Genomic DNA, 56234 nt, shown 5'->3' on the forward strand with positions numbered 1-56234 from the left:
GCCTGTGGCTCCCATTGGCGCTGCTGGGCACGATCGTGGTCGTGGCGCTCGGCCTTGCGGCCGGCTCATCCGGCTTCGGCTGGGCCGATGCGCAGATCGTCTGGCAGATCCGTCTGCCGCGCGTGCTGGCCGGGTTCGGCGCCGGTGCGGCGCTGGCACTCGCCGGCGCCCTGATGCAGCTGCTCACCCGCAATGCGCTGGCCGACCCCTATGTGCTCGGCGTGTCCGGCGGCGGCTCGGTGGGTGCGCTGTTCGCCATCCTGCTGGCGCCGGCTGCATGGTCGGCATGGGCTCCGCCGCTCGGCGCCGCGGCCGGGGCGGCGGCGGCGGCGATGCTGCTGTTCGCCCTGTCGTGGCGCGTGATGGCACGTGCCACGGCACTCGGCCCGGTCAGTGAAGCCGGCGTCACGCTGCTGCTCATCGGCGTGATGCTCGGCTCTGCCTCGTCGGCCCTGGTGTCGCTGCTGCTCACGCTGGCGCCCGACCTGCAGCTGCGCGGCATGGTGTTCTGGCTGCTGGGCGACTTGAACGGCGCCACTGAGTGGGTGCCCGTCTGGCTGGCGGTGGCTGCCTGCCTGGTGCTGGTGTGGCCCGCTGCGCACGAGCTCGACCTGCTGGCACGCGGCGATGCCTGGGCCGCCTCTGTGGGCGTGCCGGTGGTGCGCCGCCGCCGCATGGCGCTGCTGGCGGCGGCCCTCGCCACAGGCGCCGCGGTGGCTACCGCGGGAGCCATCGGTTTCGTCGGCCTGGTGATCCCGCATGCGCTGCGCCTGGCCGGTTTGCGTGCCGCGCGCTGGCTGCTGCCGGCCAGCGTGCTCGCCGGCGGCGCATTCCTCACGGCGGCGGACACCGTGGCCCGCACGCTCGCCGCGCCGGTGCAACTGCCGGTGGGTGTGCTGTCGGCCGGTGTCGGCGTGCCGGTGTTCCTGATGCTGCTGCTGCGCCGCACCGGGAGCCGCCGATGAGCCGGCCCGAGGTGCTGCGAGTGCAAGTACGCGGGCTGCAGCTGCGAGCCGGCGGCTCCGACCGCGGGCGGGTGTTGTGCAGCGAGCTGTCGTTCGACGTGCAGGCCGGCGAGCGCTGGGTGGTGCTCGGGCCCAACGGCGCAGGCAAGTCCACGCTGATCGCCACATTGGCCGGATTGCTGGCGCCCGCGGCAGGGCAGGTGTTGGTACAGGGCCGTGAACTCTCGTCGTGGCCCGTGGCGCAGCTGGCCCGCTGGCGCGCCTGGTGCCCCCAGTTCTGGATCGATCCGTTCCCGAGCCGTGTGGACGACACGGTGCTCGCGTCGCGCCAGCAGCGTTCGCGCTGGTGGACCTGGGCCGGCGATGCCGATGCCGCGCCGCAGCCGGAGGCCGAGCAGGTGCTGCGCCAGCTGGACCTCATGCATTTGCGCGAGGCCGACGTGCGCATGCTGTCGGGCGGCGAGCGGCAGCGCGTGGCGGTGGCGGCCTGCCTGCTGCAGGGCGCGCCCTGGCTGCTGCTGGACGAGCCGGCGTCGCACCTCGACCTGGCCCACCAGCAGCTGCTGGTGGGCGTGCTGCGCGAGCGTGCGGCGCAAGGCAGTGCCGTCCTGGCGAGCCTGCACGACATCGACCTCGCCGCCAGGCTGGCCACGCATGTCGTGTTGCTGGACGGCCGGGGCGGCGCCGCCGTCGGCCCGCGCGACGCGGTGATGACGCCGGCGCACCTGTCCGCGGTCTTCGGCGTGGCGATCGACCGCGTGGAGGTGTGCGGCGAGCAGCGTTTCTGGGTCGGCCCGGTGCGCCACAAGGAGGCGGCGCGATGAACCGCCTGCACCTGGTGCTGGGCGGCGCCCGCTCGGGCAAGAGCCGGTATGCCGAAACGCTGGCCCGCGACGCCGAAGCCCGGGGCCAGCAGGTCGTAGTCGTGGCCACGGCGCTGGCCGGCGACGCAGAGATGGCCCGCCGCATCGCGAAGCACCGTGCGCAGCGGCCGGCGCACTGGCGGGTGTGCGAAGTCGGGCCGGGCCGTGCCAATGCACTGGCGCTGCAACTGCGTGAAGCCGCGCAGCCCGGTTGCTTCGTGGTGGTCGACTGCCTCACGCTGTGGCTGTCGCAGCTGATGTGCCCGCCGCCGGGCGTGCCGGTGTCCGATGCCGGGTCGGAATCGGCGGCGCTGCTGCAGGCATTGGAGGCGGTGCAGGCGCAGGTGCCGGTGGTGCTGGTGTCCAACGAGATCGGCCAGGGCGTGGTGCCGCTGGATGCAGGCACCCGCGCCGTCGTCGACGCCCTGGGCCGGCTGCACCAGGACATCGCCGCGATGGCCTCGCGAGTCACCTTGATGGTGGCAGGGCTCCCTCTTGCCGTGAAAGGCTCGCCGCAATGAAAAGACTGCTGGCATGCGCCGGGCTCTCGCTGGCGTGCAGCCTCGCCTGCGCACTCGACTTCACCGACGACGCAGGCCGGCGGCACCAGCTGCCGGGCCCCGCACAGCGGGTGATCACCCTGGCGCCCAACCTCACCGAGATGGTCTATGCGGTGGGCGGCGGGTCGCAGCTCGTCGGCACCGTGGCCACCAGCGACCACCCGGAAGCCGCGCGGTCGGTGCCGCGCGTGGGCGACCACCAGCGGCTCGACATCGAGCGCATCGTGGCGCTGCGGCCCGACGCGGTGCTGGTCTGGCACCACGGCAACGCCGGGCGCGAACTGGCACAGCTCGAAGCGGCCGGCCTGCGGCTGGTGTACCTGGAGCCGCAGCGGCTCGACGAGATCGCCCGTGCCATCGAACGGGTCGGCACGCTGCTCGGCCGCGAAGACGTGGCCACGCAGAAGGCGCTCGCGCTCACCACGTCGCTCGCCTCGCTGCGTGCGCAACATGTGGCCAGCGAGCCGGTTCGGGTGTTCTACCAGGTGTGGCAGCAGCCGCTCATGACGGTGAACGACCGCCAGCTGGTGAGCGACGTGATCCGCCTGTGCGGCGGGCGCAACGTGTTCGGCCAGCTCGCGCCGCTGGTGCCGCAGCTGTCCACCGAGTCGGTGGTGGCCGAGCAGCCCGAGGTGATCCTGGCCGCACGCGAGACCGGGCCCGAAGCGTCCACCGGTGGTGCGCGCCGCGAGCCCGGCCACCCGTCGTTCGCGATGTGGGCGGGCTTTGCCCGGATGCCCGCGGTGAAGCACCGCTGGCTCTACACGCTGCCCGGCGACGTGATCAGCCGCCAGGGCCCGCGCATCGACCAGGGCGTTCGCGCCATGTGCCAGGCACTCGACGAAGTGCGCACGGAACGGGCGCACAAGCGCGCCCGCGATCCGTCCTACTGACATCAGGAGTTCATCGGCCGTCATGTTGTCCACTTCGCAATGGCTTCCCGACATCGACCCCGTTCATGACGCCGCACTGCATGTGAAGCTGCAGCGCCGCATCGACCGCAAGACCAAGCCGCAGGGTGCGCTCGGCCGCATCGAGGAGCTGGCCCTGCAGCTGGGCCTCGTCCTGCGCAGCGAGGCGCCGCAGCTGCGCGAGCCGCAGATGGTCGTATTCGCGGCCGACCATGGCCTGGCCGCACGCGGCGTGTCGGCCTATCCGCAGGCGGTGACCGCGCAGATGGTGAGCAACATGCTGGCCGGCGGTGCGGCGGTCAGCGTGCTCGCGCGCCAGCATGGCCTGGCGCTCACGGTGGTGGATGCAGGCGTGAACGCAGACACCCCGGCCGGCGAATACGCCGGCGCCCGGCGTGGCGGCCCGGAAAGCACCCGGGTCGACGAACGCCGGCAGCGGTCCGGCCTGCTGCTGCGCAAGATGGGCCCGGGCACCCGCGACCCGCTGCTGGGGCCGGCCATGACGGCCGAGCAGTGTGTCGGTGCGGTCGCCGCCGGGCGTGCCGTGGTGCGCGGCTTGCCGGGCAATGTGGTGCTGCTGGGCGAGATGGGCATCGGCAACACCTCGAGCGCGTCGCTGCTGCTTTCGAGGCTGACCGGCACGCCCATCGAGCGCTGCACCGGCCGCGGCACCGGTCTGGGAGACCAGGCGCTGGCCCGCAAGACGCAGGTGCTGCGCGACGTCCTCGACACGCATGCGCTGGCACGTGAGCCGCTGGAGGTGCTGGCAGCGTTCGGCGGCTTCGAGATCGCGATGATGGTGGGCGCTGCACTGCAGGCCGCCAGCGAACGGCGTGTCGTGGTGGTGGACGGTTTCATTGCCACGAGTGCGCTGCTGGTGGCCCATGCGCTGAGGCCGGCGGTGCACGGCTACTGCGTGTATGCACACCGCTCCGGCGAGGCCGGCCACGCGCTCATGCTCGAGCATCTGGGTGCGCAGCCGCTGCTCGATCTGGGCTTGCGCCTGGGCGAAGGCTCCGGTGCGGCACTGGCCTGGCCGCTCATCGACTCGGCCGCGCGGCTGCTGTGCGAGATGGCCAGCTTCGAATCCGCCGGCGTGTCCGACGCACTGTGATGCGGCACGAACTGCGGCTGTTCTTCATTGCGCTGCAGTTCCTCACCCGCGTGCCGGTGCCGCGCTGGGTGGGCTGGCGCGACGAATGGCTGCACGACAGCGCCCGGCACTTCGCGGCGGTGGGCCTGGTGGTGGGAGGCGTGTGCGCCGCCGTGTACCACGCGGCCCTGTGGCTGTGGTCGCCGGCGGTGGCTGTGGGCCTGTGCATCGCCGCCGGACTGCTGCTGACCGGCGCCTTCCACGAGGACGGCCTGGCCGATGTGTGCGACGGCCTGGGCGGTGCGGTGAGCCGCGAGCGGGCGCTGGCCATCATGAAAGACTCGCGCATCGGCGCCTATGGCGCGATCGGCATCGCGACGATGCTGGGCCTGAAGGCCGCCGCACTCGCCAGCCTGCCCGCCGGCTGGGTGGCCGCGGCCTTGCTGCTGGCGCACAGCGCGTCGCGGGCCGCGGCGGTGAGCCTCGTCCGCTGGCTGCCTTATGCCGGCGACCTCGAACATGCCAAGGCCAAGCCGCTGGCACAACGGCTGTCGGCGGCCGGTGCGTGGGTGTCGTGCGCCTGGGTGCTGCTGGTCGCGGCTGTGCTGCTGGCATGGCGGCCGGCGGCAGCGCCGGCGGTGCTCGGGTCACTGCTGCTGGTGGTGGTCTGCGCAGTGGCGTGTGCCCGCTGGTTCAGGCGGCGCCTGGGCGGCTACACCGGCGACTGCCTGGGAGCGACGCAGCAGCTGGCCGAGCTGTCGGTCTATCTCGGTCTGCTGGCCATGCTGCGGCATGCCTGAAGCGGACCTGTGGCTGTGGCGGCATCCGCGGCCCGTTGGCGGGGCAGGGCGCTGCTACGGGCGCACCGACCTGCCGGTGGATCGCCGCCGCGCCAAGCGGCTGGCACACCGCATCCGCCGGGTGGCTCGCCGGCATGCGCTGCCGCGGGTGGTGTGGACCTCGCCGCTGGCGCGCTGCCGCGACGTCGGCCGCTGGCTGCGGCGCTGGGGCTGGCAGCACCATGTGGACGCGGCCCTGAGCGAACTCGACTTCGGCACATGGGAAGGCCGCTGGTGGCGCGAGCTGCCGCGCGAGGAGATCGACGCCTGGGTGCGGGCCTTCGCCGAGCATGCGCCGGGTGGCGGGGAGGCCCTGCCGGCCTTTGCGGCGCGGGTGCAAGGCTTCATGCGCTCGCACGCGGGCGCGACCACGCTGGCGGTTGCGCATGGCGGCTGGATGGTGATGGCGCGCTGGCTGGCCGAACGGCCGGGCCGAGCCTTCACCGCCGCCGACTGGTCCGCCGCGCCGCCCTGCGGCAGCCACTGGCGCCTGTGATGCGACGGCGGCCTACTGCGGCTGCAGCAGCTTGTCCTCGTAGTGGCACCAGGGCACCACCTTGCATTCCCAGCAGCGCGGCTTGCGCGCCTGGCAGATGTAGCGCCCATGCAGGATGAGCCAGTGGTGCGCATCGCCCATGTAGGCCTCGGGCACGCGCTCGAGCAGCCCGAGCTCCACCTTCAGCGGGTTCTGGCCCGGCGCCAGGCCGGTGCGGTTGCTCACGCGGAAGATGTGCGTATCCACTGCCATGGTCGGCTCGCCGAAGGCCACGTTGAGCACCACGTTGGCCGTCTTGCGCCCCACGCCGGGCAATGCCTCGAGTGCCTCGCGCGAGCGCGGCACCTCGCCGCCATGGCGTTCCACCAGGATGCGGCAGGTCTCGAGCAAATGCTTCGCCTTGTTGCGATACAGGCCGATGGTCTTGATGTGCTCGCACAGGCGGTCGTAGCCGAGGTCGAGCATCGCCTGCGGCGTGTTGGCCACCGGGAAGAGGCGCCGGGTGGCCTTGTTCACGCCCACGTCGGTGGCCTGGGCCGACAGCAGCACTGCGGCCAGGAGCTCGAACACCGAGGTGTATTCCAGCTCAGAGGCCGGTTGTGGATTGGCGGCCTTCAGCGTGGCGAAAAGCGCCTCGATGTCAGCGGGCGTCATCAGCGTCGTCTGCGTCATGGGCGCGCAGTGTAGGGGCTGCGCCCATCCAGCCGTCGCGGCCCAGCAGGGCCTGCCAGTCTTCGTTCCACGGTCGCTCGAGGCCCGAGGCGATGCGCAGCGTTTCGCCGGCGCGCGCCGGATGCGGCAGCTCGATCGACAGCGCATGCAGCCACAACCGCTGCAGGCCCAGCCGTCCGGCCCACCAGCGGTTGAGCGGCCCCTTGCCATGGGTCGCATCGCCGATCACCGGGTGGGCGATGTGCTTCAGGTGCCGGCGGATCTGGTGGCGCCGGCCGGTGTGCGGCTCGGCCTGCACCAGGGCGGCGCGCGTGGTGGGGTGGCGGCCGTCGGGCTCGGGCACTTCGAGCACGGCCAGCTGCTTGACGAAGGTCAAGGCCGGCTGGGCGGGGGCTTCGCGCGCGGTGTCTTCCTCTCGCAGCGGATGGTCCACCCGGGTCTGCCCGGCTGCCGGCCAGCCGCGCACGAAGGCGAGGTAGCGCTTGTGCACCTGACGGCCCTCGAAGGCCGCGCCCAGCTCGCGTGCCACCTCGGACGTGAGCGCGAACAGCAGCACGCCGGACGTGCCCTTGTCGAGCCGGTGCACCGGGTAGACCAGCCGGCCGAGCTGGTCGCGCACGATCTGCATCGCGAACCGGGTCTCGCCCGCGTCGAGTCCGGTGCGATGCACCAGCAGGCCGGGTGGCTTGTGCACGGCCACGAGCCAGGGGTCGATGTGAAGAATGGGCAGCACGGCGACGAAGTTCACACACAAACGGGGCGACACGGCGATGATGCCTTGCCACAATGCGCGAGCGTTGGTGCGCCAGGGGGAGACGCATGACGGTCGGGGCGGGCCTGGAGGGAGTGCTGCGGGGTGTCGCGCTCAAGTGGGCGTGGCTGCTGCCCATGCTGCTCGTACTGGTGCTCGCTGCTGCCCCGGTGCCGGCCGCCGGCGACCTGCCGTTGCGGCAGCTGCCTCAGCCGGCCCAGGTGCAGGAACAGCTCAGCCCGGCCTCGAAGGCCTGGCTGCAGGCGCATGCCACGCTGCGCGTGGCCACCGTGCGCGATTGGCCGCCGATCGACCAGTACGGCGCCAGCGGCCGCTACGAGGGCGTGTCGGCCGAGATGCTGCAGGCCACCGCCCGGCTGCTGGGCGTGAAACTCGCCCCCCGGCCGTTCGACAACTTCGAGCAGGTCATGAACGCAGTGCGGCTCGGGCAGGTGGATGTCGTCACTTCGGTCGCGCGCAGCTGGGAACGCGAAGGGGAACTGCACTTCAGCATCCCGTACCTGTCGCTGCCCGTGGCCTACATCGGCCGCCGCGGCACCACCGACTTCTCCGAGCGCTTCAACTTCGGCGGGCGTTCGGTGGCGGTCGAGCGCGGTTATGTGGCGCAGAACTTCCTCGAGACCACCTACCCCGGCACGCGGCTGTTGACGGTGGACAGCACGCTGCAGGCCCTGCAGGCGGTGGCCGACGGGCGCGCCGACTTCTACCTCGGCGCACTGCCGCCGGCGCACTACCTCATCGAGTCGCATCGCATGGCCGACCTGGAGGTGATGCGCACCACGCGGCTGTCGATGGGCAACCTGCACTTCGCCGCCACGGCGGCGCCGCTGCGCGACGCGATCGACGTGGCCCTGCGTGCCATGGGCAGCGGCGTGCTCGACGAGATCGCCGCCAGCTGGCAGCCGCGCTACCTCTCGCTCACGCCGCAGCGCCAGCCGGCCCTGGGTCCGCGCAGTGCTGCTGCGGCGGCGCTCGGCGAGCTGCGGGTGGCCTTCGACGTGGGTTTCGGCCCGGTCACCTACGTGGGCGAGGACGGCGAGGCCGCCGGCTTCGCGGTGGAGATGTTCCGGCGCGTGGCCGATGCCGCCGGCCTGCGCTACCGCTTCGTGGCCATGCCGTCCTTCCGTGAGGGCATGCATGCGGTGCGCGACCGACGGGCCGACGTGATGCTCGCGGCGGTGCGCACCTTCGACCGGCTGGAGTTCTCGTCCTTCGTGGGGCCGTACTACTCGGCGCCTTCGGTGCTGGTGAGCCGGCTCGACGGCGGCTGGCCCAGCGTGGCCTCGCTCGGCGGCCGCACGCTGGCGGTGGACGCGGCCCACTACCTCATTCCGATGATCCGACGCGAGGCGCCGGCGGTGCGCATCCTCGAGACCGGCAGCGTCGAACATTCCTTCGAAGCGGTGGAGCAGGGGCAGGCCGATGCGGCCGTGACCAACCTCGAGGTCGCCGTGCGGCTCATCAACTCCCGCTTCCTCGGCAAGCTGCAGGTCACCGGCACGGTGGAGGGCAAGCCCAGCGAGCTGTACTTCATGCTGCGCAACGACCAGCCGGAGCTGGCCGCGGCGCTGAAGCAGGGCTTCGACGTGACCCCGGAGAACGAGCGTCATGCGCTGGCCAACACCTGGCTGCGCACCGAGTACCGGCCCGGGGTGTCGTGGTGGCGGGTGGCCGCACTGTCCGGCCCGCTGCTGGCCGCGCTGCTGGCCATGGCCTTCTACAACCGGCGGCTCAAGGCCCAGGTGCAGGCCCGGGAAAGGGCCGAGCAGGCGCTGGCCGCCGAACGCGACCTGGCGCGGCAGGCTGCGATGGCCAAGGCCGAGTTCCTGGCCGAGATGGGCCATGAGGTGCGCACGCCGCTGGGTGCCATTGCCGGCGGCCTGAAGCTGCTCGAGCGCGAGCAGCTGCCCGAGTCCGCCAGCCGCACGCTCGGCTCGATCAACCGGGCGGCGCAGCACCTGGTGGAGCTGCTCAACAACCTGCTCGACGCGGCCAAGCTGGAGGCGCGCAAGATCGAGATGCACGTGCAGCCGCTCGACGTCGGGCGGCTGGTGGGCGAGGTGATCGAGGAGTTCGAACCGCTCGCGCAATCGCGCGGCGTGAAGCTGTCCACCGAGCTGCCGCAGCCGCCGCTGCCGCGGGTCATGCTCGACGGGCTGCGCGCGCGCCAGGTGCTGGCCAACCTGGTGTCCAACGCCCTCAAGTTCACGCCGCCGGGCGGCGAGGTGTCCACCCGCCTGCAGGGCCGGGTGGTGGCCAGCAGCCACAGCGGCGCGCCGGTCTGGGAGCTCTTCTTCGCGGTGCGCGACACCGGCGTGGGCATGTCGGCCGACGTGCGCGAGCGGGTGTTCCAGCGTTTCGTGCAGGCGCCGGGCGCCGAGCAGCGCTATGGCGGCACCGGCCTCGGCCTCTCGATCGTGCGGCAGCTGATCGACCTGGTGGGCGGCAGCATCGAGGTGGACAGCGAGCCCGGCAAGGGCAGCGAGTTCCGGGTGCGCGTGCCCGTCGCGCAGGCCCGTGAGCCTGCCGACGACACTGGTGGCCTGCGCTGGCACCGCGTGCTGCTGGTGGAGGACGATCCGGTGAACCAGGCGCTGTTCGGTGAGGAGCTGCGTTTGCGGGGCCACGAGGTCACCGTGGTGGGCACGGCCGAGGAGGCGCTGCAGTCGCTGCGCGACCGGCCGCCGGTGGACCTGCTGATCACCGACCTCAACCTGCCGGGGCAGACCGGCCTGCAGTTGGCGACCGCCGCGCGGGCGCTCGGGCCGGCTCGTTCGCCGCGGCGCGTGGTGGTGCTGTCGGGCGAGGACGCGCCGGCAGGCGGGGCGGCCGGCGTCGACCTGTGGCTGGCCAAGCCCCGCGGCACTGCCGACCGCGGCTGGCTCAGCGCATTGCGCGAGCTGTGTTGAACCGCGGACTCGGCCGCGCGAGGTAGAACCATTCGGCCCCGGCGAGTGCCGCCGGGTTGGGGAACACGATGCGCCCGTCGGTGGCCGCCGCCACCGGCGTGCCGTCGTGACGCAGGCCGATCACGTCGCCGGCGCGCACCGCATCGAAGCTGGCCCAGTCGCGCACGAAGCGGTCAGCGTCGTGCGCCTTGTCCACCACCTCGAACAGGTGCAACGCCTCCACGTCGGTGGCGGGCGCGGGCGCCGGTGCATCGATCAGGCGCAGGTGCGCGAGCGTGTTGAGGATGGCCCGGTACGCCACCTCCGGCGCGCGCGGATCCTCATGCTGGCCGCATTCGAGGGTGAAGCCCCAGCCACCGACCCGGCGCATGTACTCGGTGGTGCCGACGCCGTAGTCGGCATCGTGCTCGTGCAGCGGCTGCCGGGCGGCGGCGAGCTGCGCGCGGCGGCGTTCCACGCCGGCCGCATAGGTGCCCAGCCAGCCGTCGACGATGCGGCGCACGCCCAGCCGCACCGCCAGCGCCTCTTCCTCCTCGGCATGGGCAAAGGGCTCCAGCGTGCCGGTGTTGTTCTCGGGCCCGACCATCGCGAACGGCTCGCCGGCGGTGTGGAAGGAATGCAGGTCGAGCAGCACCTCGTGCCGTGCCAGCAGCGGGCACAGCCAGTTGGCCACGTGGTCCTCGAACTCGCGGATCTCGCTGGTGGGCGCGAGCTTGCGGTTGAGGTTGCGGTCGCCCTGGCGCTGGCGGCGTTCGTAGGCCAGAGGATTGGTCACCGGCACGAAGGTCACTTCGCCGGCGATGAGGGCCAGGCGGCCCTGGGCGATGTCGTCGAGCACGCGGCGGATCGCCACCGTGCCGCAGGTTTCATTGCCGTGCACCGCACCGGTCACGATGAGTCGCGCGCCGGGTGCCGTGCTCTTGAAGTGGATGGATTCGAAGGGGCGCATGGGATGGGTCCTTGCCGGTCAGTCCACGCGCGTGAAGTGCTGGCGCACATGGCGGCGGTCGAGCATGTCGAAGTGCCACCATTCGTTGTCGATGCCGTTGAAGCCGCCGGCCCGCATGGCGTGTCGCAGCAGTTCGCGGTGCCGCACCTGCACGGGCGTGAGTGCACCGCTGGCGAGGTGCAGGGTTTCCAGCTTCGGATGCGACAGCTCGTCCATCTCGTCGAAGCCGCTGCCCATGTCGAGCTCGCGGCCGCCGGCATCGAGCACCGTCACGTCCAGCGCCATGCCGAACGAATGGATGGAGCCGAGCGCCGGGTCGGCCACGTACTGGCGCAGGCCGGTGCCGTCGAGGAAGTCCCACAGCTGCACCTGCACACGGTGCGGCCGCAAGGCGTCGAGCACCAGGATGCGGTGGCCCGGCGCGTCCTCGTGCAGTTGCGCGGCGGCGCGTGCCAGGCCGTCGGCGGCGAGCCGGTGCAGCCAGGTGCAATCGAGCGAGCCGTAGAGGTTGCGGCCGGTGAAGTTGCGCTCGCTTGCGTAGCGCAGGTCCACCGCCACGCCGCGAATGGACGGCAGGTGGCGGAAGTCCGGATGGGAGGCGACGTCTTCACAGCGCATGGAGGCACCGAGGATAGCGGAGCCTCGTGGGCGCGAGCGCGCGCAGGGCTATCGGCCGTGCTGGTCGAAGTCGCCGTCGACGTAGTACCAGCGCCCCTGCTCGCGCAGGAAGCGGCTGGTCTCGTGCAGGCGGTGTGCCCGGCCGCCCAGCTTGCTGCGGGCGACGAACTCGACGACGGCGTGGGTGTCGTCCTGCTGCTGGTGGCGTTTCACTTCGAGGCCCAGCCACTTGAGCCCGGGCTCGTCCGCGTCCAGCGCGGCAGGCCGCGTGGATGCATGCCAGGTGGCCAGCAGGTAGTCGTGCAGCGACAGCACGAAGGCGCTGTAGCGCGAGCGCATCAGCGCTTCGGCGGTGGGGGCGGCCGCCCCTGCATGGAACGGGCCGCAGCAGCGGTCGTAGCGGTCCTGCGAGCCGCAGGGGCAGGGCTCATGGCCGGTCATAGATCGAGTTCCCAGGTTTCACCGACGAGATCGTGCCCGAAGCTGTGATGCGGCTCCTGCTTCACCAGCCGGTAGCCGGCCTTCCGGTAGATCGCCCGGGCGGCGGTGAGCACCGAGTTGGTCCACAGCGTGATCTTGCGGTAGCCCTTGTCGCGTGCGAACCGCTCGCACTCGTCCACCAGCCGCCGGCCCAGGCCCAGGCCGCGCGCGGCCGGCTCCACCAGCAGCATGCGCAGCCGAGCCACGTTGTCGCCGTATTCGGCCGGCGGCGCCTGCACGAGGAAGACGCAGCCGAGGTTCTCGCCGTCGCGCTCGGCGATCCAGCCGCGCTCGCGCTGCGGATCGAAGTGGTCGAGGAAGTCGGCTGACACGCGGGCGGCCAGTGCCTCGAAGGCCTGGTTCCAGCCGTATTCCTTCGCATACAGCGCGCCATGGCGCTGCACCACCCAGCCCATGTCGCCGGGGCGCGGGTCGCGCAGCGTGATCATCGGCGCCGACGAAGAGCCCACCAGCAGCGACTGCACCGTCTGCATGGCCGCGAGCAGGCGCGACTGTTCCGGCTCGCTCAGGGCTTCGAGCCAATGGGCCACCTGCGAGCTCGAGGCGCAGTCCATGGCGGCGTAGACGCGCCGGCCTTCGGCTGTGAGCGACAGCTGCTGGGCTCGCGCATCGGTGGCCGAGCGGCTCACGCCGACGAGGCCGGCCTCGCGCAGGCGCCGCAGCAGCCGGCTGAGATAGCCGGCGTCCAGCGCGAGTTGCGCGGCCAGCCAGCTGGCGGTCGGGGCCTGCCCCGCCTCCTCGGCATGGGCCAGTTCCCACAGGACCCGGGCTTCACTGAGGCTGTGGTCGGTGGCCAGCAGGCCGTCGTCGAGCAGGCCCAGGTGCTGCGTGTAGAAGCGACCGAAGCGGCGCACCGCGGCGACACGCTGGTCCAGGGCAGGGGCGTCGGCGGCAGCGGTCATGGGGCCTCCGTGTGGTGGGTGCTCAAGTCACCTAATTGGTTGCCAAAGGCAAGTATATGCGCCAGGGCGGCCGATGACCACCGGCCGCGTCACGCTGCTACGCTCGCGCCGTTTTTCAACCGGCTGCATCCATGCTGTTCCTGCTCTCTCCTGCCAAGTCTCTCGACTACGACACCCCGCCGCATGTGGCCAGCCACACGCTGCCGTTGTTTGCCGACCGTGCCGCCGAGCTGATCGGGGTGCTGCGCAATAAGTCCAGCGCCGAGGTGGCCGAACTGATGGACCTGAGCGAGTCGCTCGCCGAACTCAACGTGAACCGCTACGCCGCCTGGCAGCGGCGCTTCACCGCGCGCAACAGCAAGCAGGCCGCGCTGGCCTTCAACGGCGACGTCTACGAAGGGCTTCAGGCCGCCAGCCTGAGCGAGAAAGACCTCGAATGGGCCCAGCAGCACGTGGTCATCCTGAGCGGCCTGTACGGCGTGCTGCGGCCGCTGGACTGGATGCAGCCCTACCGGCTCGAAATGGGCACGCGCCTGGCCAACCCGCGCGGCAAGGACCTCTACCGCTACTGGGCCGACACCATTGCGCCCCACCTCAACGAGCGACTGGCCGCCGACAAGACGCCGATCGTGGTGAACCTCGCTTCGGAGGAGTATTTCAAGGCGGTGGACCTGAAGGCGCTGAAGGCGCGGGTGGTGACCTGCGTGTTCGAGGAATGGAAGGGCGGCCGCTACAAGGTGGTGAGCTTCTTCGCCAAGCGGGCGCGTGGGCTGATGGCCCGGCATGCGATCGAAAAGCGCGTGAAGACGCCCAAGGCGCTCGAGCGCTTCGACCGGGAAGGCTATGCCTTCGACGCTGCCGCCAGCGAGCCCGACCGCCTGGTGTTCCGGCGTCGACAGGCCTAGTTCACTGACGCAGTGGACTAGTCACCAGTCACCCGTCACTGCCAAAATCGCCCCAATGAGCGCTCAAAGCATCACCCCCGAACTGCGTCACTGGATCGTCGAGCAGGCCAAGGCCGGCCACAAGCCGGAGGTCGTGCTCAAGTCGATGATGGACAGCGGCTGGGAAGAAGAGGTCGCGATCCGAGCCCTCGAGGAAACCTTGCAGGGCTTCCTGGACGAGCATGCCAAGGCCGCCGGCCTGCCGGCACCCAAGCCAGTGCCCGAGCCCGCCATCGCTGAATCACCCAGCGTCGTGCGGGCCTTCGACCGCGATGTGCGCATCGTCATGGCCATGCGCAACCCGCGGGTGGTGGTGTTCGGCGGCCTGCTGTCCGACGACGAGTGCGACGCCATCATCGACCTGGCCCGCCCGCGGCTGGCGCGTTCGGAAACGGTGGACAACGCCACAGGCGGCAGCGAAGTCAACGCGGCCCGCACCAGCGAGGGCATGTTCTTCCGCCGGGGCGAGCACGAGGTGATCTCGCGGCTGGAGCAGCGCATCGCCACGCTGCTGGGCTGGCCCCTCGAGAACGGCGAGGGCCTGCAGATCCTGCACTACCGCCCCGGCGCCGAATACAAGCCGCACTACGACTATTTCGACCCGGCCCAGCCCGGCACGGCCACCATCCTGAAGCGCGGCGGCCAGCGGGTCGGCACGCTGGTCATGTACCTCAACAACCCCGAGCGCGGCGGCGGCACCACCTTCCCCGACGTGGGCCTCGAGGTCGCGCCGATGAAGGGCAACGCGGTCTTCTTCAGCTACGACCGCCCGCACCCGATGACCAAGTCGCTGCATGGCGGCGCGCCGGTGCTGGCCGGCGAGAAGTGGGTGGCGACGAAGTGGCTGCGCGAGGGCCGTTTCGAATGACCGGCGAGGGGCCGGACAGTGCCGATCCGCTGAGCGAGGCACTGGCCGGGCTCCGGATCGTCGACCTGACCCGGCTGCTGCCCGGCCCGCTGGCGACACTGCGGCTGGCACAGTGGGGCGCAGACGTCCTGAAGGTCGAAGACCCCGGCGAGGGTGACGGCGCCCGCGCGCTGTGGCGCACCGGGGCCGAAGCCGAAGCGGGCGAGCCCGGTGCGTTCTACCGCCGGCTCAATGCCGGCAAGCGTGTGTTGCGGCTCGACCTGCGAAGCGACGCCGGCAAGGCGATGCTGCTCGACGAACTGCGCAGCGCCGATGCACTGGTCGAAGGCTTCCGCCCTGGCGTGATGGCAAGGCTGGGCCTGGGTTTCGAGACGGTCTCGGCCCACAACCCGAAGCTGGTGATGGTGTCGATCAGCGGCTATGGGCAGCACGGCCCGTGGGCCCAGCGCGCCGGCCACGACATCAACTACATCGCGATGGCGGGCCTGCTGGAGCAGGTGGCGAGCGGCGGTGGCGAGATCGCCCTGCCCAACTTCCAGGTGGGCGACCTGCTGGGCGGCTCACAGGCGGCGCTGAGTGCGCTGCTGGCGGCGCTGCTGGCGGCACGGCGCACCGGCCGCGGCTGCCACCTCGACATCTCGATGGCCCACGAGGTGCTGCGCCACCAGGTGGTGGTGCGCACCGCGCTCGAAGCCCTGGGCCGCGTGCCGCCGGCAGGGCGCGACCTGCTCTCGGGCGGGGCGCCCTGTTACGGCGTATACCGCACGGCCGACGGCCGGCACCTCGCGGTGGGCGCGCTGGAACTCAAGTTCTGGCAGGCGGTGTGCGCCACGCTGGGCCGGCCGCAGTGGGAGCGGCGTCACTGGTCGCTCGGCGAGGCGCCGGGCAGCGAGCCCGCCATGGCGCTTCGCGCGGAGCTTCAGGCGCTCCTGGCCACGCAGCCGCTGGCGCACTGGGTACAGGTGTTCGACACCGTGGACGCCTGCGTGACGCCGGTGCTGCGGCTCGACGAGGCGCTGCGGCACCCGCTGTTCGCCGGCTGAGGCCTTTCAGCGACCGCCGGCTTCTTCGATGGCTTGCGCCATGGCCGTGTAGCCGCGCTGCCGGGCGTGCTGCAGCGGCGTCACGCCGGCCCGGTCGGCCAGGTTGGGGTCGGCTCCGTGGGCCAGCAGCAGCTTCACGATCTCTGTGTACTGCGGGCCGCCGTCGCTTCGTTGCACCGCCTCCAGCAGCGCCGTGCGGCCATCGCGGTTGCGGCCGTTCACGTCGGCGCCCGCGGCCAGGGCCTGTCTCACCGCATCGGGCTGGCCGGTTTCGGCAGCGCGGTGCAGCGCGGGGCTGATGCTGCCTTCGGCCGCCGCGGCACTGCGGCGGACCGGGGCGGGCGCCTGCAAGGCCTTGGCAGCCGGCGCTTCGGAGGCGAGGCCGGCGCGGCGCTCGTCGACCTCGGCCTCGGCCTCGGCCTCGGCCTCGGCCTCGCGGGGCGGCGCGCCAGGCGGTGCCATGGCGGCCGGCGCTGCGGCCTGCGTCGCGGGCGCTGGTGTACCTGCGGCGTCGGCTGTGGGCGGCGCCGGCGTCGGGGTCGGGGCCGGGCGTTCTGACCGCCTTGCCGATTCGCGCCGGCGCAGTTCGTGGCGGGTTTCGGCAGCCTTCTGCTGCGCCGTCACGGCTTCGGCAGCGGCCTGTTCCGCCGGCGCGGCCACAGGTGCCGGGGTTGTTGCCGCCACCGGTGCGTCTCGCACGAACGCCTCCGGCGGGCTTTCCATCTGCACGCGCAGTGCCACCAGCGTGGCCAGCGACACGGTGCACACGGAGGCGGCGATGGCGGCCCAGCGCCAGCGTGGCGAGTTGGCGGCTGCGGCCTTGCGTTGCGGCACCGGCGCAACGGCCGGCGCATCGCCCTGCGCAGGCCTGAGCGCGGCCGCCAGCACACGGTCGCGCACCGCATCGGCCGGCTCGGGCGAGGCCGTCCCGAGCAGGCGATCGGCGTCCGCATAGGCCTGCAGCAGCGGGTCGTCGGTCGCGTCGGTGGGCGGGCGGGGGGTGTTCATGGTGTCGTCAGTTCCACTCGGCCAGCGCTTCACGCAGCTTGGCACGCGCATACCGCAGCCGGCTCTTGGCGGTTTCGGCGCCCACGCTGGTGGCCGCGGCGATCTCCTCGATGCTCAGGCCGGCCTCGGCCTGCAGCAGGAAGGCCTCGCGCTGCACCAGCGGAAGCGCTTCGAGCGCATTGAAAAAAGCCAGCGCCTGTTCACGATGCTCGAGCCGTCGCAGCGGCTCGTGCCGCTCGTCGGCGGCCAGGCAATCGGCCAGCGCCGGCGCGTCGCCGTCCGCATCGCCGTCGGTCTGTGCATCCAGTGACAGCTCATGGCCGCGCCCGTGCCGGCGCAGGTGGTCGATGACCCGGCTGCGGGCCAGCGTGAACAGCCAGGTCGAGAAGCGCGCCGTCGGCAGGTAGCGCGGCGCCTGGCGCGCCACCGTGATCCAGGTCTCCTGCAGCACGTCGTCGGCCGCGCCGGCATGGCGGGCCCCCAGGCTGCGTACGATGAACCGGTACACCCGCTTCGCATGCCGGTCGTACAGGCGCGTGAAGGCCGCCGCATCGCCGGCCGCAAAGGCCAGCATCAGCGACTCGTCCTCGGCCACCGTGTCGTCGGGCGCGGCCAGTGGGGCGACGGTCTCCTCCATCGGCCGCGATGCTACGCGCTGCCGGGCCGGGCCGGCCGACGGCGCGCTCACCAGCCGTGGGACCAGCGCCGGGGCGGATCGGGCACATAGCCGGCCGACGGCGCTTCCGGGAACGGTCGCGGGTGGCCGTGCGGCTCGGGGTGGCGGCGCGGCACCAGGCCGGCCGCGACGAGGTTCTCGAAGCTGTCGTAGCGCAGGGCGACCACCTCATCCGGCGTGCTGGCCGCGCGCTCGAAGCGGGTATGCCTGACCCAGGAGGTTTCGCGTTCGCCATGGCCGGTGCCCAGGCGCTCGCCGGGCGCCGGCGCAGTGGCCGCGGCGGACTCGCGTGAGAGGTCGGCCGCGCCTGCGCTCTTTTCGGCGCCGCGCCCCTCGGCCAGCGGGCGCGGTGCCGACTGCGACAGCTCCGGCTCGGGGCGCCAGGGCGGGCGCCGTTCGCGGAAGGCGGCCGCGCCCACCACGCCCACGTCGAACGGCCGGCCGGTGCGCGCGGCATAGGAATCGCGCAGCTCGGTGAACTCGAAGGCCGCCACCTCGCTGCGGCTCTTGCGCCAGCCGGTGATCTCGTAGCTCTGGTAGGGGTCGAGCACGTAGCCGCTCTGGTTCCAGTGGGCCGTCTCGCCGGTCACCGCGTTGACGCCGTCGACCGACAGCACCACCAGCAGTCGTTCACCGGTGAGGTTGCGCAAGGCGATGGCATAGCGCGATCCGGGCCGGCCGGGCGTGTAGCCCTGGCCGTGGTGCCGGTACACCGGCAAGGGCTGGCCGCTGTCGCGGTCGATCAAGCGCACGTCGACCGAGCGGCCGGTCGCGAAGGCGGCTTGGGGCAGGCCGGCGAGGCAGGCGGCGGCCGCCAGCGCCGCGGCGAGGCTGCGGCCTGGGCGGCCTCGGACAAGCGTGAGGACTGGGCCCATGGAACGGCTCCGTGAAGGACATGAACCTTCAACGCAGCCGCCCCACCGGCGGGGTTAACCGGGCGCGGGGCGGCGGCCCCGGCCTACAGGTCGCCGCGTGCGCTCGAGTGGGCGTGCTCGCGCGGCGGCCAGCTCGACGGGCCGAAGGGGCGCTCGTTCTCGATGCGCTGCCAGCGGCGCTGGTCCCAGGTCTGCGGGCCCTCGATGCGCCAGCGTTCGATGAGCGGGGCGAGTTCGGCCTGCGGCAGGCGTACGAACTGCGGCGTGCGGTGCAGGAAGCCACGCCGGCAGCTGGGCGGCAGCGGCGCGTGGCGGTGCTCGGCCCAGTAGATGCAGTCCTTGGCCGCCCAGAACGCCTGACGCTCGAAGTTCACCAGCCCGGCGAAGCCCGTGTCGGCGGGCAGCACCACATGCTCGGTGTCGAACTCGACCACCGCGAAGGCCAGGTCGCCGGCCGAAAAGCCGGGGCCGTCCTGCACGAAGATGACGCGCCGGATGTCGCTGGCGCGCAGGCGGTCGACCTCGGTGTCGTCGCGATAGACCACGATGTCCTGGCCATGCCAGGCGGTGTGCCAATGGTGTTTCATGGTGACTGCCCTCTGGAACATTCATTGCCCCTCGCGGAGCGGGTGCCGACGATGCCCCGCCCGGAGCTCTCCTGCAGCGTTGGAGGGTAGGCGGCGACTGCTTGTTTCACTGTTGCGTAACGCGACCAAATGCAAGGCCCGGCTCCCTATGTTTCCGGTTGGCAACAGGCGTGCCGGGCGCTACAACTCGGGGCCACCCCACCCGCCGAAGGGAGCCAGCTTGCCGACGCCTTCGCCGCCCGCGGCACCGCCCGCCGATCGCGCGCACCGCCTGCCGCTGGTGGGGGAGGCGACGCACGCGAGCGAAGGGCGCATCACCGCCCCCGGCGCACTCTACGAAACGGCCGCGCCGCGGCAGCGGGCGCCGATCGTGGTGCTGCACGGGGTGGGCGACTTCTCGCCGGGCGACGTGATCGGCTCGGTGGCCGGCCAGTCGGCCTTTTCCCGGCGCGAAGACCTGCAGCGCGACACCGTGTTCGCCCAGTCCTGGCGCTACACCTTGCTGCGGGCCGGCCGCGACGGCGAGGGCAGCGGCGCGCCGGTGCGGCTGGTGGAGGTGAACTGGTCGGAAGTGCGCCGTGCCATGCCCGACGCGCTGGGCCTGGCCCGCCACTTCGTGACCGTGCTGCTGGCGCTCACCCGCATCGGCGTGTATGGCGCGTGGCGCTCGCGCACGCTCGCCAACCGGCTGTGGAGCGGCACGCCGACGCTGTTCTTCATCGAGACGGTGCTGGTGTGGGCATCGCTCGCCCCCATGCTGTCGGCGCTGCTGTGGCAGCTCGATCCCGGGCAACGCATGGCCAGCGGCGTGATGGTGGCGGTGGGGGCGTTGTACGTGGCCACGCTGGTCAGGCAGCTCACCTGGACGTTGGCGGCCGGCGGCATGTGGTTCGCCGCCTTTGCGGCATGGGCCGGCTGGTGGACCTGTTTCGGCAACGACGGCCATCGTGGCTTTGCCGAGGTGTCGGGCGCGCTGCACAGCTGGGCCACGCTCGCCGCAGCCGGCGCGGTGGTCGTCACCTCGCTCGAGATCGCGCTGCGCGACCGCGGCCGCGGCCTGCACCGGCTGTCGCGCATCGCCTGCCTGTGGCTGCCGGTGGTGCTGATGGTGGTGGTGCAGCCGCTCACCGTGTCGGTGACGCTGCTGCCGATGAACGACAGCACCCGCAGCAACTGGGGTCGCGCCTTCGCGCTGGCCATGCCGTTCTCGCCGGTGGACGGCCAGCAGGCCGCCAGCCTGATGGCGCTGGCGCTGGCCGCCGCGCTGCTGCTGGGGGCGTGGCAGTTCAAGGCGGTGCAGGGCTTCGGCCGCAACGTGGCAGTGATCGTCGGCTGGAGCGTCGGGCTCGGGCTGCTGCTGGTGGCTCGGGTGATGGAGAGGGGGCTCTTCGAAGGCTGCAGGCTGTGCCAGCAGTGCCTGCGCACCGACTGGGTGGCGCTGGTGGGGCTGCTGCTGGTCGTTGGCGCCAGCGTCACCTGGGTGCTGTTCTCCCGCACCGAGGTGTCGAAGGACCGGCGCGGCCAGCCCTGGTATCCGGCGGGCGCGTTCGCCCGCTTCTGGGCCAGCGTGCTGCTGGCGCTCATGCCGGTGGTGCTGCTGGCGAGCCTGGGTTTCGTGCTGTGGCGCATGCGCGGCTACCACCCGCAGCAGCTCGGGTTCGCCATGGCGCCGGACGCGGCGGCGGTGTTCCTCGAATCGACCAAGTACGCGCTGCTGCTCGTGCCGCTGGCCACGCGGCCGTTCGCGGCCTTCCTCGACGCGCTGGGCGACGTGTTCTTTTTCGTCGTGCGCCGCCGCGGCCTGCACACGCGCCGCGACACGCTGACGCGCTTCTGGCAGGCGCTGCGCCTGCTCGACGAGCCATGCAACGGCCGCCACGTGATCGTGTTCGCCCACAGCCAGGGCACGGTGATCGCCGCGACCATGCTCTCGCGCATGGCCCGCGTGCTGCTGCATTCGCCGATGCGGCTGACGCTGGTGACGGTGGGCTCGCCCCTGTCGACGCTGTACCGCAACTTCCTCGACGTGGTGCTGGGCCAGGGCTTCGCCCGCCTGTGCAAGCAGCAGCCGGAGCGGTTCCGCTGGATCAACCTGTGCCGGCCGGCCGACTACATCGGCGGGGCGGTCGAGCTCGAGGGCGTGCACAACCGCGAGCTGCTCACGCGCGGTGACCACATCGGCTACTGGGCCGACGCCGACCTGCTGGCCTGGCTGAAGGGGCTGTCAGAGGGGCGGGTCTGACGGCGCGGTCCGGGCCGCCTGCGACCAGCGCTGCGGATAGAGCTTGAGCACCGCGCGCACGAAACCGTGGTCCGAGCGGGTGCGGTCGCGGCCTTCGTGCAGGTGGTCGTTGAAGTGCTCCACCCGCAGCACCTCTCCCAGGCTGAAGCGGCTGGCTGCGAGCAGCTCCTCCGAAACCCAGATCTGGTCGAGGATGTCGGGCGTGCCCTGGTGGATGTGGGAGTAGCCGACGTCGCGGCGCAGCGGCTCGGTCTGCACCTCGTGCGCATGAAAGAGTGCGGTATCGCGCGCCTGCCGGTCGTAGGCCACCTGCTGCGTGGCCGCGATCATCTGGGTGGTCACCGAATGCGGGCCGTCGTTGAGGTCGCCCAGCAGCACCAGCGGGTCGCGGGTCTGCGCGAGCAGCTGCAGCACGTAGGACCGCAGGGCGGCGGCTTCGGCGCCACGCATCAGCAGCGAACGCAGCTGCGCGCGGGCCTGTATGCGCGGATCGTCGCGGTTCTCGATCGGTTCGCCCGCCGCGTCGAGCAGGAACTTCGGTCGCTTGGACTTCAGGTGCAGCACCAGCACGTGGAGCAAGGGCCCGCCCGCCGGCAGCCGCACCCGGGCATGCAGCACCGGGCGTTCGAAACGCGCGTACTCGCCGAGCTCGGGCACCGCCACCGCGCAGCCCGGCGGGAAGTCCGTGATGAGCGCGGAGGATTCGAGCGACCAGCGGGTCGCCAGCCCCACACGCGGCGTGCCGACCGCCCCGACCGGCTGCCCGCCGACCGTGTTGGCGCCGGTCTCGGTGCCGGGGGCAATGACGTGCGCATAGCGCAGCTGCGAGTGGTGCACCGCGCTGCGCAGCGCGGCTTCGTCCCAGACTTCCTGGAAGGCCAGCAGGTCGGCGTTGAGCCTTCGGATCTGCTGACCCAGCCAGGCGAACTTGCGCTGCGCGTCGGCCTCCGTGTAGGGCTCCTGGTTTTCGTAGAACACGCGGCCGGGCAGGGCCAGGTTCAGCGTGTTGGCGGTGGCCAGCGTGAGGGTGAGGGGCGAGGCGACCGCCGGATGGTTGACAAGGCTCATGTGGGGATGGGGGCGTCGTGCAGTTGGCGTGACTCGATGATGCGCGTGCCCTCGCCGCCGGCTCGCAGCGAGCGCCGCATCGCTGCGGCCACCGCGGCTGCCGGCACCGGGCGGATGGAAGCCGGCAGCCAGCGCTGCAACGGGGCCAGGAGCTTCAGCGCCCAGCCCTCGCCCGGCCGGTCGGGCTGGTTCAGCGAGGCACGGTCACCGGTCAGGAACGACGGGCGCACGATGGTGAGGCTGGCAAAGCCCAGCCCGCGCAAGGCGTCTTCGGTTTCACCCTTCACCCGGTTGTAGAACAACCGCGACTTCGCATCGGCGCCCAGGGCCGTCACCACCGCGAGCCGCTGTGCGCCGGCCTGCCGGGCCATGCGGGCCAGGTGCACCACCAGGTCGTGGTCGACCTCCCGGAACGCCTGCTCGGAGCCGGCCACCTTGATGGTCGTGCCCAGCGCGATGTAGACGTCGTCCACCCGCGGCACCAGCGGCGCGGCGGCCAGCGGGCCCACCAGCACATGCAGCTTGCCGTCGTGGATGGAAGCGGCCTGGAGCGGGCGGCGCGTGAGCACGTGAACCTCGCTGTAGAGGTCGTCCTGCATGAGTTGCGAGAGCAGTTCGCGGCCGACCAGGCCGGTGGCGCCGGCGAGAAGAGCGGAGCGAGGGGGCGACGCAATCACCGGGCGGCGGCGGCCGGCAAGGGCAGCAGGAGCTCGATCACGGTTTCTCCCGGCCGAGACGTCACGCTCAGCGTGCCGCCCAGCTTCGACGCCCGCCGGCGCATGTTGGCCAGGCCGTGCCCGTGCAGCGGATCGATCGCCGAGGGAGCGAAGCCGCGGCCGTCGTCGATGACCCGCAGCACCACCGCCTGACGTACGTTGTCCACCGCGGTGCACACCCGGATGCAGCTGGCCTGCGAGTGCTTGAGGATGTTGTTGATGCACTCCTGCACGATGCGCATGGCGTGCAATGCGCCGTCATGGCCGAGCGCCGGCAGCGGCGGCGTGTCGCCCACTTCCCAGCGCAGGTCGAGCCCGGCCCAGCGCAGGCGGTCGCCGAGCCGGTAGCGCACCATGCCCAGCAACGCGGCGAGGTCGTTGCCGTGATCGTCCATCGAGTCGATGGTCAGGCGCAGTTCCTCGAGGCACATGCGCAGCACCTCGGCCGCCTGCAGCGGATCGAGCCGGCCCGACTCGAGCGAGCGCATCGACACCATGAGGTGGGTGCCGATGCCGTCGTGCATTTCGCTCATCAGGCGGGCGCGCTCCTCCATCGCATGCCGTTCCCGCTCGGCGACGGCCAGCGCCTCGAGCGAGACGCGGATCTCCTGGGTGCGTTCGGCGATGCGGCCCTCGAGGTCGCGGTTGAGTGCCTCGACCTCGCCGATGGAGTCGATGAAGCGCCGCACCAGCCGCGCGGAAAACACCGCCACCACCACGCCGTAGGCATAGGGCAGCAGCGACACCGACTCACCCACCTGCAGGTCGGGCGTCAGCGGCGAGAGGTCCCACCAGGAGGCCCAGATCATCGTCACTGTGGCGGCGGCCATGAGGCCGTCGATGGCGCTGCGGGTGCGCCAGGCGTGCTGCACCAGCAGCAGCATGTACAGCGCCGAGATGACGAACGGCGTGAACTCCCAGGGCTGCGAATACCAGGCCCACCACCAGCGCGCGTCGCTCAGGCCGTTGACGAGGGTGAGGGCTGCCGAGAGAGCGACATACGCGCCCAGCGTCAACACGTGCCAGCGCCGCAGCCGCCCGATGTAGCGCAGCACGAACAGACACATCAGCGATTCGGTGAGGTAGTCGCCGATGGCGATGCTGATGCCCCAGGCAGGCTCCGGCCAGGGCGGCTGGGTGGCGTAGTAGTTGTGGGTCTGGTGCGCCCAGCCCACGCACACCAGCGCGAACAGCAGGTACAGCACTTCGCCGCGGCGGGCCCACCAGATGGACCCGAGCACGATGGCCAGCAGCAGCGCCGTCACGACGATCATCTGCCGCAGGGTTTCCTTGAAGAACATGAAGGTCTGGTAGTCGGCCCGGATGTCCGCCACCGGTCCGAGGCGGAAGCTGCCCACGTAGGCAGACCGGTCGGGCAGCACCGACAGGCGCAGCAGCAGCTCGTTGTCGCCCTCGCGCAGCGCGTCCTGCGGGATCGGAACGAACACCGCCTCGGCCGAACCCGATCGGCTCAGTGTGTCGGGCGTGACCGACAGCACCCGGCCGTTGACCGCGTACAGCGCGCCGGGAGCCAGCACGCGGATGTGCAGCCCGTGGTCCTGCAGCGGCGCACGGGCGGTGAACACCACCCGGTACCAGCCGGCGCCGGCTTTCGCATGGGCTTCGTCTTCGGGCCAGAGGTCGGGCAGCTTGACGCCGCGCCACTGGGCCGCGTCAGCGGACCGCAGCGCGGCTGGCGTGGCGGCCGAAGAGGCGATGCGCTGCGCCTGAAGGAAGTGCTGGATGGCATCGTTGCCGGCCGGCAGCACGGCGGCCGGCTGGCTGGCGGGCGTCGCCTGCGTCCACTCGGCCAGCGCCGCCAAGCCCAGCAGCACCACCGCCGCCAGCCACCACCCCCGCGAGGACACGAGCCGGTTGCGCATCGGGGGGGCGGCGTGTTGCATCGGCCTTGTTGCCTCAGCGCAGCGCCGATGCGCATTCGCGCACCAGCGCCGGGCCCTGGTAGATGAGCCCGGTGTAGATCTGCACGAGGTCGGCCCCGGCGTCCACCTTGGCCTGTGCGTCGCCGGCGCTCAGCACGCCGCCCACGCCCACGATCGGAAAGGCCCGCCCCAGCGCCGTGCGCAGCAGGCGGATGACGCGGTTGCTCGCCTCGAAGACCGGCCGCCCGGACAGGCCTCCGGCTTCGTCGGCATGCTGCAGCCCCTTCACCGCGTCGCGGGCGACGGTGGTGTTGGTGGCGATCACGCCGTCGATGGCGTTCTTCTTGAGCGTCTGCGCGATCACCTCGACCTGGGCTTCGTCGAGGTCGGGCGCGATCTTCACGAACATCGGCACGCTGCGGCGGTGCTCGGCGATCAGCTGCTGGCGTCTTTCCTGCAGGGTGCCGAGCAGCGCGTCGAGCGCTTCGTCGCTCTGCAGCGCGCGCAGGTTCCTGGTGTTGGGCGACGAGATGTTGACGGTCACGTAGTCGGCGAACGGGTAGACGCCGGCCAGGCCGATGAGGTAGTCGTCGGCCGCGCGCTCGATGGGCGTGGCCGCGTTCTTGCCGATGTTGAGCCCGAGCACGCCGCCCGACTTGCGAAAGCCGGCGCGCCGCACGTTGGCCAGGAAGGCCTCGAGCCCGTCGTTGTTGAAGCCCAGCCGGTTGATCAGCGCCTGCGCCTCGGGCAGGCGGAACATGCGCGGCTTCGGGTTGCCGGGCTGTGCCTTGGGCGTGACCGTGCCCACTTCGATGAAGCCGAAGCCCATGGCGCCCAGTGCGTCGATGCAGCGGCCGTTCTTGTCGAGACCGGCCGCCAGGCCCACCCGGTTGGGGAAGCGCAGGCCTGCCACCGTGACGGGCGACTCCACGCGCGCCTGCGACCACAGGCATTGCAGCGGGGTGTTCTGCAGCCGGGCCATCGTGCCCAGCGTGACCTCGTGCGCATGCTCGGGATCCAGGCCGAAAAGGAAAGGGCGGGTGAGCGCGTAGGGAACGAGGGGCATGCGAGGCGGGTCTTGGATAATCCGCGGATTGTCGCAAACACTTCTACGAACGCAGCATGACCCAAGACGAATTGAAGGCCCTGGTCGGGCGCGCCGCGGTGGACTACGTGGTGCCGGGCAGCGTGGTGGGCGTGGGCACCGGCTCCACGGTCAACTGCTTCATCGATGCGTTGAGCCAGATCAAGGACCGCATCCGGGGTGCCGTGTCGAGCTCGGTGAAGAGCACCGAGCGCCTGCAGGCGCTTGGGATCCGGGTCTTCGATGCCAACGAGGTCGAGTCGCTGCCGGTCTACATCGACGGCGCCGACGAGATCGACCACGGCGGCAACATGATCAAGGGCGGGGGCGCGGCGCTCACGCGCGAGAAGATCGTGGCTGACATGGCCGAGCGCTTCATCTGCATTGCCGACGAGTCCAAGCTGGTCGACGTGCTGGGGCGCTTTCCGCTGCCGGTGGAGGTGATCCCGATGGCGCGCGAGCTGGTGGCGCGCCGGCTGCGGGCGCTGGGCGGCGAGCCGAAGCTGCGCGCGGGCGTCACCACCGACAACGGCAACCTGATCCTCGACGTGTCGGGCCTGCACATCAGCAACCCGGCGGCCATGGAGGCAGAGATCACGCAGTGGCCCGGCGTCGTGACGGTGGGCATCTTTGCGCGCAACCGTGCACGCGTGTGCCTGCTGGGCACGGCGCAGGGTGTGAGGACGCTGGAGTTCTGAGGCGCGCCGTCGCTCGCAACTGGCGCAATGAAAAAGGCCACCCTGCGGTGGCCTTTTTCCTTTGGGTTCGAGCGGCGCCGGTCAGAACTTGATGCCGGGCGCGGTGGCAGCCGGCGTGGGTTGCGCAGCCGGAGCGGGGGCTGGAGCCGCCGCCTGGGCAGGGGCGGCCGGCGCGGCTGCGGGAGCTGCCTCGCGCGCGACCATCGGTTGTGCGGCCGGGAAACGATAGCTGCCCGGCAGGCGTGACTGCCTGGGATACCCAGCCGCGTCGAGGTAGGTTCCCCATTCGGCATCGGAATAGCCCTTCACCTGCTGGCCGCCGATGCGCAGCACCGGGAACTCCGAAGTGCCTTCGACCCGCTGCATGGCGTCGAAGTCGGCCTGGGTGGACACGGTGCGCTCGACGTACGGGATACCGCGCTGGCGCAGGAAATTGCGGCCGCTGTCGCAGGGGCTGCATTTCTCGGAGGAGTACAGCGTCACCGGGTAGCGGCTCGCGATCTGGCGCAGCTCGAAGGGCAGGGCGTCATCGGCCACCGGCACGCCCGAGGACGACAGTGGCTGCACCTTGCCGGTGGTGCCCTGGGTGGCGGGCGGCCGGTCGGTGTAGGTGACCTTGCCGTCGGGCCCCACCACCTTGTAGAGCGCAAAGCTCGGCAGTGCGGTCAGCAGCGCGGCGACGGGCACAACGAAACGCATCATGAATGGATCTCCTACAGCGGTCGCCGATGCTAGCTCAGGCCATGCCCTGGTGGCGCAACAAGGCGTCAATGCGTGGCTCTCTGCCACGGAAGGCCTTGAAACTTTCGATCGCCGGACGGCTGCCGCCGGCCTCGAGGATGGCTTCGCGGTAGCGCCGGCCGGTGGCGGGGTCGAACACGCCGGCTTCCTCGAAGGCGCTGTAGGCGTCGGCCGAGAGCACTTCAGCCCACTTGTAGCTGTAGTAGCCCGCGGCATAGCCGCCGGCAAAGATGTGCGAGAAGGCATGCGCGAAGCGGTTGAATGCCGGCGGCCGGACCACGGCCACTTCTTCCCGCACCTGCTGCAGCACCGGCATCACCTCGCTGCCCGGCTCGGCATGCAGCCGCATGTCGAACAGCGAGAACTCCACCTGGCGCAGCATCTGCAGCCCGCTCTGGAAGTTCTTGGCCGCCAGCATCTTGTCGAACAGCTCGCGCGGCAGCGGCGCGCCGGTGTCCACGTGGGCGGTCATGTGCTTCACCACGTCCCATTCCCAGCAGAAGTTCTCCATGAACTGGCTGGGCAGTTCCACCGCGTCCCACTCGACCCCGGAGATGCCGGCCACGCCGATGTCTTCGACCCGGGTGAGCATGTGGTGCAGCCCGTGGCCGAACTCATGGAACAGGGTGGTGACTTCGTCATGCGTGAGCAGCGCCGGCTTGCCGTTGACCGGCGCGGCGAAGTTGCACACGAGGTGCGCCACCGGTGTCTGCAGGCGGCCCTCCGGGCGCTTCCAGCGGCCACGCACGTCGTCCATCCAGGCGCCGGGGCGCTTGCCGTTGCGGGCATAGGGGTCGAGGTAGAACTGGCCGATCAGCTCACCGCCTCTTTCGATGCGGAAGAACCTCACCGCCGGGTGCCAGGTCGGGGCGCCGTCGGGGCGGATCGCCACGTCGAACAGCGTCTCGATGATCTTGAACAGGCCCGTCAGTACCTTGTCTTCGGTGAAGTACATCTTCACCTCCTGGTCGCTGAAGGCATAGCGCGCCTCCTTCAGCCGCTCGGAGGCGAAGGCCATGTCCCAGGCCTTCAGCTCGGCGATGCCCAGCTCCCCGGCGGCGAATTCGCGCAGCTCGGCCAGGTCCTTCTCGGCGTGCGGCCGGCCGCGCCGGGCCAGGTCGCGCAGGAACTCGCCCACCTGCTGCGGCGTGTCGGCCATCTTGGGCACCAGCGACAGCTCGGCGAAGTTGCGGTAGCCCAGCAGTTGCGCCTCTTCCTGGCGCAAGGCCAGGATCTCACGCATCACGGCGGAGTTGTCGCGCGCCGGCTCGCCGAGTTCGGAGGCCCGGGTGATGTAGGCGGTGTAGAGCCTTTCACGCAGCGCACGCTGGGTGGCGTACTGCATCACCGGCAGGTAGCTCGGCATGTGCAGCGTGAGCTTGTGGCCTTCCTTGCCTTCGGCCTGGGCGGCCGCCCGCGAGGCCTGCTTCACGTCGTCGGGCACGCCGTCGAGCTCGGCCTCGCTGGCGTAGTAGGCGAAGGCGTCGGTGGCATCGAGCACGTGTTCGGAGTAGGTCTGCGACAGCTCGGCCAGGCGCGCCTGGATGGCGGCAAACCGCTCCTTGTCCGCGCCCTGCAGCTCGGCACCGGAAAGCACGAAATCGCGCATGGCGTTGGAGAGAGCCTTGCGGCGCGCGGGCGACAGGATCGCGGCCGCGGGGCTCTGATGGAGCGCCTTGTACTTGGCATACAGCCGCTCGTCGGCGCCCAGTCGGGTGTAGAACTCGGTGACCTTGGGGAGGTTCTCGTTGTAGGCCGCGCGCAGCTCCGGCGTGTCGGCCACCGCATTCAGGTGGCTCACCGCGCCCCAGGCACGGCCGAGCTTTTCGGTGGCCACGTCGAGGACGGCGGACAGCGCGTCGTAGTCGGCCGGCACGTCGGGGCCGACGGCGCGCTCGAGCGCGGCCGAGGCATCGGCCAGCAGCGTGTCCACCGCGGGCGACACATGCTCGGGGCGGATCACGTCGAACAGCGGCAGGCCGGTGGTTTCGAGCAGCGGATTGGGAACAGCGGACATCGTTTGCCTCCTGGATGTTGTAGTGGGGGCGACCCGGCAGAGGTCAAGCCATCCTACTCAGCCTGCCGCGCGCTCCGCGGATTCGATCGTGTTGACCAGCAGCATGGTGATGGTCATGGGGCCGACACCACCGGGAACGGGAGTGATCCAGCCCGCCACTTCCTTCACGCCGTCGAAATCGACGTCGCCGCACAGCTTGCCCTCGTCGTTGCGGTTCATGCCGACGTCGATGACCACGGCGCCGGGTTTGACCATGTCGGCCGTCAGCACGTTCCGCTTGCCCACGGCCGCGACCACGATGTCGGCCTGACGGGTGTGGAAGGCGAGGTCGGGCGTGGCGCTGTGGCACACGGTCACGGTGGCGCTGGCCTGCAGCAGCAGCATGGCCATGGGTTTGCCGACGATGTTGGAGCGGCCGATCACCACGGCATGCTTGCCCTTGGGGTTGCAACCGATGGACTCCAGCATCTTCATGCAGCCGTAGGGCGTGCAGGGCCTGAAGCCGGGCTGGCCGACCATCAGCGCGCCGGCCGAGCCGACGTGGAAGCCGTCGACGTCCTTGGCGGGCGAGATGGCCTCGATGACCTTGTGTGCATCGATGTGCGGGGGCAGCGGCAGCTGCACCAGGATGCCGTGGATGGCCGGGTCGTCGTTGAGCGCGCCGATGCGCGCCAGCAGCTCGGCCTCGGACAGGCCGGCGTCGTACTTCTCGAGCACCGAATGGAGCCCGTTTTCCTCGCAGGCCTTGACCTTGTTGCGCACGTACACCTGGCTGGCCGGGTTGTCGCCCACCAGCACCACGGCCAGCCCGGGCCTTACACCGCGCGCGGTGAGCCGGGCGGCGCGCCCGGCCACTTCGGCGCGGATCTTCTTGGACAGGGCAACGCCGTCGATCAGTTGTGCGGTCATGGTCTTTGTTCCCAAAAAGCAAAAGGCCGCTTGGTAAGCGGCCTCGTGAGCGGTGTGCTTGTTATGCCTTGGCTTGCGCGCCGAGCGCGATCTTCAGCAGATCGGCCACGGTGTTGGCGTTCAGCTTTTCCATGATGTTGGCGCGGTGCGCCTCCACCGTCTTGATGCTGATGCCGAGGTCGTCGGCGATCTGCTTGTTCAGCCGGCCGGCGACGATGCGCTCGAGCACCTGCGCCTCGCGGGTGGTCAGGCGCGACAGCAGCGCGTCGCGGCTGGCCTGTTCCTGATGGTGGGAGAAGGCGACGCGAGCCTGGTCGAGCATGCGCTCCACCAGCCCCAGCAGCTCTTCTTCCTTGAAGGGCTTCTCGATGAAGTCCATCGCGCCCTTCTTCATGGTGGACACCGCCATCGGCACGTCGCCGTGGCCGGTGATGAAGACGATGGGCAGCGGCGACTTGCGCTCCATCAGGCGGTCCTGGAGTTCCAGCCCGCTCATGCCGTCCATGCGGATGTCGGCGATCAGGCAGGCCACTTCCCGGGGGTCGAAACGCGAGAGGAAGGACTCGGAGGAGTCGAAGCACTTGACCCGGTAGTCCTTGCCTTCGAGCAGCCACTGGAGGGAATCGCGAACGGCTTCGTCGTCATCGACGACGTAGACCGTGCCTTTCTTCGGGATCAGGCTCATGCAGCGGTTTCAACGTGTGAGTGGGTGGTTTCAACCGGCACCGTGAAGGTGAAGCGGCAGCCGACCACGGAAGGGCCATTGTAGAGGTTCTCCGCCTTGATCCGTCCGCGGTGCGACTCGACGATCGAGCGGCACAGCGACAGGCCGATGCCCAAGCCTTCGGCCTTGGTGGAGAAGAAGGCTTCGTACAGGCGGCTGATCACCTCGTCCTTGATTCCGGGGCCCGAGTCGGTGACCGAGAACTCGATCACGCCGCCTTCGTCGGGCGTGTGGCGCGGCACCACCCGCAGCTCGATGTTGCGGCGCGACGGCGGCAGGCCGGCGGTGTCGATGGCCTCGGCGGCGTTCTTCAGCAGGTTGAGCACCACCTGCTCGATCAGGATGGGGTCCACCATGATGGTCGGCAGCCGCTGCGCGACATAGGTGTGGATGGTGACGTTGCGGCGGCGCAGCTCGATGCCGGCCAGCTCGACGGCGTCTTCCACGATGGCGCGCGCCTGGGCAGGCTGGCGCTGCGGTTCGCTGCGTTTCACGAAGGCGCGGATGCGGTGGATGATCTGCCCGGCCCGCTGCGCCTGCTTGGAGGTCTTTTCCAGCGCGGCGATGAGATCCGTCTCGCCGATGGTGCCCGCCTTCACGCGCGACACCATGCCGTTGCAATAGTTGGTGATGGCGGTGAGCGGCTGGTTGAGCTCGTGGGCCACCGACGAGGCCATCTCGCCCATGGTGACCAGGCGGCTCGTGACCTGCGCCTTCTCGGCCTGGTGCGAGGCCTGCTCCTCGGCGCGGCGGCGTGCGGTGATGTCGGTGGCGATCAGCATCTGGGCCAGCCGGCCGTCGGTCCACTGCAGGTAGCGGGTGCGCACGTCGAACCATTTCTGCAGCGCGCCGATGAACACCTCGCGGGTGTCGGACCCGGCTTCGGTGAGCTCCTGCGTCGGCAGCCCGCCGAAGTTGTCGACCGTGTCGTCGTTCTCGGGCAGCGCCGGCAGGTCGTGCTCGCTGCCGGCCAGCTGCGCATGGCCTTGCGAATCGATGCCGAACCAGAGCCGGTACGAGCGGTTGGCGAACAGCAGCTCGCCCTGCTGCACCGACAGCACCGATACCGCCGCGTCCAGGCCTTCGAGCACGGTGGTGAAGCGCTCGTGCGATGCCGAGAGCTGGTCGCGGATGCGCTTGGCCTCGGTGATGTTGGTCATCGAGGTCATCCAGCCGGTCTGCTGCCCCTTCGAGTCGATCAGCGGCGACACGTACATGCGGGCGTCGAACTGGCTGCCGTCCCTGCGCATCACGCGCACCTCGATGCCGCCGGCCGGGCTGCGGCCCTGCAGCTCCTGGTGGAACAGGCGCGTGTTTTCTTCGAAGCGGTCGGGCGGCCAGTGCGGGAAGGGCGGCAGGCGGCCGATCAGCTCGCCTTCCGAGAAGCCGGTCATCGCGCAGAAGGCCGGGTTCACGTAAGTGATGCGGCCTTCCATGTCCATGGCCCGCATGCCGGTCAGCATGGAGTTCTCCATCGCCCGGCGGAAGTTCGTTTCCGACACCAGCGCGCTTTGCATCTGCAGGCGCCGCCGCATGTGGCGCCAGGTGCCCAGCAGCATCCAGACGGTGAGCGCCGACAGTGCCACCACCATCCAGAACAGCGTGTTGCCGATCAGGCCGATGGAGGTGCGGTAGCCGTGGCCGCGCAGCATGAAGTCGTGGCCGACCGGCGCGACCGGCACATCGTGCACGATGGCCGGCCGCTCGCGGCCGGGCTGCGCGCTCTGCGGAGCGGTGCTGGCGAGCACCCGGTTGCTGGCGTCGAGCAGGCTCACGCTGTGGCGCTTGCTCACTTCGGCCGGCACGAAATAGCGCAGCAGCGCTTCGACCGAGTACTCGGCCACCAGCATCCCGGAGAAGTTGTTGCGGTCGATGATGGGCACGTGCACCTGGAACACCGTGATGCCGGCGGGATTGGCGTGCGGGCGCGAGTACATCGGCTGGCGCAGGTCGCGCGCCGCATTGAAGGCCCATTCCGGCTCGGCGTTCGAGCCATTCGGGGTGGTTGCCGAGCCCGGCGACTCGCCGCGATGGGCCTCTGTGGGGAAGTTGAGCGACAGGTAGCGCGAGCGCGGGTTGCGGTTGGGCTGCAGCCAGGCGAGGCTCACCACCTCGGGGCGTTCCCGCACGAAGCCGGCGGCCTGGCCGAGAAAGTCCTCCGGGTCGATGGCCGGGGTGACCACCTCGCGCGCCATGCGCACGAGTTGCTCCTGGTTTTCGATCAGGCGCAGGCGGATCTGCTGCTGGACGATCTCGGTGTCGCGCTTGACCGATTCCTGCTCGCGCTCGAACTCCTCGTTCCGCAGGTACCAGAAGGCCGCAATGATGGCCGCCAGGAACAGCATCACCGAGATCAGCGGGCCCAGCGTGGCGAAGCGGTCCTGGCGGGCCGGCGACTGGCGCCGCCACCAGGCCCAGAACAGGCGGCGGGGCGGCGACTTGGCCGGCGGCAGCAGCGTGGAGTCGGGGGCTTGCAGATGCATCGCCGAATTATCGAGGCGCAGTCGCGGGCGCTGCGTGCGGCGCGTCACGGCTGTCGAAGGGGCATGTACGTAGTTTTCTCAATATGAAACGTGCTCGCGCCATTTGAAAACCGAAAGGAGCTGTGCGAAACTAGACCGAGCGCCCTAAAACAGGGCAGCGAACAGGGCCGCGGCCCACTTTCCACAGGAGACAAGACCATGTCCGCACTGCCGGAGTCCGTGCTGGGCGCCGCGGCGAATGACGCCGACGCGCAAGAAACCCGTGAATGGCTGGATGCCCTGTCCGCCGTCATACAGGCAGAAGGCGGCGACCGCGCCCACTTCCTGCTCGAGCAGCTGATCGACCAGGCCCGCCAGGCCGGCGTCGACGTGCCGTTCTCGGCCAACACGGCCTACGTCAACACCATTCCGACCGACCAGGAAGAGCGCTGCCCGGGGAACCTCGACATCGAGGAACGGCTGCGCGCCTACATGCGCTGGAACGCGATGGCCATGGTGGTGAAGGCCAACCGCCTCGACCCGGCCGACGGCGGCGACCTCGGCGGCCACATCTCCTCGTTCGCCTCGGTGGCGACCATGTTCGGCGCCGGCTTCAACCACTTCTGGCATGCCGAGCACGAAGGCCACGGCGGCGACCTGCTCTACATACAGGGCCACTCGTCTCCCGGCATCTATGCCCGCGCCTACATGGAAGGCCGCATCACTGAAGAGCAGTTGCTCAACTTCCGCCAGGAAGTCGACGGCAAGGGCCTCTCCAGCTATCCGCACCCGAAGCTGATGCCCGAGTTCTGGCAGTTCCCGACCGTCTCGATGGGCCTGGGTCCCATCATGGCGATCTACCAGGCGCGCTTCCTCAAGTACCTGCATGCCCGCGGCATCGCCGACACCAGCAACCGCAAGGTCTGGGTGTTCTGCGGCGACGGCGAAATGGACGAGCCCGAGAGCCTGGGCGCCATCGGCCTGGCCGCGCGCGAGAAGCTCGACAACCTGATCTTCGTCATCAACTGCAACCTGCAGCGCCTGGACGGCCCGGTGCGAGGCAACGGCAAGATCGTCCAGGAGCTCGAAGGCGAGTTCCGCGGGGCAGGCTGGAACGTCATCAAGCTGCTGTGGGGCAGCTACTGGGATCCGCTGCTGGCGCGCGACAAGGACGGCATCCTGCGCAAGATCATGATGGACACGGTGGACGGCGACTACCAGGCCTTCCGTGCCAACGACGGCGCCTTCATCCGCAAGAACTTCTTCGGCCGCCACCCCAAGACGCTCGAGCTCGTCTCCAAGATGAGCGACGACGACATCTGGCGCCTGCAGCGCGGCGGCCACGACCCGCAGAAGGTCTACGCGGCATACCACCGCGCGGTCAACCACAAGGGGCAGCCCACGGTGCTGCTGGTGAAGACCGTCAAGGGCTTCGGCATGGGCAAGAGCGGTGAAGGCAAGAACACCGCGCACCAGACCAAGAAGCTCACGAACGACGACATCAAGGGGATGCGCGACCGCTTCAACATCCCGGTGAGCGACGAGCAGATCGACAAGGGCATCCCGTTCTACAAGCCGGCCGACGACACGCCGGAGATGAAGTACCTGCACGAGCGCCGCAAGGCGCTGGGCGGCTACCTGCCGCACCGCCGCGCCAAGGCCGACGAGCAGCTGAAGGTGCCCGATCTCTCCGCCTTCCAGGCGGTGCTGGAGCCCACGGCCGAGGGCCGCGAGATCTCCACCACCCAGGCCTACGTGCGCTTCCTGACCGCGCTGCTGCGCGACAAGGAGCTGGGCCCGCGCGCGGTGCCCATCCTGGTGGACGAGGCACGCACCTTCGGCATGGAGGGCCTGTTCCGCCAGATCGGCATCTACAACCCCGAGGGCCAGAAGTACACGCCGGTCGACAAGGACCAGGTCATGTACTACCGCGAGGACAAGGCCGGCCAGATCCTGCAGGAAGGCATCAACGAGGCGGGCGGCATGAGCTCGTGGATCGCCGCGGCGACGTCGTACTCGACGAACAACCGCATCATGATCCCGTTCTACATCTACTACTCGATGTTCGGCCTGCAGCGAGTGGGCGACCTGTGCTGGGCGGCCGGCGACATGCAGGCGCGCGGCTTCCTGCTGGGCGGCACCTCCGGGCGCACCACGCTCAATGGCGAGGGCCTGCAGCACGAGGACGGCCACAGCCACATCCTGGCGGGCACCATCCCCAACTGCATCAGCTACGACCCCACCTTCGCTCACGAGGTCGCGGTGATCATGCACGACGGTCTCAAGCGCATGGTCGAGAAGCAGGAGAACGTCTACTACTACCTGACCCTGCTGAACGAGAACTACCCGCACCCGGGCCTCAAGCCCGGCACCGAGGAGCAGATCATCAAGGGCATGTACCTGCTGCAGGAAGGCACGCAGCAGCAGAAGAACACGCCGCGGGTGAACCTGCTGGGCAGCGGCACCATCCTGCGCGAGTCGATGTTCGCCAAGGAACTGCTCGAGAAGGACTGGGGCGTGAGCGCCAACGTGTGGAGCTGCCCGAGCTTCAACGAGCTGGCCCGCGACGGCCAGGACGCCGAGCGCTGGAACCTGCTGCATCCGACCGAGACCCCGCGCGTGCCGTTCGTGGCCCAGCAGCTGGGCGGCCATGCCGGCCCGGTGATCGCCTCGACCGACTACATGAAGAACTACGCCGAGCAGATCCGCGCCTTCATGCCCAAGGGCCGCACCTACAAGGTGCTGGGCACCGACGGGTTCGGCCGCAGTGACTTCCGCTCCAAGCTGCGCGAGCATTTCGAGGTGAACCGCCACTACATCGTGGTCGCCGCGCTCAAGGCCCTCGCCGACGAGGGCACGGTGCCGGTCGCGAAGGTCGCCGAAGCCATCAAGAAGTACGGCATCAATACCGAGAAGATCAACCCGCTCTACGCATAAGAACCACGGGGACAAAAAATGGCATTGGTTGAAGTCAAGGTCCCCGACATCGGGGACTTCAAGGACGTCGAGATCATCGAGTTGCTCGTCAAGCCGGGCGACACCATCAAGCCGGACCAGAGCCTCATCACCGTCGAGAGCGACAAGGCCTCGATGGAAATCCCGGCCACGCACGGCGGCGTGGTGAAGGAACTCAAGGTCAAGATCGGCGACAAGGTGAGCGAGGGCTCGCTGGTGCTGCTGGTCGAAGGCGAAGGCGGCGCCGCAGCTGCCCCCGCGCCCGCCGCCGCTGCACCTGCCCCGGCGCCTCAGGCCGCCGCGCCAGCCCCGGCGCCTGCTGCTGCCGCACCCGCCCCGGCTGCCGGCCCGGTGGACGTGGTGGTGCCTGACATCGGCGACTTTTCCGAGGTGGCCGTGATCGAGCTGCTGGCCAAGCCGGGCGACACCATCAAGGCCGAGCAGTCGCTCATCACCGTCGAGAGCGACAAGGCCTCGATGGAGATCCCGTCGTCGCACGCCGGCGTGCTGAAGGAACTCAAGGTCAAGATCGGCGACAAGGTGTCCAAGGGCAGCGTGATCGCGGTGGTCGAGGCCGCGGGCGGCGCTGCTGCCGCGCCGTCGCCGGCGCCCGCGCCGGCCGCGGGCCCGGCGCCTGCGCCGCTGGCCAGCAAGCCGGTCGAGCGCACCGAGCCCACCGCGGCGCTGCCGGCCCATGAGCCGACCGCTCCCAAAGGCACGCTGCCGCATGCCTCGCCTTCCATCCGCCGGCTCGCGCGCGAGCTCGGCGTGCCGCTGGGCGAAGTGAAGGGCTCCGGCCCCAAGGGGCGCATCACGCAGGACGACGTGCAGAACTTCGTCAAGGGCGTGATGGCGGGCAACGTGCAGACCCAGGCGCAGAAGGCCAAGGCACCGGCCGCAGCCGCCGGTGGTTCGCTGCCCGGCCTGCTGCCGTGGCCGCAGGTCGACTTCGCCAAGTTCGGTCCGGTCGATCGCAAGGATCTCTCGCGCATCAAGAAGATCAGCGGCGCGAACCTGCATCGCAACTGGGTGATGATCCCGCACGTCACCAACAACGACGAGGCCGACATCACCGAGCTCGAAGCCTTCCGCGTGGCGACGAACAAGGAAAACGAGAAGTCCGGCATCAAGGTCACGATGCTGGCTTTCGTCATCAAGGCGGTGGTCTCGGCACTGAAGAAGTTCCCCGAGTTCAACACCAGCCTCGACGGCGACACGCTCGTCTACAAGCAGTATTTCCACATCGGGTTCGCGGCCGACACGCCCAATGGCCTGGTGGTGCCGGTGCTGAAGGACGCCGACAAGAAGGGCGTCCTGCAGATCAGCCAGGAGATGGGTGAGCTCGCCAAGAAGGCGCGCGACGGCAAGCTGGGTCCGGTCGACATGACGGGCGGCTGCTTCTCGATCAGCTCGCTCGGCGGCATCGGCGGCACGCACTTCACGCCGATCATCAACGCGCCTGAAGTCGCCATCCTCGGTTTGTCGAAGAGTGCGATGAAGCCGGTGTGGGACGGCAAGCAATTCGTGCCACGCCTGACGCTGCCGCTGTCGCTGTCGTACGACCACCGCGTGATCGACGGCGCAGCCGCGGCTCGCTTCAACGCCTATCTGGCGCAAGTGCTGGCGGACTTCCGCCGCGTGTTGCTGTAAGGAGCGCGACGTGGCCGTCATCGACATCAAGGTTCCCGACATCGGCGACTTCAAGGACGTCGCCATCATCGAAGTGCTGGTCAAGCCCGGCGACACGGTGAAAGCCGAGCAATCGCTCATCACGGTGGAGTCCGACAAGGCTTCGATGGAGATTCCGTCGTCGCACGCCGGCGTGGTGAAGGAGCTCAAGGTCAAGCTGGGCGACACCGTCAACGAAGGCACGGTGATCCTCTCGCTCGACGCCGAAGGCGCTGCCGCGCCGGCACCGTCGCCTGCCGCGGCGCCGACCCCGGCGGCTGCGCCGGCGCAGGCTGCTTCGGCACCCGCCCCGGTGGCCTCCAGCTATGCCGGCGGTGCCGACATCGAGTGCGACATGCTGGTGCTCGGCGCCGGCCCCGGCGGCTATTCGGCCGCCTTCCGCGCCGCCGACCTCGGCATGAAGACGGTGCTGGTGGAGCGCTATGCCACCCTGGGCGGCGTGTGCCTGAACGTGGGCTGCATCCCGTCGAAGGCGCTGCTGCACGTGGCCGCGGTGATGGACGAGGTGAAGCACTTCGCCGACCTGGGCATCGACTACGGTGCCCCGAAGGTGGACCTGCCCAAGCTGCTGGCCCACAAGAACAAGGTGGTGGGCAAGCTCACCGGCGGCCTCACCTCGATGGCCAAGATGCGCAAGGTCACCGTGGTGCGCGGCTACGGCAGCTTTGCCGACCCGCACCATGTCACCGTGGAAGAAACCACCGGCAGCGCGCAGGAAAAAACCGGCAAGACGCAGACCATCCGCTTCAAGCACTGCATCATCGCGGCCGGCTCGCAGGCGGTGCGGCTGCCGTTCTTCCCGAACGACGAGCGCATCGTCGACTCCACCGGCGCGCTGGAGCTGAAGTCGGCGCCCAAGCGCATGCTCATCGTGGGCGGCGGCATCATCGGCCTCGAGATGGGCACGGTGTATTCCACCCTCGGCGCGCGCCTGGATGTGGTCGAAATGCTCGACGGCCTGATGCAGGGCGCCGACCGCGACCTCGTGCGGGTGTGGCAGAAGATGAACGCCGAGCGCTTCGACAACATCATGCTGAAGACCAAGACGGTGGGTGCCGAGGCCACGAAGGACGGCATCCTCGTCAAGTTCGAAGGCGAGGGAGCGCCGAAGGATCCGCAGCTCTACGACCTCGTGCTGCAGGCGGTGGGCCGGGTGCCCAACGGCAAGAAGATCGGCGCCGAGAAGGCTGGCGTGGTGGTGTCCGACCGCGGCTTCATCCCGGTGGACGTGCAGATGCGCACCAACGTGCCGCACATCTTCGCCATCGGCGACATCGTCGGCCAGCCCATGCTGGCCCACAAGGCGGTGCACGAGGCGCACGTTGCCGCGGAAGTGGCCGCCGGCGAGAAGGCGGCCTTCGATGCACGGGTGATCCCGAGCGTCGCCTACACCGACCCCGAGGTGGCCTGGGTGGGCCTCACCGAGGAGCAGGCCAAGGCGCAGGGCATCAAGATCAAGAAGGGCCAGTTCCCCTGGTCGGCTTCTGGTCGCGCCATCGCCAACACGCGTGACGAAGGCTTTACCAAGCTGCTGTTCGACGCCGAGACGCATCGCATCGTGGGCGGCGGCATCGTTGGCACGCATGCCGGCGACCTCATCAGCGAAGTGGCGCTGGCCATCGAGATGGGCGCCGACGAGGTGGACATCGGCAAGACCATCCACCCGCATCCGACGCTGGGCGAAAGCGTGGGCATGGCCGCCGAGATCGCGCACGGCACCTGCACCGACGTGCCGCCGCAGCGCAAGTAGCGCGGTTCGGGTGATGCGTTGACGAAGGGCCGCGTACAGCGGCCCTTCGCCTTTTGCCATCCATCGCTTCGCGCCTCCCCCTTCCTTTTCGTTGTGCGGCCGGCGGACTTGGAGTAGAAACGCCGAATGCCGGCCGCCCCCGCGGCGGCTCTCAGGGAGGGGCCCGTGGACACCGACTACGCGTCGCTGCTGCTGGAGCACACGCCGGATGCCACCGTGGTTTCCGGCCCCGACGGGCGCGTGCTGTACTGGAATGCCGCGGCCTGCGCCATCTTCGGCTACTCGCAGGAAGAAGCCCTCGGCCACCCGTTGCACGAGCTCATCGTGCCGGCCGGGCAGTCGGGCCAGGCCGCCGAGCGGGAACGGGAGGCGCTGGCAGGCGCCTCGGTGGTGTACGAGACGGTGCGCCGCCGCAAGGACGGCTCCCTGCTGCACATGAGCGTCAGCTTCAGGGCGGTGGCCACCGAGGAGGGCCAGCCGCGATGCCTCGTGCGCAGCATGAAGGACGTGACGCACCTGAAGACGCAGCGCGATGCGAAGCTGGTGGAGGCGAAGTACCGCGACCTGCTCGAGTACACGCCCGATGCCATCGTCATCGTCAACGTCACCGGCCGCATCATCCTCGTGAACTCGCAGGCCGAGCGCCTGTTCGGTTATTCGCGCCACGAGCTCATCGGCCAGGGCGTGGAGACGCTGCTGCCCGACCGGCACCGCGCCGCGCACCTGGGCCTGCGCGGCGGCTACTTCTCGGCGCCACGCACCCGCAACATGGGCGCCAGCCAGGAGCTCTACGGCCAGCGCAAGTCCGGCGAGGAGTTCCCGGTCGAGATCAGCCTGAGCCCCCTGGCCACTGAAGAGGGCGTCATGGTGATGAGCGCGGTGCGCGACATCACAGACCGGCGCGACGCCCGCCGCCGCGCCGACCAGAAGTTCCGCGACCTGCTGGAGTCGGCGCCCGATGCGATGGTGATCGTCGACCAGCGCGGCGAGATCGTGCTCGCCAACTCGCAGGCGGTGAGGCTGTTCGGCTGGGCGCGCGACGAACTGCTGGGCAAGCGGATCGAGATCCTGGTGCCGCAGCGCTTCCATGCCGCGCACCCGGGGCACCGCGGCGGCTTCTTCGCCAACCCCAAGGTGCGGGCGATGGGCGCTGGGCTCGATCTTCACGGCCTGCGCAAGGACGGTTCCGAGTTTCCGGTCGAGATCAGCCTGAGCCCCTTGCAGACCGAGGAGGGGCTGTTCGTGTCCAGCGCCATCCGCGACGTCACCGAGCGCAAGCGCGTGGAGCAGAAGCTGCAGGAAGCGAGCCGGCTGAAGAGCGAGTTCCTCGCCAACATGTCGCACGAGCTGCGCACGCCGCTCAACGGCATCATCGGCTTCTCCGAGCTGCTCTACGACGGCAAGGCCGGGCCGCTCAACGAGCAGCAGAAGGACTTCCTCAACGACATCCTCAACAGCGGCCGCCACCTGCTGCAGCTGATCAACGACGTGCTCGACCTGTCGAAGGTGGAAGCCGGCCGCATGGAGCTCTTCCCCGAGGCGTTCGCGCTGCCGCAGGCCATCGACGAGGTGTGTTCGGTGATCCTGCAGATGGCGCAGGCGAAGCGCATCCAGGTGCAGCGCTCGGTCGACCCGGCGCTGGCCCAGGTCACCCTCGACCGGCAGAAGTTCAAGCAGGTGCTGTTCAACCTGCTGTCCAACGCGGTGAAGTTCACCGACGAAGGCGGCCAGGTCGAGCTGCAGGTGCGGCCCGAAGGCGCGGGCGTGCTGTGCATGCAGGTGCGCGACACCGGCATCGGCATCCGGCCGGAAGACTTCAACCGGCTGTTCGTCGAGTTCCAGCAGATCGACTCCGGCGCCGGCCGTCGCTACCAGGGCACCGGGCTCGGGCTGGCGCTGACCCGCAAGCTGGTCGAGTTCCAGCATGGCGAGATCAGCGTGCAGAGCGCACCGGGGCAGGGCAGCACCTTTACCGTGGTGCTGCCGCTGCACGAGACGCGCGAGATGCAGGAGGCGCCGGCGTCCACATGAGCACGACCGAAGCGGTGATCCTCGTCGTGGACGACAACCCCACGAACCTCAAGCTCGCCTCCGCGCTGCTGCGGGCCGAAGGCCACACGGTCGTGCCGGCCGCCGATGCCGAGCAGGCCGAGGCGCTGCTGGCCGATCAGGTGCCCGACCTCATCCTGATGGACATCGCCCTGCCTGGCATGGACGGTCTCGAGCTGACTCGCCGCCTCAAGGCCGATGCGCGGCTGCGCCACGTGCCGGTGATCGCGCTCACCGCATTTGCGATGAAGGGCGACGACAACCGGGCGCGCGAGGCCGGCTGCGACGGCTACATCACCAAGCCGATCGACACGCGCGCCATGCCGTCGCTCGTGCGGCAGGTGCTGCAGCAGGCCGCCGCCCGCCGCGCATGGCAGCCCGAGGAAGGCGAGGGCCGGTGAAACTGCTGATCGTCGATGACAACCCGCTCAACCTGAAGCTGCTGCGCGCACAGCTCGAGGCCGAGGGCCTCGCCGTCGAGCAGGCGGCCCACGGCGTGGAAGCCCTGCGGGTGCTGGCCGCAGGCGGCTCGTACGACGGGGTCATCTCGGACATCCTCATGCCCGAGATGGACGGCTTCAGGCTGTGCCTCGAATTGCGCAAGGACCCGCGCCTGGCCCAACTGCCTTTCCTGCTGTATACGAGCACCTACAACTCGCCCTCCGACCGCGAGCTGGCGCGCTCGGTCGGCGCCGATGCCTACCTCACCAAACCGGCGCCGGTACAGGTCATCCTCGAGGCGCTGCGCCAGGCACCCCTGCAGCGGCCGGAGCGGGCGCAGCAGCAGGTCGCGCCCGCCCCCGACGAGGGCCAGGTGCTGCGGCAGTACAACCAGGCGCTGGTCAACAAGCTCGAGGAAAAGAACCACGAGCTCGCCATGGCCAACGGCCTGCTCGAATACCAGCTCAATCTCACCCGCAACATCACCGACACCGCAGCCGTCGGCATCTTCGTGTGCGACGAATCGGGCAGGGTGAGCTTCATGAACGCTTATGCCGAGAAGATGTTCGGCTGGCGCTTCCACGAACTGGAGGGCGGCCTGCTCTCCGGCAAGGTGCAGCGCGACGGCGAGGCGTCGCAGCACCATGACGACATCTTCTATCGCAAGGACGGCAGGCCGGTGCCGGTGGCCTGGTCGCGCGCGCCCATCTCGGTGGAGGGGCGGCCGACCGGCTCGGTGCTCACGGTGCACGACCTGAGCGACGTGAAGCGGGCGGAGGCCGCGCTGCGGGCCTCCGAGCGTTTCGCCCGCGAGACGCTCGACTCGCTGTCGTCCCATGTCGCCATCCTCGACGAGCAGGGCCTCATCATCGGCACCAACAAGGCCTGGCGCGCCTTCGAGGCCCCGGCCGGCGGCGGCGAAGGGATCAACTACCTGGAGCACTGCGACCGTGCCGCCGCCGGTGGTGACGTGGCCGCCCGGCGCTGCGCGCAAGGCGTGCGCAGCGTGCTGGCCGGTGAAGCCGACGAGTTGCGGTTCGAGTGCGCCTTCGAAGGCGCGGCGGGGCGGCGGTGGTTCATCGTGTGGCTCACGCGCTTTCGCGGCGAAGGCGACCTGCGCATCGTCGTGGCCCGCGACGACGTCACCGAACGCAAGCAGGCCGAAGACGAGGTGGTTGCTCTCAACGCCGGCCTGGAGCAGCGCGTGCGCCAGCGCACGCTGGAACTGGAGGCGGCCAACCGCGACCTGGAGTCCGCCAACCGCGGTCTCGAGGCCTTTTCCTATTCGGTGTCGCACGACCTGCGGGCGCCCCTGCGGGTGGTCGACGGCTATGCCTCGCTGCTGCTGCAGGACTACGCCGCCGACCTGCCGCCCGAGGCGCAGCGTTTCCTCGGCCTTGTGCGCCATGGTGCACAGCGCATGGCCACGCTGATCGAGGACCTGCTCCGGTTCGCGCAGACGGCCCAGCAGCCGCTCGACATGCATCCGGTGGACCTGGCCACCGTGGTGGCGCACTGCCTGGCCGAGTTGCGCGAGGAGATCGCGGCGCGGCGCATCGCCGTGTCGGTGCAGCCTCTGCCGCGCCTGCTGGCCGACGAGGCGATGCTGCGGCAGGTGTTCGCTAACCTGCTGGGCAATGCCGTCAAGTACACGCGCCGGCAGGAGCACCCGGTCATCGAGGTGGGTTGCCGGCAAGGCGAAGAGGAGGGCGTTTGCATCGTGCACGTGAAGGACAACGGCGCAGGGTTCGACATGGGACACGCCGACAAGCTGTTCAACGTGTTCCAGCGGCTGCACCGGCAGGACGAGTTCGAAGGCACCGGGGTGGGCCTGGCCATCGTGCAGCGCATCGTGCAGCGCCACGGCGGGCGCATCTGGGCCGAGGCCGCTCCGGGGCGGGGGGCATCGTTCTTCCTCGCGCTGCAGGGAGCCGCGCCTTGAGCTCGGCTGGGCGCCGGGCCGCGCCCAAGCCGGCCCGCATCCCCTCGGTGGACATGAACGCGGGGGAGCCCTACGTGCTGCTGGTGGACGACAGTGCAGTCGAGGCGGAGCTGTCGCTGGTGGCCCTGCGGCATCACGTCGCGATCGCCCTGCGGGTGGCTGCCACCGTGCGCGAGGCCGCGCAGGCGGTGGCCGCCTGCCACCCGCGGCTGGTGCTGCTTGACCTCAAGCTGCAAGGCGAGAGCGGACTGGACCTGCTGGTGCAGCTCAAGCGCGACGCCACCACCGCCACCATTCCGGTGGTCATGTTGAGCAGCTCGCGGCACCCGCACGACCTGCGCGAGAGCTACCGCCTGGGGGCCAACGGCTATGTGGTCAAGCCGGTCGACTTCGACGCGTTTCGCGAGGTGGCGCGCAAGGTCGCGGACTTCTGGCTCACGGTGAACCAGCTGCCCGACTGAGGCGCAGGCACGCGGTCGCTGCAAGAGAAAGGCCCGCCGAAGCGGGCCTTTGCCACAAGTGCAGGGCAGCCGCTATTGCAGCCGCACCTCCACCCGGCGGGCCTCGTCGGGGTTGGTCGAGCCGACCAGCAGCTCGGGCTTTTGCAGCTGGATGCGCTCCTTCGGCACGCCGTTGGCCTCCAGCGCATGGGCCACCGTCATGGCACGCTGCTTGGCCAGCTCCGCGTTCTGGGCTGCATCGCCGCTGGCGTCGTGGTAGCCGCTCACCACCAGCATGCCGCCGCCGTTGCGTGCCACTTCCGAGAGCTTGTTGATCGCCTCGTTGCTTTCCACGGGCAGCTCGGCCTTGCCGAGGGCGAAGTACACGTTCACCGCCGTGTTGACCTCCAGCTGCGCGCGCCCGGCCGCCATGGCGGCGGCCTGTGGGTCGGCATGGGCGGCCGTGCCGGCCGTGCCGGCCGGCAGCAGCGGCACGATCAGCAGCGCCACGATGTTGATGATCTTGATGAGCGGGTTCACCGCGGGGCCGGCGGTGTCCTTGTAGGGGTCGCCCACCGTGTCGCCGGTCACCGCGGCCTTGTGGGCGTCGCTGCCCTTGCCGCCGTGGTTGCCGTCCTCGATGTACTTCTTGGCGTTGTCCCAGGCGCCGCCGCCGGTGCACATGGAGATGGCGACGAACAGGCCGGTGACGATGGTGCCCATGAGCAGGCCGCCCAGCGCCTCGGCGCCGAGGAGCAGGCCCACGAGGATGGGCACCACCACCGGCAGCAGCGACGGAATCATCATTTCCTTGATGGCGGCCCCGGTGAGCATGTCGACCGCACGGCCGTATTCGGGCTTGCCGGTGCCTTCCATGATCCCCTTGATCTCGCGGAACTGGCGGCGCACCTCCTCGACCACCGAGCCGGCGGCTCGGCCCACCGCTTCCATGGCCATGGCGCCGAACAGGTAGGGGATCAGGCCGCCGATGAACAGGCCGACGATCACCTTGGGGTTCGACAGGTCGAAGCTCGCGCTGATGCCGCGCGACTCGAGCGAATGGGTGTAGTCGGCGAACAGCACCAGCGCGGCGAGGCCGGCCGAGCCGATGGCATAGCCCTTGGTGACCGCCTTGGTGGTGTTGCCCACCGCGTCCAGCGGGTCGGTGATGTCGCGCACCGAGTCGGGCAGCTCGGCCATCTCGGCGATGCCGCCGGCGTTGTCGGTGATCGGGCCGTAGGCGTCGAGCGCCACGATGATGCCGGCCATGCTGAGCATGGAGGTGGCGGCGATGGCAATGCCGTACAGGCCTGCGAGCCAGTACGAGGCGAGGATGGCCACGCAGACGAAGATCACCGGCCAGGCCGTGCTCTTCATGCTCACGCCGATGCCCGCGATGATGTTGGTCGCGTGGCCGGTGGTGGATGCCTGCGCCACATGCTTCACCGGCTTGAAGTCGGTGCCGGTGTAGTACTCGGTGATCCAGACCATGGCGGCGGTGAGCACGAGGCCCACCACGCAGGTGCCCCACATCGCCAGCGCCGATGCCCTGGCGCCGCCGATGAGCTCCACCCCGTTGGGGAACATCGCCGTGGTGACGAAGTAGAAGGCCACCAGCGACAGCACGCCCGCGACGATGAGGCCCTTGTAGAGCGCCGGCATCACGTTCTTCATGCCGGGGCTGGCCTTCACGAAGAAGCAGCCGATGATCGACGCGATGATCGACACGCCGCCCAGCACGAGCGGGTACACCGCCGCCGCGCCGCCGCCCACCACCATGAGGGCGCCCAGCGCCATGGTGGCGATCAGCGTGACCGCATAGGTCTCGAACAGGTCGGCTGCCATGCCGGCGCAGTCACCCACGTTGTCGCCCACGTTGTCGGCGATCACGGCCGGGTTGCGCGGGTCGTCCTCGGGGATGCCGGCTTCCACCTTGCCCACGAGGTCGGCGCCTACGTCGGCACCCTTGGTGAAGATGCCGCCGCCCAGCCGCGCGAAGATCGAGATCAGCGAGGAGCCGAAGGCCAGCCCGAGCAGGGGCTTGAGGGTGGCCGAGTCGGGCTTGGCCATGCCGCCGATCAGCCAGAAGAACAGGCCCACGCCCAGCAGCCCCAGGCCCACCACCAGCATGCCGGTGATGGCGCCGCCCTTGAAGGCGATGTCGAGTGCCGGGCCGATGCCCTGCGTGGCCGCCTGGGCGGTGCGCACGTTGGCACGCACCGAGACGTTCATGCCGATGAAGCCGCAGGCGCCCGAGAGCAGCGCCCCCAACACGAAGCCGGCCGCGGTGAGCATGCCCAGCCCAGGCGTCACGAAGATCAGGATGGCCAGCACCACGCCGACGATGGCGATGGTGCGGTACTGGCGGGCCAGGTAGGCGGCCGCCCCCTGCTGCACCGCGCCGGAGATCTCCTGCATGCGGGCGTTGCCTGCGTCCTGCTTCAGGATCCAGCTGCGCTGTATGAAGCCATACAGCACCGCGGCCAAACCACACGCTAGCGCGAAGTAAAGCGCCACTGTTGGGGACATGTAGCCGTCTCCTTCCTCAATGAAGCCATGGGATGAATGGGACCGGGGCTTCGGGGGAAAGCCCCGCGGGGAATTCGCCGCAACTTCTGAGCCAGCGTGCTGGCGCGGTGCGGTCGCCGGGGGATGCTAAGGGAAGGTATAGGCGCAGGCAATGACGCCCGGGCCGGTGTTTACCAGTGGTGACGATCGGTGAGCGCGGTGCTTGGCATGAAGGGCTGGCGCAAGCGGGGCCGCTAAAATCTTGGGGTTTGCCCTTGTCCATCTCCGCGAGAACACCATGAGCCTGCACAACGTGACCCCCGGCGCGAAGGCGCCTGAAGAGTTCAACGTCATCATCGAGATCCCGATGAATGCCGACCCGATCAAGTACGAGGTCGACAAGGCGACCGGCGCCATCTTCGTGGACCGCTTCATGACGACCGCGATGCACTACCCGTGCAACTACGGCTATGTGCCGCAGACCCTGTCGGACGACGGCGACCCGGTGGACGTGCTGGTGATCACGCCGTTCGCGCTGACCCCCGGCGTGGTGGTGACCTGCCGCCCCATCGGCGTGCTGAAGATGGAAGACGAAGCCGGCGGCGATGCCAAGCTGCTGGCAGTGCCCACCACCAAGATCCTGCCGATCTACGACCACTGGAAGAAGCCAGAGGACATCAACCAGATGCGCCTGAAGGCGATCCAGCACTTCTTCGAGCACTACAAGGACCTCGAAGCCGGCAAGTGGGTCAAGGTGCAGGGCTGGGAAGGCCCCGAGGCCGCCAAGAAGGAAATCTCGGACGGCATCGCCAGCTACGCGAAGGCGCAGAAGAAGTAAGGTGGCAGGCTACTTGGCCAGTGGCTGCAGCTTGATGTAGCGCAGTTCGCTGTCGAGCAGGTAGCCCTGCACCGTCACCACGCGGCCCAGCCATTGGGTCGCGTCGGGCGGCACCTCGAACGGGTTGCCGCCCAGCTGGCTCAGCACGAGCCGGCCCTTGCTGCCGCAATCGAGCACCAGCGCCTCATGCTCGCTGCCGGTGCCGCGGCGCACCACTTCGCACAGCAGCGTCCCCTGTTTCTTGACGACGGGGCGCTTTGGCTTTGTACGGGTGGTGGCGGCCATGCGCGATTATTGGCCGCCGCTCATGCGTGGTTCATGAACTGTGCAGCAGCCGGGTGCGCACGATGGTGCCTTGCGTGTCGGTTTCCACCTTCAGCAGCTGGATGCGGGCCTGGCCCTTCACCACCTTGCGGCCGGTCCAGTAGTACTCGATGGACTCGCCCGCGGCCGCGGCCGCGGGCGCGGAGGCGGCGGCCCGGGCCGCCGTCGGCCTGGCTGCGGCGGTGGCCGCTGCAGCGGCGGCCGGCGCAGGGCGGGGCGGGCGCACCAGCTTCTCCGCGTGCACATAGCCCGGGTCGAGCAGGTTGAGCGCGCCCTTGCCGAACATCGACTGCACCGCGCTGAACAGCGCCTTCGCCTCGTCGGGCCTGGGGGCCGCGGCTTCATGGCGGGCCGGCAGCGTCCGGCGGATCTGCGAAGCCATCTCGATGCGCAGCTCGCGGCGCTGCCTTCTTTCCTGCACCTGCAGCGGCGACACCGGCGGCGCGCCCACACGCCGTGCCGCGGCGGCCACCGCCTTCATCGCGGGCACCGCCGGCGCCATCACCGGGTGCAGCGACGGATCGCCCAGCAGCACGAACTCGATCAACGTCTTCTCGTCGGCCTGGTCGGTGGGCCAGCCCTGGCTCGCCAGCCATTTCACGTAGTCCTGCTTGGCTTCCAGCAGCGCGCGGCCGAGCGAGGCCCCGTTGAGCGCACCCTTGAGATACGAGCAGACGATCCAGTCGGCACAGGCCATCTGCTGCACGCCCACCCAGGCGATCTTGGTCGCGCCGGCAAAGCCCACCGCACCCTGGCGCAGGTAGGTCGCGGCGATGGACCACTGGTTGGCCGGCTGGGCCGCCGGGTCGCCGGGCGCGTAGACCTGTGCGCCGTAGCAGCACATGGCCGCGGCCAGCGTGCCCGGGCGCAGCCGCGGCTTGAGGGTGGCGGAGTCCAGCACCGCAGGGAAATCGTTGCCCTTCTGGCCGTAGAAGCGGGCATCGAGCTCGGCGCCGTGGCACTTGATCATGTGCAGCTCGCGGGCCAGGCGATTGCGCGCCGGTGCGGTGGCGTCCACCGTGGGCGGCGAGATCATCAGGTCGCCGGCGGGCAGCCCGAGGTATTGCATGCAGGCCTCGCCGGCGCCTTGCCACTCGTCGCAGCACACGGCATAGGCCGCGTCGTAGTGGCTGCGGGCCCGCGGCTTCCAGGCGGTGGCGCGCTTCAGGTAGCCGACCAGCCAGTTGGCGTCGCCGCTGCCCGGCAGGTCGTTGATGCGGCCGAGCACGCGGTCGGGCACGAGGTAGCTCTTGCGGTTCCTGGCGGAATAGGCGGTGCTGCAGGCGTAGGGGTTGTCGGTGGGCACGTCGCGGTCGGTGTCGCCGTTGGGGTCGTGGCTGGGGTTGGGCACCCGGAACATCGGCACTACTTCGTCGCCGCCGAGGATCACCACGTATTCCGGCTGCAGCTTCCTGCACAGCGCGTCGAGCGCGCGCTTCACTTTCACCGGCGTGGCGCGGCCGGTGATCGCGGCCACGTCGTGGCCCTTCATCGCCGCTGCGTCGTCCAGCGGCAGGTGCAAGGTGGTGATGCCGCGCGCCGCATCGGCCTTGATCCATGCCTGCAGCGCCTTGTCGATGCGGGCCAGGGCCGAGGCCGAATACTTGGCCGCCAGGTTGGCCTGCACGGTGATGCAAAGCTTGATGCTGCTGGGCATGGTGCCTCCGCTGTGTTGCTTGTAGTGCCGCGCATTGTGTTCAGCAAGGCGCGGCACGCCAACCCCAACATCGCGGACCAGCGCGCATGGCTAAACTGCGCCGTTCATACGCATGGGAGCATCTCGATGTCGCTGAAGCATCTTCTCGCGGCTGTTGCACTGGCCGGCTCCGCGCTGGTGCAGGCCGCGCCCGCTGCCGGCACGGCCTTGCCGCGTGGCGTGACCCAGGTCACTTCGGTCGAGGGCATCGCCGAATACAAGCTGGCCAACGGCCTGCAGGTGCTGCTGGTGCCCGACGACTCCAAGCCCACCACCACGGTCAACGTCACCTACCGCGTCGGCTCCCGGCACGAGAACTACGGCGAGACGGGCATGGCCCACCTGCTGGAGCACCTGCTGTTCAAGGGCTCGACCAGGTACCCCACGGTGTGGGCCGAGTTCACCAAGCGCGGCCTGCGCGCCAACGGCACCACCTGGTTCGACCGCACCAACTACTTCGCCAGCTTCTCGGCCAACGAGGAAAACCTGCGCTGGTACCTCGGCTGGCAGGCCGACGCCATGGTCAACAGCTTCATCGCGCGCAAGGACCTCGATACCGAGATGACGGTGGTGCGCAACGAGATGGAGATGGGCGAGAACAGCCCCGACCGGGTGCTGTTCGAGAAGACGCTGGCCACCATGTACCAGTGGCACAACTACGGCAAGTCCACCATCGGCGCGCGCGCCGACGTGGAGAACGTCGACATCCCGCGGCTGCAGGCCTTCTACCGGCAGTACTACCAGCCCGACAACGCCACCCTCATCGTGGCCGGCAAGTTCGACGTCAACAAGACGCTGGGCTGGATCGCGCAGGACTTCGGCAAGCTGGCCAGGCCGAAGCGCAAGCTGCCAACGCTCTACACCATCGACCCGGTGCAGGACGGCGAGCGCAGTGTGACGCTGCGGCGCAGCGGCGGCGTGCCCATGCTGTTCGCCGCCTACCACGTGCCGTCAGCGGCCCACCCGGACTACGCCGCCATCGAGGCGCTCAACCTCATCGCGGCCGACGCGCCGGCCGGTCGCCTGCACAAGCGGCTGGTCGAGAAGCAGCTGGCCGCGGCGGTGTTCTCGTTCAGCGAAGGCCTGCACGACCCCGGCTTCACCCTGCTGGGTGCGCAGCTCGCGCCGGGCCAGGACGTCGACAAGGCCCGCGGCGAGCTGCTGGCCACCATCGAAGGCCTCGGCACCGAGCCGGTCACCGACGAGGAGTTGAAGCGCGCCCAGGCCAAGTGGATCAAGGGCTGGGAAATGGCCTTCACCAACCCCGAGACGGTGGGCGTGTCGCTGTCGGAGTCGGTGGCCCAGGGCGACTGGCGCCTGTTCTTCCTGCTGCGCGACCGCGTGCGCGACCTGAAGCTGGCCGACGTGCAGCGGGTGGCGAAGGAGCGCTTCCTGCCGTCGAACCGTACGCTGGGCACCTACGTTCCGACCGATGCGCCGCAGCGCGCGCCGCTTCCGGTGGCCTACAGCGTGGCCGAGGCGCTGCGCAGCTTCAAGCCGCAGGCCGGTGCGGCGGCGGTGGCCGCCTTCGACACCTCGCCCGCCAACCTCGACGCCAGGACGCAGAAGTTCACGCTGCCCTCCGGCATGCAGGTCGCCCTGCTGCCCAAGCCCACCCGCGGCAATGCGGTCCAGGCCCGCCTCACGCTGCGTTTCGGCGACGAGAAGAGCCTGTTCGGCCAGGGCGAGATCGCCAACCAGGTGGCCGAGATGCTCGACAAGGGCACCGCGAAGCTGAGCCGCCAGCAGATCCAGGACAAGCTCAACGAGCTGCAGACCACCATCGGCATCGATGGCGGCGCCGAGAACGTGCAGGTGTCCATCGTCAGCAAGCGCGACCAGCTCCCGGCGGCCATTGCGCTGGTGGGTGAGCTGCTGCGCGAGCCCAGCTTCCCGCCCGACGTGCTGGAGGAGCTGCGCCGCCAGGCGCTCACGCAGGTGGAGCAGGCGCGCAAGGAGCCGGAGGCCATCGTCGGCAACGCGCTGGCGCGCCACGGGAACCCTTACCCGCGCGGCGACGTGCGCTATGCCCGCAGCTTCGACGAGATGGTGGCCGACGTGCAGGCGGTCAAGGTGGAGCAGCTCAAGGCTTTCCACCAGCGCTTCTATGGTGCGTCCAACGCACAGTTCGGCGCGGCCGGCGACTTCGACGCGGCGGCCGTGCGCGCCGCGCTCGAGGCGGCCTTCGGTAACTGGAAGAGCGCGTCGCCGTTCACCCGCGTGCCGCAGCCGCTGGTGGCCGAGCCGCCGGCGCGGCTGGTGTTCAACACGCCCGACAAGCAGAACGCCACCATGGCCGTGCAACTCAGCATGCCGCTGAGCGACAACGACGCCGACTATCCGGCGCTCTACATCGCCAACTGGCTGCTGGGCACGGGCGGCGATTCGCGGCTGTGGAAGCGCATCCGCGAAAGCGGCGGGCTGTCCTACGACGTGCGCAGCTATGTGCAATGGAGCAACTTCGAGCCCAACTCCACCTGGGTCGGCTCGGCGATCTTCGCGCCGCAGAACCGCGCCAAGGTCGAGGCGGCCTTCAAGGAGGAGGTGGCCCGGGCGCTGAAGGATGGCTACACGCCGCAGGAGCTCGAGTCCGCCAAGCGGGGCGCGCTCAGCTTCCGCCGCCTCAACCGCGCCCAGGACGCAGTGCTGGCCGGCACGCTGGCCAGCAACCTCTACCTGAAGCGCGATTTCGCGCTGTCGCAGCGCATCGACGATGCGATCGCGGCGCTGACAGTGGAGCAGGTGAATGCGGCCCTGCGCAAGTACCTGAAGCCGGAGCAGTTCGTGTTCGCGCTGGGGGGCGAATTCAAGGACTGATCGCCCACCCCCGGTTGTTCGGGGCGGCGCGTCAGCAGCCAGCCGAGCAGCAGGCCGGCGCCGAGCGCCAGGGCCAGCATCACCCATTCGGCCATCGCGGCGCCGGCCAGCAGCCACTGCAGGCCGGCGAAGAGGATGCTGCCGCGGTCTTCCAGCGGCTGGGAGCGGATCTCGCAGGCGGCGGCTCGGGTGGACGCGGCGGTGTGCAACATGGTCGTCTCCTGGGCTGGCGGTCCGCGTTTGCGTTCCTCTTGCCCTGGGTTGCACGGCCGCCGTGGCCGGTTCAAGGCGTTTTCAACGGGCCGTCGTGCACACCCCGCCCGGCCCGGGGGTGAAGCAGAAGTCGCCGGTGAGGCTGGAGCTTTCCCAGGGCACCTGCACCCGGCCGGTGTCGCGGGCCACGCCCAGGCGCACCTGCTTGAACACCAGTTCGATCGGCAGGCCCGGCTGGCGCATCACCGCCAGCAGGTGCTTGGTGTAGAGGCTGTTCTTTTCGCCCGGGTTGTCGAGCGCCACGCCGCCGGGTGCGGTGGAGAACGCCACCATCGAGCCCAGCGGCGCCTCCACACGGGCCAGGCCGGCCGGGGTGGCCCCGCGGAACTTGAGCCGCCGGCCGTCGGGGCCCAGCACTTCGGTGCCGGAGAACGGGTTGTTGCGGCAGGCGTCGAGGATCACGATGTTGATGCCCTGGCGGTTGGCGCCCAGCCGGTCGAGCAGCTCGTTGAGGTCGGCGCTCTTCCCGGGCACTTCGTCTTCGGCGCGGATCTCGGTGTCCACCGGCAGCAGGTAGTTGCGGCCCTTCACCTGCACGCCGTGGCCGGCGTAGTAGACCAGGCGCACGCCGGCGTTCCTGGCGTTCATCGAGAACTGGCGGAAGGCCTCGATCATGTCGCGCAGCGAGGTGTTCTCGCGCAGCACCACCTCGAAGCCCAGGGCACGCAGGCTGGCCGCCACGGCCTGGGCGTCGTTGACGGGGTTCTTCAGCGCGCCGACCTTGTAGGCGGCGTTGCCGATCACGAGAGCGGCCTTGCGCTCCTCGCCGGCGGCTGCCAGCCGGGGCAGCAGGCCGCCCAGCGGCGCGATCGCCAGCGCCTGGCACAGCTTGCGGCGGTCGGCTTCCATCGTGCGGCCCTTGTCGTTCACTGGCGTGCCGGCAGCGCATCGACCACCGACACCGCATCGACGATGCCGCTGGCCGAGAGCTTGCTGCTCACCGCAGCCAGCTGCTGCGCATCGGCCACGCGCACGTAGTAGTCGCCCAGCTGGCCTGGGCCTGCGGCGAGGTCGCCATGCACCTCGACCAGCAGCATGCGGATGTCGGCCTCGCGTGCATCGGGCTTGAAGTTGACCTTCAGGTAGGGGCCCTGCTCGGTGATGCCGGCCGGCGGCACCGCCCGCAGTTCGCTCGTGTCGTCGCCCTCGGAAATGAGCCCGCCGATCACCGCGGCCTGCAGCGCCACCACCGCCAGCGCACCGGCCAGCGCCGGCCGCAGCATGGGCTGCGGCAGCAGCGTGGCGAAGAAGTCGCGCAGCCTGTCGCTCCAGCCGGGGCTTGTCACCTGGCGGGCGCGCGCCGGTGCCGGGCCTTCGGTGCGGATGCGGTGCAGCGCACGCTCCAGGCCCACTTCGCTCGAGACGGCCGGGGCGTCGTCGTGCAGCTTCTTCTGCAGCGACTGGTACCAGTGCAGCTCGGCGGCGGCCTTCGGGTGCTCGCGAAGATAGTCCTCGACGAAGCCGCGGTCGGCTTCGGAGAGCGAGCCGTTCACATAGAACGGCAGCAGTTCATCGAATCTGGCTTTCATGATGCGGCTCCTATGGTCCTGGGCACGGTGCCGCCTTCACGTTCGATCAGCAGGCGCAGGCAGTTCTTGAGCTTCTGCCGTGCATGGAACAGACGGGTCTTGACGGTGTTCTCCGGGCAGCTTTGCACGGCGGCCACCTCGGCCAGCGACAGGCCTTCGTAGAACACCAGGTGCACGCACTCGCGGTGGTCGTCGGAGAGCTTGTCCATGCAGCTGCGAACGCCCTCATGGCGCTGCTGCTGCGCCAGCAGCTCGAAGGCGCCTTCGCTGTCGGAGGCCACCACCTCGGCGATGTCGTCGAGGTCTTCATGCTGCGAGTCGGGGCGGCTGCGCGACGCGCGGTAGGCCATCAGCACCTTGTTGCGCGCGATGCCGATGAGCCAGGTGCTGAACTGCGAGTCGCCGCGGAACACGGCGGGCTTGCGCCAGACCTCGTAAAGGGTGTCGGCCACGATTTCCTCCGCCTGGGCTGGATCGCCGAGTTGCCTCAGCACGTAGGCGTAGAGCTTGCGCGAGAAGGCGCGGTACAGCTCCTTGAATGCCCCCTCGTCGCCCTGCTCGACGCGGCCGAGCAGGCGCAGCACGTCGTGGTCTTCCATGATGGGCGGGCCCCGGCGGAGGAGGCCGCAGCAGAAGTTCGTGAACACATGGTAGTCATCCGTGAGGCTTTGGCGACACCCATCTCGGTGGTGGATCGCCGCCGCCCCGTCAGGGGTTTCACTCACCGCGGAACTGCACGCGGCGGTTGTCGGAGCCGTAGGGGTCGCGCCCCGGGAGCAGCGCGTATTCGCCCATGCCCACGGCCTTCAGCCGGGCCGGGTTGATGTTGTGCTGGCTCACCAGGTAGCGCTTGACGGCATAGGCGCGGCGGTGCGAGAGCTGGTCGTTGTAGTGGTCCGAGCCCAGCGCATCGGTGTGGCCTTCGATGACCACCGTCTGCAGCTCCGGCAGCAGGCGGATGCCTTCGGCCAGCGCGTCGAGCTGCGGCCGCGCCGAAGGCAGCAGCTCGGCCGAGTCGAAGGCGAACTGCACCGGCAGCGCCAGCGCCGAGGCGCGCGGCCGCGCGGCCGGCTCGCCATAGGCGGCCGCGGCCGAGGGAGCGGAAGGCGCCGTGGCCGAAGACGAGCCGGAGGGCGCGTCGTCGAGCAGCCGGATCGAGCGCATCTTGATCGGCGCCTGCGCCGCGCCCTTGCCGAGGATGCTGGCGACTTCTCGCGGGTCCACCTTGTCGTTCTGGCGGTAAAGGCGCACGTCCTGGGCCAGGGCCTGGCCGCATACGAGGGCCGCGGCGGCCTGGGCAAGAAGCAGTCGGTTCCACATGTCGGGTCTCCTGGATTGAAAGCGGGTTCCCACATGGGTTGCGCCGCCGGCGCGCCAGGTTCAGTATT

The 56234-nt window shown here is 69.9% G+C and carries 49 protein-coding genes (2 of these 49 cut by a window edge); 22 read left to right on the plus strand and 27 right to left on the minus strand.

Features of this window, described 5'->3' with window-relative positions:
• The 7 genes in view from E8D38_RS09860 to E8D38_RS09890 are tightly spaced (at most 22 nt apart) and all read left to right on the plus strand, a layout consistent with a single transcriptional unit that may run on beyond the window.
• Positions 1-965, plus strand: partial view of a FecCD family ABC transporter permease gene (locus E8D38_RS09860; protein WP_140628586.1) — the 3' portion only. 22 nt of this gene lie to the left of the window's left edge; 965 of the gene's 987 nt are visible here — the last part of the coding sequence; the start codon falls outside the window, past its left edge; the stop codon is at positions 963-965.
• Positions 962-1789, plus strand: a complete 828-nt coding sequence (locus E8D38_RS09865) for an ABC transporter ATP-binding protein (RefSeq protein WP_140628589.1) — start codon at positions 962-964, stop codon at positions 1787-1789. Before E8D38_RS09860 ends, E8D38_RS09865 begins: the two co-directional genes overlap by 4 nt.
• Entirely contained in the window at positions 1786-2349 is a 564-nt protein-coding gene (cobU, locus tag E8D38_RS09870; protein ID WP_181179016.1) for a bifunctional adenosylcobinamide kinase/adenosylcobinamide-phosphate guanylyltransferase, read from the plus strand. Before E8D38_RS09865 ends, cobU begins: the two co-directional genes overlap by 4 nt.
• On the plus strand, positions 2346-3281 hold the full coding sequence (locus tag E8D38_RS09875; RefSeq protein WP_140628592.1) for a cobalamin-binding protein: 936 nt from the start codon (positions 2346-2348) through the stop codon (positions 3279-3281). The genes cobU and E8D38_RS09875 overlap by 4 nt, the downstream gene beginning before the upstream one ends.
• Before the next feature lie 22 nt (positions 3282-3303).
• The gene (cobT, locus tag E8D38_RS09880) at positions 3304-4413 is read left to right on the plus strand and encodes a nicotinate-nucleotide--dimethylbenzimidazole phosphoribosyltransferase (protein ID WP_140628595.1); all 1110 of its coding nucleotides are present in this window, start codon (positions 3304-3306) and stop codon (positions 4411-4413) included.
• Entirely contained in the window at positions 4413-5192 is a 780-nt protein-coding gene (locus E8D38_RS09885) for an adenosylcobinamide-GDP ribazoletransferase (RefSeq protein WP_140628599.1), read from the plus strand. Before cobT ends, E8D38_RS09885 begins: the two co-directional genes overlap by 1 nt.
• Complete coding sequence (locus tag E8D38_RS09890) at positions 5185-5727, plus strand: histidine phosphatase family protein (protein WP_140628602.1); 543 nt, start codon at positions 5185-5187, stop codon at positions 5725-5727. The genes E8D38_RS09885 and E8D38_RS09890 overlap by 8 nt, the downstream gene beginning before the upstream one ends.
• Positions 5728-5739: 12 nt before the next feature.
• On the opposite strand, the gene nth is transcribed toward E8D38_RS09890, so the two are convergent.
• Together nth and E8D38_RS09900 are read right to left on the minus strand one after the other, a co-directional pair.
• Positions 5740-6381 (minus strand): endonuclease III, encoded by a 642-nt coding sequence (gene nth, locus E8D38_RS09895; protein ID WP_140628852.1) that lies wholly within the window; start codon positions 6379-6381, stop codon positions 5740-5742.
• Positions 6368-7147 (minus strand): pseudouridine synthase, encoded by a 780-nt coding sequence (locus E8D38_RS09900; RefSeq protein ID WP_140628854.1) that lies wholly within the window; start codon positions 7145-7147, stop codon positions 6368-6370. Before E8D38_RS09900 ends, nth begins: the two co-directional genes overlap by 14 nt.
• A 71-nt stretch (positions 7148-7218) precedes the next feature.
• Between E8D38_RS09900 and E8D38_RS09905 the strand changes: the two genes are divergently transcribed.
• On the plus strand, positions 7219-10080 hold the full coding sequence (locus E8D38_RS09905; protein WP_181179017.1) for a hybrid sensor histidine kinase/response regulator: 2862 nt from the start codon (positions 7219-7221) through the stop codon (positions 10078-10080).
• Here E8D38_RS09905 and E8D38_RS09910 read toward each other — a convergent pair.
• From E8D38_RS09910 to E8D38_RS09925, 4 genes are read right to left on the minus strand one after another with little or no spacing between them, the layout of a single operon-like run.
• Positions 10055-11029, minus strand: coding sequence for a M14 family metallopeptidase (locus tag E8D38_RS09910; protein WP_140628608.1), 975 nt, complete (start codon positions 11027-11029; stop codon positions 10055-10057). The two genes, E8D38_RS09905 and E8D38_RS09910, sit on opposite strands and share 26 nt — an antisense overlap.
• An 18-nt stretch (positions 11030-11047) precedes the next feature.
• The gene (locus E8D38_RS09915; RefSeq protein WP_140628611.1) at positions 11048-11647 is read right to left on the minus strand and encodes a M15 family metallopeptidase; all 600 of its coding nucleotides are present in this window, start codon (positions 11645-11647) and stop codon (positions 11048-11050) included.
• A 48-nt stretch (positions 11648-11695) separates the two neighbouring features.
• Entirely contained in the window at positions 11696-12088 is a 393-nt protein-coding gene (locus E8D38_RS09920; protein WP_140628615.1) for a YchJ family protein, read from the minus strand.
• Positions 12085-13050 (minus strand): bifunctional helix-turn-helix transcriptional regulator/GNAT family N-acetyltransferase, encoded by a 966-nt coding sequence (locus E8D38_RS09925; RefSeq protein ID WP_140628618.1) that lies wholly within the window; start codon positions 13048-13050, stop codon positions 12085-12087. Before E8D38_RS09925 ends, E8D38_RS09920 begins: the two co-directional genes overlap by 4 nt.
• Positions 13051-13181: 131 nt before the next feature.
• Between E8D38_RS09925 and yaaA the strand changes: the two genes are divergently transcribed.
• From yaaA to E8D38_RS09940, 3 genes are read left to right on the plus strand one after another with little or no spacing between them, the layout of a single operon-like run.
• Entirely contained in the window at positions 13182-13955 is a 774-nt protein-coding gene (gene yaaA, locus E8D38_RS09930; protein WP_140628622.1) for a peroxide stress protein YaaA, read from the plus strand.
• A 55-nt stretch (positions 13956-14010) separates the two neighbouring features.
• Entirely contained in the window at positions 14011-14862 is an 852-nt protein-coding gene (locus tag E8D38_RS09935) for a 2OG-Fe(II) oxygenase (protein WP_140628625.1), read from the plus strand.
• Positions 14859-15905, plus strand: a complete 1047-nt coding sequence (locus tag E8D38_RS09940) for a CaiB/BaiF CoA transferase family protein (protein ID WP_140628628.1) — start codon at positions 14859-14861, stop codon at positions 15903-15905. Before E8D38_RS09935 ends, E8D38_RS09940 begins: the two co-directional genes overlap by 4 nt.
• 6 nt (positions 15906-15911) lie before the next feature.
• Here E8D38_RS09940 and E8D38_RS28875 read toward each other — a convergent pair whose 3' ends face one another.
• The 4 genes from E8D38_RS28875 to E8D38_RS09960 form a co-directional block, all read right to left on the minus strand.
• Positions 15912-16913 (minus strand): ankyrin repeat domain-containing protein, encoded by a 1002-nt coding sequence (locus tag E8D38_RS28875; protein ID WP_246099421.1) that lies wholly within the window; start codon positions 16911-16913, stop codon positions 15912-15914.
• A gap of 7 nt (positions 16914-16920) precedes the next feature.
• On the minus strand, positions 16921-17550 hold the full coding sequence (locus E8D38_RS09950; RefSeq protein WP_246099422.1) for a sigma-70 family RNA polymerase sigma factor: 630 nt from the start codon (positions 17548-17550) through the stop codon (positions 16921-16923).
• A 47-nt stretch (positions 17551-17597) separates the two neighbouring features.
• Positions 17598-18464 carry a hypothetical protein gene (locus E8D38_RS09955; RefSeq protein ID WP_140628631.1) on the minus strand — a complete coding sequence of 289 codons (867 nt, stop codon included), beginning with the start codon at positions 18462-18464 and terminating at the stop codon, positions 17598-17600.
• Between the two features lie 83 nt (positions 18465-18547).
• Entirely contained in the window at positions 18548-19051 is a 504-nt protein-coding gene (locus E8D38_RS09960) for a hypothetical protein (RefSeq protein WP_140628634.1), read from the minus strand.
• Between the two features lie 220 nt (positions 19052-19271).
• Here E8D38_RS09960 and E8D38_RS09965 point away from each other — a divergent pair, with 220 nt between their 5' ends.
• Positions 19272-21293 carry a hypothetical protein gene (locus E8D38_RS09965; protein ID WP_140628636.1) on the plus strand — a complete coding sequence of 674 codons (2022 nt, stop codon included), beginning with the start codon at positions 19272-19274 and terminating at the stop codon, positions 21291-21293.
• On the opposite strand, the gene E8D38_RS09970 is transcribed toward E8D38_RS09965, so the two are convergent.
• Genes E8D38_RS09970 through E8D38_RS09985 form a run of 4 tightly spaced genes read right to left on the minus strand, consistent with a single transcriptional unit; the run spans position 21276 to position 26026 of the window.
• Entirely contained in the window at positions 21276-22361 is a 1086-nt protein-coding gene (locus E8D38_RS09970) for an endonuclease/exonuclease/phosphatase family protein (protein WP_140628640.1), read from the minus strand. The two genes, E8D38_RS09965 and E8D38_RS09970, sit on opposite strands and share 18 nt — an antisense overlap.
• Entirely contained in the window at positions 22358-23038 is a 681-nt protein-coding gene (locus E8D38_RS09975; protein WP_246099423.1) for an NAD(P)H-binding protein, read from the minus strand. The genes E8D38_RS09970 and E8D38_RS09975 overlap by 4 nt, the downstream gene beginning before the upstream one ends.
• On the minus strand, positions 23035-24981 hold the full coding sequence (locus tag E8D38_RS09980) for a sensor histidine kinase (protein WP_140628643.1): 1947 nt from the start codon (positions 24979-24981) through the stop codon (positions 23035-23037). Before E8D38_RS09980 ends, E8D38_RS09975 begins: the two co-directional genes overlap by 4 nt.
• Before the next feature lie 13 nt (positions 24982-24994).
• Positions 24995-26026: a quinone-dependent dihydroorotate dehydrogenase gene (locus tag E8D38_RS09985; protein ID WP_140628645.1), complete on the minus strand. Its 1032-nt coding sequence runs from the start codon at positions 26024-26026 to the stop codon at positions 24995-24997.
• Positions 26027-26082: 56 nt separating this feature from the next.
• Between E8D38_RS09985 and rpiA the strand changes: the two genes are divergently transcribed.
• The gene (gene rpiA / locus E8D38_RS09990; protein WP_140628648.1) at positions 26083-26742 is read left to right on the plus strand and encodes a ribose-5-phosphate isomerase RpiA; all 660 of its coding nucleotides are present in this window, start codon (positions 26083-26085) and stop codon (positions 26740-26742) included.
• Between the two features lie 81 nt (positions 26743-26823).
• On the opposite strand, the gene E8D38_RS09995 is transcribed toward rpiA, so the two are convergent.
• From E8D38_RS09995 to E8D38_RS10015, 5 genes are all read right to left on the minus strand, one after another.
• Positions 26824-27444 (minus strand): glutaredoxin family protein, encoded by a 621-nt coding sequence (locus tag E8D38_RS09995; protein WP_140628652.1) that lies wholly within the window; start codon positions 27442-27444, stop codon positions 26824-26826.
• 34 nt (positions 27445-27478) lie between these two features.
• A complete protein-coding gene (locus E8D38_RS10000) occupies positions 27479-29500 on the minus strand; it encodes a M3 family metallopeptidase (protein ID WP_140628655.1) in 2022 nt (673 codons plus the stop codon).
• A 57-nt stretch (positions 29501-29557) separates the two neighbouring features.
• Positions 29558-30409: a bifunctional methylenetetrahydrofolate dehydrogenase/methenyltetrahydrofolate cyclohydrolase FolD gene (gene folD / locus E8D38_RS10005; RefSeq protein ID WP_140628658.1), complete on the minus strand. Its 852-nt coding sequence runs from the start codon at positions 30407-30409 to the stop codon at positions 29558-29560.
• Positions 30410-30470: 61 nt separating this feature from the next.
• A complete protein-coding gene (locus tag E8D38_RS10010; protein WP_140628661.1) occupies positions 30471-31094 on the minus strand; it encodes a response regulator transcription factor in 624 nt (207 codons plus the stop codon).
• A complete protein-coding gene (locus tag E8D38_RS10015) occupies positions 31091-33616 on the minus strand; it encodes a PAS domain S-box protein (protein WP_140628664.1) in 2526 nt (841 codons plus the stop codon). The genes E8D38_RS10010 and E8D38_RS10015 overlap by 4 nt, the downstream gene beginning before the upstream one ends.
• A gap of 198 nt (positions 33617-33814) precedes the next feature.
• On the opposite strand from E8D38_RS10015, the gene aceE reads away from it, so the two are divergent.
• The 7 genes from aceE to E8D38_RS10050 all read left to right on the plus strand — a co-directional run bounded on the left by aceE (position 33815) and on the right by E8D38_RS10050 (position 44882).
• A complete protein-coding gene (gene aceE, locus E8D38_RS10020; RefSeq protein WP_140628667.1) occupies positions 33815-36532 on the plus strand; it encodes a pyruvate dehydrogenase (acetyl-transferring), homodimeric type in 2718 nt (905 codons plus the stop codon).
• Positions 36533-36550: 18 nt separating this feature from the next.
• Positions 36551-38200, plus strand: a complete 1650-nt coding sequence (gene aceF / locus E8D38_RS10025) for a dihydrolipoyllysine-residue acetyltransferase (protein WP_140628669.1) — start codon at positions 36551-36553, stop codon at positions 38198-38200.
• 10 nt (positions 38201-38210) lie between these two features.
• Positions 38211-39989, plus strand: a complete 1779-nt coding sequence (gene lpdA, locus E8D38_RS10030; RefSeq protein ID WP_140628672.1) for a dihydrolipoyl dehydrogenase — start codon at positions 38211-38213, stop codon at positions 39987-39989.
• 165 nt (positions 39990-40154) lie between these two features.
• Complete coding sequence (locus tag E8D38_RS10035) at positions 40155-42020, plus strand: PAS domain-containing sensor histidine kinase (RefSeq protein ID WP_246099424.1); 1866 nt, start codon at positions 40155-40157, stop codon at positions 42018-42020.
• A complete protein-coding gene (locus E8D38_RS10040; RefSeq protein ID WP_140628678.1) occupies positions 42017-42439 on the plus strand; it encodes a response regulator in 423 nt (140 codons plus the stop codon). Before E8D38_RS10035 ends, E8D38_RS10040 begins: the two co-directional genes overlap by 4 nt.
• Positions 42436-44421 carry an ATP-binding protein gene (locus tag E8D38_RS10045; RefSeq protein ID WP_181179018.1) on the plus strand — a complete coding sequence of 662 codons (1986 nt, stop codon included), beginning with the start codon at positions 42436-42438 and terminating at the stop codon, positions 44419-44421. Before E8D38_RS10040 ends, E8D38_RS10045 begins: the two co-directional genes overlap by 4 nt.
• Entirely contained in the window at positions 44418-44882 is a 465-nt protein-coding gene (locus tag E8D38_RS10050) for a response regulator (protein ID WP_140628684.1), read from the plus strand. The genes E8D38_RS10045 and E8D38_RS10050 overlap by 4 nt, the downstream gene beginning before the upstream one ends.
• A gap of 72 nt (positions 44883-44954) precedes the next feature.
• Here E8D38_RS10050 and E8D38_RS10055 read toward each other — a convergent pair whose 3' ends face one another.
• Positions 44955-47390, minus strand: coding sequence for a sodium-translocating pyrophosphatase (locus tag E8D38_RS10055; protein WP_140628687.1), 2436 nt, complete (start codon positions 47388-47390; stop codon positions 44955-44957).
• 277 nt (positions 47391-47667) lie between these two features.
• On the opposite strand from E8D38_RS10055, the gene ppa reads away from it, so the two are divergent.
• Positions 47668-48207: an inorganic diphosphatase gene (gene ppa / locus E8D38_RS10060; protein ID WP_140628690.1), complete on the plus strand. Its 540-nt coding sequence runs from the start codon at positions 47668-47670 to the stop codon at positions 48205-48207.
• Between the two features lie 9 nt (positions 48208-48216).
• Here ppa and E8D38_RS10065 read toward each other — a convergent pair whose 3' ends face one another.
• Together E8D38_RS10065 and E8D38_RS10070 are read right to left on the minus strand one after the other, a co-directional pair.
• Positions 48217-48492 carry a hypothetical protein gene (locus E8D38_RS10065; RefSeq protein ID WP_140628693.1) on the minus strand — a complete coding sequence of 92 codons (276 nt, stop codon included), beginning with the start codon at positions 48490-48492 and terminating at the stop codon, positions 48217-48219.
• 31 nt (positions 48493-48523) lie between these two features.
• Complete coding sequence (locus tag E8D38_RS10070) at positions 48524-50188, minus strand: C25 family cysteine peptidase (RefSeq protein WP_140628696.1); 1665 nt, start codon at positions 50186-50188, stop codon at positions 48524-48526.
• A gap of 126 nt (positions 50189-50314) precedes the next feature.
• On the opposite strand from E8D38_RS10070, the gene E8D38_RS10075 reads away from it, so the two are divergent.
• Positions 50315-53044 carry a M16 family metallopeptidase gene (locus E8D38_RS10075; RefSeq protein ID WP_140628699.1) on the plus strand — a complete coding sequence of 910 codons (2730 nt, stop codon included), beginning with the start codon at positions 50315-50317 and terminating at the stop codon, positions 53042-53044.
• A 294-nt stretch (positions 53045-53338) separates the two neighbouring features.
• Here the strand turns inward: E8D38_RS10075 and E8D38_RS10080 are convergent, their stop codons facing one another.
• The 5 genes from E8D38_RS10080 to E8D38_RS10100 form a co-directional block, all read right to left on the minus strand.
• Entirely contained in the window at positions 53339-54166 is an 828-nt protein-coding gene (locus tag E8D38_RS10080) for a caspase family protein (protein ID WP_140628702.1), read from the minus strand.
• Between the two features lie 17 nt (positions 54167-54183).
• Complete coding sequence (locus E8D38_RS10085; RefSeq protein ID WP_140628705.1) at positions 54184-54846, minus strand: anti-sigma factor; 663 nt, start codon at positions 54844-54846, stop codon at positions 54184-54186.
• Positions 54843-55445: an RNA polymerase sigma factor gene (locus E8D38_RS10090; RefSeq protein ID WP_140628708.1), complete on the minus strand. Its 603-nt coding sequence runs from the start codon at positions 55443-55445 to the stop codon at positions 54843-54845. The genes E8D38_RS10085 and E8D38_RS10090 overlap by 4 nt, the downstream gene beginning before the upstream one ends.
• A 118-nt stretch (positions 55446-55563) precedes the next feature.
• On the minus strand, positions 55564-56166 hold the full coding sequence (locus tag E8D38_RS10095; RefSeq protein ID WP_140628710.1) for an OmpA family protein: 603 nt from the start codon (positions 56164-56166) through the stop codon (positions 55564-55566).
• Positions 56167-56226: 60 nt separating this feature from the next.
• Positions 56227-56234: the 3' portion of a head GIN domain-containing protein gene (locus tag E8D38_RS10100; RefSeq protein ID WP_140628713.1), read on the minus strand. 727 nt of this gene lie beyond the right edge of the window; the window shows 8 of its 735 coding nt (coding positions 728-735); its start codon lies beyond the right edge, outside the window; it ends in the stop codon at positions 56227-56229.

The sequence above is a fragment of the Methylibium rhizosphaerae genome (assembly GCF_006386545.1).
GTDB classification, from domain to species: domain Bacteria; phylum Pseudomonadota; class Gammaproteobacteria; order Burkholderiales; family Burkholderiaceae_C; genus Pseudorivibacter; species Pseudorivibacter rhizosphaerae.

Coding starts and splice junctions, on each gene's coding strand:
- E8D38_RS10095 (WP_140628710.1), bottom strand. CDS start 56,166: ATGTGGAACCGACTGCTTCTTGCCCAGGCCGCCGCGGCCCTCGTATGC.
- E8D38_RS10010 (WP_140628661.1), bottom strand. CDS start 31,094: ATGAGCCTGATCCCGAAGAAAGGCACGGTCTACGTCGTCGATGACGAC.
- E8D38_RS09915 (WP_140628611.1), bottom strand. CDS start 11,647: ATGCGCTGTGAAGACGTCGCCTCCCATCCGGACTTCCGCCACCTGCCG.
- E8D38_RS09925 (WP_140628618.1), bottom strand. CDS start 13,050: ATGACCGCTGCCGCCGACGCCCCTGCCCTGGACCAGCGTGTCGCCGCG.
- E8D38_RS09890 (WP_140628602.1), top strand. CDS start 5,185: ATGCCTGAAGCGGACCTGTGGCTGTGGCGGCATCCGCGGCCCGTTGGC.
- aceF (WP_140628669.1), top strand. CDS start 36,551: ATGGCATTGGTTGAAGTCAAGGTCCCCGACATCGGGGACTTCAAGGAC.
- E8D38_RS09980 (WP_140628643.1), bottom strand. CDS start 24,981: ATGCAACACGCCGCCCCCCCGATGCGCAACCGGCTCGTGTCCTCGCGG.
- E8D38_RS09950 (WP_246099422.1), bottom strand. CDS start 17,550: ATGGAGGAGACCGTCGCCCCACTGGCCGCGCCCGACGACACGGTGGCC.
- E8D38_RS10085 (WP_140628705.1), bottom strand. CDS start 54,846: ATGAAAGCCAGATTCGATGAACTGCTGCCGTTCTATGTGAACGGCTCG.
- nth (WP_140628852.1), bottom strand. CDS start 6,381: ATGACGCCCGCTGACATCGAGGCGCTTTTCGCCACGCTGAAGGCCGCC.
- E8D38_RS10055 (WP_140628687.1), bottom strand. CDS start 47,390: ATGTCCCCAACAGTGGCGCTTTACTTCGCGCTAGCGTGTGGTTTGGCC.
- E8D38_RS09940 (WP_140628628.1), top strand. CDS start 14,859: ATGACCGGCGAGGGGCCGGACAGTGCCGATCCGCTGAGCGAGGCACTG.
- E8D38_RS10070 (WP_140628696.1), bottom strand. CDS start 50,188: ATGCCCAGCAGCATCAAGCTTTGCATCACCGTGCAGGCCAACCTGGCG.
- ppa (WP_140628690.1), top strand. CDS start 47,668: ATGAGCCTGCACAACGTGACCCCCGGCGCGAAGGCGCCTGAAGAGTTC.
- cobU (WP_181179016.1), top strand. CDS start 1,786: ATGAACCGCCTGCACCTGGTGCTGGGCGGCGCCCGCTCGGGCAAGAGC.
- E8D38_RS10090 (WP_140628708.1), bottom strand. CDS start 55,445: ATGGAAGACCACGACGTGCTGCGCCTGCTCGGCCGCGTCGAGCAGGGC.
- E8D38_RS28875 (WP_246099421.1), bottom strand. CDS start 16,913: ATGAACACCCCCCGCCCGCCCACCGACGCGACCGACGACCCGCTGCTG.
- E8D38_RS10040 (WP_140628678.1), top strand. CDS start 42,017: ATGAGCACGACCGAAGCGGTGATCCTCGTCGTGGACGACAACCCCACG.
- E8D38_RS10065 (WP_140628693.1), bottom strand. CDS start 48,492: ATGGCCGCCACCACCCGTACAAAGCCAAAGCGCCCCGTCGTCAAGAAA.
- E8D38_RS09920 (WP_140628615.1), bottom strand. CDS start 12,088: ATGACCGGCCATGAGCCCTGCCCCTGCGGCTCGCAGGACCGCTACGAC.
- E8D38_RS09985 (WP_140628645.1), bottom strand. CDS start 26,026: ATGCCCCTCGTTCCCTACGCGCTCACCCGCCCTTTCCTTTTCGGCCTG.
- E8D38_RS10075 (WP_140628699.1), top strand. CDS start 50,315: ATGTCGCTGAAGCATCTTCTCGCGGCTGTTGCACTGGCCGGCTCCGCG.
- E8D38_RS09935 (WP_140628625.1), top strand. CDS start 14,011: ATGAGCGCTCAAAGCATCACCCCCGAACTGCGTCACTGGATCGTCGAG.
- aceE (WP_140628667.1), top strand. CDS start 33,815: ATGTCCGCACTGCCGGAGTCCGTGCTGGGCGCCGCGGCGAATGACGCC.
- E8D38_RS09865 (WP_140628589.1), top strand. CDS start 962: ATGAGCCGGCCCGAGGTGCTGCGAGTGCAAGTACGCGGGCTGCAGCTG.
- E8D38_RS09960 (WP_140628634.1), bottom strand. CDS start 19,051: ATGAAACACCATTGGCACACCGCCTGGCATGGCCAGGACATCGTGGTC.
- E8D38_RS09905 (WP_181179017.1), top strand. CDS start 7,219: ATGACGGTCGGGGCGGGCCTGGAGGGAGTGCTGCGGGGTGTCGCGCTC.
- E8D38_RS09885 (WP_140628599.1), top strand. CDS start 4,413: ATGCGGCACGAACTGCGGCTGTTCTTCATTGCGCTGCAGTTCCTCACC.
- E8D38_RS09910 (WP_140628608.1), bottom strand. CDS start 11,029: ATGCGCCCCTTCGAATCCATCCACTTCAAGAGCACGGCACCCGGCGCG.
- E8D38_RS09955 (WP_140628631.1), bottom strand. CDS start 18,464: ATGGGCCCAGTCCTCACGCTTGTCCGAGGCCGCCCAGGCCGCAGCCTC.
- yaaA (WP_140628622.1), top strand. CDS start 13,182: ATGCTGTTCCTGCTCTCTCCTGCCAAGTCTCTCGACTACGACACCCCG.
- E8D38_RS09970 (WP_140628640.1), bottom strand. CDS start 22,361: ATGAGCCTTGTCAACCATCCGGCGGTCGCCTCGCCCCTCACCCTCACG.
- folD (WP_140628658.1), bottom strand. CDS start 30,409: ATGACCGCACAACTGATCGACGGCGTTGCCCTGTCCAAGAAGATCCGC.
- E8D38_RS10080 (WP_140628702.1), bottom strand. CDS start 54,166: ATGGAAGCCGACCGCCGCAAGCTGTGCCAGGCGCTGGCGATCGCGCCG.
- E8D38_RS10000 (WP_140628655.1), bottom strand. CDS start 29,500: ATGTCCGCTGTTCCCAATCCGCTGCTCGAAACCACCGGCCTGCCGCTG.
- E8D38_RS09875 (WP_140628592.1), top strand. CDS start 2,346: ATGAAAAGACTGCTGGCATGCGCCGGGCTCTCGCTGGCGTGCAGCCTC.
- rpiA (WP_140628648.1), top strand. CDS start 26,083: ATGACCCAAGACGAATTGAAGGCCCTGGTCGGGCGCGCCGCGGTGGAC.
- E8D38_RS09995 (WP_140628652.1), bottom strand. CDS start 27,444: ATGATGCGTTTCGTTGTGCCCGTCGCCGCGCTGCTGACCGCACTGCCG.
- cobT (WP_140628595.1), top strand. CDS start 3,304: ATGTTGTCCACTTCGCAATGGCTTCCCGACATCGACCCCGTTCATGAC.
- E8D38_RS10015 (WP_140628664.1), bottom strand. CDS start 33,616: ATGCATCTGCAAGCCCCCGACTCCACGCTGCTGCCGCCGGCCAAGTCG.